Here is a 55344-nt window from a genome sequence, read left to right on the forward strand (position 1 = left end):
CATGCGGGAAATTGCCCACGCCGGTCTGGCCCCGGCCCGCGCGGCGGCGGACCTGACCAGCCGGATGCTGCGCCATCCGGACAATCCGTGGCGGGACACGGCCGCCGCGCGCTGGCTGTCGGCCAGCTGCGAGCTGTTCGACAACGTCACGCGCCGCTACGACAAGCCTGAATGGGGCCTGCCCAGCACGTTGATCGACGGCGTCCAGGTGCCGGTTACCCTTGAGGCTGTGCAGCGCGAGCCGTTCTGCGACCTGCTGCATTTTCGGCGCGGCGCGCTGCGCGACGACCCCCGCCTGCTGGTGGTGGCGCCGATGTCCGGCCACTACGCGACCCTGCTGCGCGACACCGTGCGCGCCCTGCTGCCGAATCACGACGTCTACATCACCGACTGGCTGGACGCGGCCATGGTGCCGCTGGTGGACGGCGGCTTCGACCTGGACGACTACATCGACTACGTGATCGGCTTTCTGCACACGCTGGGGCCGGACACGCACGTGCTGGCCGTATGCCAGCCGGCGGTGCCGGTGCTGGCGGCGGTGTCATTGATGGCCGCCCGCAAGGATCCGCTGGCGCCGCCCAGCATGACCCTGATCGGCGGGCCCATAGACACCCGCGTCAGCCCGACGGTACCCAACGACCTGGCGATGAATCACCCACTGGAGTGGTTCGAGAGCAATCTGCTGGCCACGGTGCCGGCGACCTTCCCGGGCTTTGGGCGACGGGTCTATCCGGGTTTCATGCAGCTGTCCGGTTTCATCAGCATGAACATCCAGCGTCACGTCGACGCGCACCAGGATTTCTTCAACTACCTGGTGCAGGGTGACGGCGACAGCGCGCAGCAGCACCGGGATTTCTATCGCGAGTACCTGGCCGTGATGGACACGTCCGCGGAGTTCTACCTGCAAACCATCAGTACGGTGTTCCAGGAACATGCCCTGCCGCGGGGCGTGATGCACCACCGCGGTGAACGGGTCGATCCGGCAGCCATCGAACACACGGCGCTGCTGACCATCGAGGGCGGGAAGGACGACATTTCCGGGCCAGGCCAGACCGAAGCGGCGCAAGGCCTGTGCTGCAACCTGCCGGCGGCACGGAAACTGCATTACGTCCAACCGGAAGTCGGCCATTACGGCACCTTCAGCGGCCGCCGCTGGCGCGAGTTGATCGTGCCGGTCATTGGCGAGTTCATACGCGCCAGCGCCGGGGAGCGGACGTCGGCAAAGGCCCCGGTGACCCGCGGCAGGAAAAAGCTCCCATCACCGCCGTAACCATCGGCCGGGCGCGCGGTCTGAAGCAGCGCGGCGTTTCGTAGTTGAATCGGTAGAAGAGGAGAAACCCGATGTCCCAAGCCCGGCAGGTGGCCATTGTCAGCGGCTCGTCCCGCGGCATTGGCCGCGCCATCGCACTCGAACTGGCCCGCCGCGGCATGGCCGTGGTGGTCAACTACCGCAGCGCAGAAGCCGAAGCCAAGGCGGTGGCCGGCGAGGTGCGCGCCCTGGGTGTCGATTGCCTGTGTCTGCAGGCCGATGTCGCCGACCCGGACCAGGCACGCGGCCTGATCGGCGAGGTACAGGCGCAGTGGGGACGCATCGACGTGCTGGTAAACAACGCCGGCATCACGCGCGACAAGACCCTGCGCAAGCTCACCGATGACGACTGGCTGCAGGTCATCAACACCAATCTGGGCAGCGTGTACTACTGCACCTCGGCCGTGATGCCGATCATGATCGAGCAGAGCTACGGGCGCATCATCAACATCAGCTCGTACGTCGGCCAGGCCGGCAATTTCGGCCAGGCCAATTACGGCGCCAGCAAGGGCGGCATCATCGCCTTCACCAAGACCGCGGCGCTGGAACTGGCCCGCTACGGCATCACCGTGAACGCCATCGCGCCCGGCTTCACGGAGACCGAAATGCTGTCCAAGGTGCCGCCGGACGTGCAGGAAAAGATTCGCGCCCGCATTCCGATGGGACGCTTCGGCAAGGCGCAGGAGGTGGCCAAGGTGGTCGCCTTCATCGCCACCGAGGCCGACTACATCACCGGCCAGCAGATCAACGTCAACGGCGGCGTGTACATGTAGCCATGTCCGGCAGGCGGGCACGCACCGTCGTGCTAGCATCCGCCGCCCTGTGGTCCATGCCGATTTCGCGTTGCTGCCGTGACCGCTTTCGCCCCGGCCGACTGGCTTGCCCTGTTCCAGGCGGCGCCTTCGATGCCCGCCGCAGCCGATGCAGACCCCTTCGGTGGTGAACTGGAGGGCTACCGGGTGCTGCTCGACCAGTGGCAACAGGCCCTGGAGGCGGGGGCCGCGGAACCGGCGCGGGTCGCGCTGGCGGCGCTGGCAAGACACATCGACCGGCAGCGTCTGCGCCAGCTGCGCCGTGTGTGCAGCCCCGGGCCGTGGTTCGAGCCGCTGGTCGAACTGCCGGTGCCGGCCGTCGCGGCGCCTGAGCTGCCGGCCCTCCCGTTGCCCGGCTGGCTGGCGGCTGGCGCCGGGTTCTGGCTGGCACTGGCCGGCTACCGGCAAAAGCTCGATGCGTTCTGCCTGCCGTACCAAGGCCTGGGCACCCGCACGCTGAACCGGCTAGAGCAGGTCCGCCCGGCGACCGCCATCACGAGTGCAGCCGGGCTGTTTGTGCATTGGCAGCGCTGTCAGGATGAGGTCGAGTCGGAAATCGTTCGCGCGCCGACATGGGGCGCGTCATTGGCCGGCGTGGCGGCTGCCGCGGCGGCCCTGCGCGTCGCGCACCGGCAGTGCCTGGAGGCGGCCCTGGGCGTGCAGCTCGATGGCGCCGGCCAGCGGGCACTGAGCGAGGAGCTTGCTGCCATTCGCCGGCAGCTTCGCAAGCTGGCGCAAGGCGCATGATGTTTCCCGATCTGGACACCGACGCCGTGCGGGCGCAGCGGGAACGGATCGATGCCATGCTCGCCGCGCCGGCCGAGCCGGTGGTCTGGGCCGACCGCAGCGCCGAGCGCCTGTCCGTGGAAGGCAAGGCAAGCCTGCGCTACTACCCGCCACTTCGTGAGCCGGCAGCTCGCCCGTTGCTGTTGGTCTACTCGCTCGTCAACAGCCCGCAGGTGCTGGATCTGGCCCGCGGCAGCTCGATTGTCGAGTGCCTGCAGGGCCTCGGCCATCCGCTGTATCTGCTCGACTGGGGTCGCCCCGATGCCAGCGATGCCGGGCTGTCGCTGGCCGACTACGTATGCGGGTATCTGCACGGCGCGGTGCAGGTGGTGCAGCGTCACGCCGCTGCCGGCACGGTGGATCTGCTGGGTATCTGCCAGGGCGGTACGCTCGCCCTGTGCCTGGCCAGCCTGGAACCGCGCGCCCTGCATCGTCTGGTGACGCTGGTGACGCCGGTGGACTTTCACACGCCCGGCGACGTGCTGGCGCATCTGGCCAGAGTGCTCGACCTGCCCGCTCTACTGGCGCCCGATGGCAACCTGCCCGGCGCCGTGCTCGCCGCCGTGTTTGCCCTGCTGCGTCCGCTGCGGGGCGCCGGGGCAGTGCGCGCGCCCTGGCTGGACGGCGCCGTCGATGCGCCGAGGCGCGAACGCCTGCGCAGGCTGCTGGCATGGCAGGGGGATTATCCGGATCAGGCCGGACGAGCCTGGCTTGAGTTCGTGACCGGCTGCTATCGGGACAATGCTCTGGTGCGCGGCGCACTGGTCCTGGATGGCCGGACGGTCGATCTGTCGCGTTTGCGCCTGCCGATCCTGAATGTCCATGCGCGGGCCGATCACCTGGTTCCGCCGGCCGCATCGCAGGCCCTGCGGCGTGCCATGGGCGGCCGGAATTACCGGGAGTTGGCCGTCGACGGCGGGCATGTGGGCGTTTTCGCCGGGAGTCACGGTCTGGCCATCGTCCCGCCGGCCGTCAGCCGCTTTCTGCGCGCCAGTCCAAAAAGAAAGCCCCGCTGACGCGTCTGCGTCGCGGGGCCTTGGCAGAGGCCCCCGTCCGGCGTGCGGACGGGCTCGTGCGCGCCGGTTCAGGCGGGCTTGGTGCTCATCCAGGCCGGCATGGTGGTCATCGACTTCATGCTGCTTTCGAGCATGCCGGCCAGCGCCTGGTTGGCCTCGGCGATCACTTCCATGTCGAACTTGGCCAGATCGAACATTTTCTTGCCCATGTCGGCCATGAAGGCCCCCTGCGCGCCCATCAGGGCCGGCAAGTCCGTCGGCGAGCTGTACTGGCGGGCTTGCGCCAGGCCGGATTCGAAGCAGTCACCGGCCAGATCGACGTGTTTCTTGAGCAGTTTCTCAAACGCCTGGGTGCCGACCGCGGTCAGGTCCGCAAGGGGTTTCATCTGGTCTTTCATGCTGTCCATGACGTTGTACATGCGCCTAACCTCCGCAAATTCTGCACTGCAAAAACGCAGGGGTCATGCTAGGCGGCCACGTTTTCGATGTCAAGCAGTTTGTGCACCGCAGAAATCACTTCTTGGCCGGGTTTCCCTCGCCCGCCGCATCGCCGCGCATGGAGTTCGCCAGGCGGCTCCAGATATCCAGATTCTGTTCGGCGAGGCGCGACATCATGTTCAGCGGGTGGCCGCTGAGCATGGTGCGCAACTGCTCATGAAAGGCGCCCTGCTGTTCCATGAACATGGCCATGCTGCGCTCCAGATACTCCCGCAGCAGGCCATGCAGGCTGTCGCCGTAAAAGCGGATCAGCTGGCGCAGCACCTCGTCGGTGAGCAGTGAGCTGCCGCTGTCGGCTTCCTGCTCGGCGATGATCTGCAGCAGCACGCTGCGGGTGATGACTTCGCCGGTCTTGGAGTCGTGGACCTCGAACGGCTCCCCGGACAGCACCAGGCGCTTGACGTCTTCGAGGGCCACAAAGCAGCTCTGGACGGTGTCGTACAGGCGGCGATTGGGATATTTCTTCAGAATCCGCACGGGCTGTCGACTCCGCCTGATGGGACTGCACGATCCGCGGCGCGATTTCGATCATGTCGCGATCGGAGGCTGGCTTACGAATTGTACACAGCCGGCGCAGTCCGCCCGGCGGCGGCCGGCGCGGGCCTGCGCGCCCCGGACTTCTGCGTTGCGGCCTTATACTTTCCGCGTAGATGAATCCTTGCCGGCAGGCGAGGTCGGTGCCGCCAGCGCGGCCTTTCGGAGTACTCATGTCCAAGCTGTTCAAGGCGTCGGCCCTGATTGCCGTCGGATTTTTCTGCGCGTTGCTGGTACTGCGTGACGGTGCCCATGCCGAGCGCAGCGATGCTGCCCCGGCCGGCGCCACCATGGATCTGCCGGTGCAGGAACTGCGCCTGTTCAGCGAGGTGCTGGGCATCATTCGCCAGAATTACGTCGAGCCGGTCAGCGACGCCGACCTGCTCAAGAGCGCCATCCGCGGCATGTTGGCCGGCCTCGATCCGCACTCGGCCTACCTGGAGCAGGAAGAATTCCAGGAGCTGAAGGAAGGCACCTCCGGTGAGTTCGGCGGCCTCGGCATCGAGGTCGGTATGGAAGACGGCTTCGTGAAGGTGGTGTCGCCGATCGACGATACGCCCGCCCAGAAAGCCGGCATTCTGGCAGGCGATCTGATCATCCGGCTCGATGACACGGCCGTGAAGGGTCTGTCGCTGAACGAGGCGGTCAAGCTGATGCGCGGCGCGCCGGGGACCGACATCACCCTGACCATCGTGCGCGAGGGCCAGGAGCGGCCGCTGCAGATCAAGCTCACGCGGGCGGTGATCAAGGTCAACAGCGTGCGCAGTCGTTCGCTGGAGCCCGGTTATGGCTATCTGCGCGTGTCCCAGTTCCAGGTCAATACCGGGCGCAAGCTGCGCGACGCGGTGACGGAGCTGAAGGAGAAGAACGGCGGCGCGCTGAAAGGACTCGTGCTGGACCTGCGCAACAACCCGGGCGGCGTGCTGACGGCGGCGGTGTCGGTGTCGGATGCCTTCATCAGTGACGGACTGATCGTCTACACCGAAGGCCGCGGACCGGAAGCGGCCCAGAAGTTTTCCGCCACTTCGGGCGACATTCTCGAAGGTGTGCCCATCGTGGTGCTGGTCAACGCCGGTTCGGCGTCGGCCTCGGAAATCGTCGCCGGTGCCCTGCAGGACAACGGCCGGGCCATCATCATGGGCGAGAAAACCTTCGGCAAGGGATCGGTGCAGACCATCCTGCCGATCAGCGAGAGCGCGGCCCTGAAGCTGACCACGGCTCGTTATTTCACGCCCAAGGGGCGCTCCATCCAGGCCGAAGGCATCGAGCCGGACGTGCCGCTGGAGCGGGTGCAGCTGACCGCGCTCGAGCAGCCTTTCCAGCCACTCGGTGAGCGCGACCTGGCGCGGCACCTGGACAACCCCAACGGCAAGGCCAAGCCGGCCACGAGCGCCGCGCCCAAGGCGGCGCCTGACCAGCCGGCGACTGACACGAAGGAGGTGAGCCTGGCCAAGGCTGACTTCGGCGTGCACGAGGCGCTGAACCTGCTGCGGGCGCTCAACATCGTGCAATCGCGGGCCAAGTAGCTCGGCGCGCGGCCGCCCGGCCGGGGTGTCGGGCGGCGTTGGTTGGCTATACCGCGCCGCAGATGCTGTTGTCGGGGGCGTTCCCGATTGACCGTACGGTTACCTGACGTCTACCCTCGCGCTCTTTCAGTTGCGCATCGAGGAGAAAACGCCATGGCCACCGCCGCGTCCGATCTGCCGTCCGGTCAGTATTACCGGGACCTGAACGAATACATCGATGCCCTGGAGCGGGCCGGCAAGCTGCAGCGCGTCACCCGGCCGATCGACAAGGACACGCAGATGCACCCGCTGGTGCGGTTGCAGTTCCGGGGTCTTGAAGAAAAGGACCGCAAGGCCTGGCTGTTCGAGAACATCACCGACGCCAAGGGCCGCAAGTACGACATGCCGCTGGTGCTGTGCGCCATGGCCGGCTCGTCGGACATCTACGCACTCGGTCTGCAGTGCACGGTCGAGGAAATCCCGCGCCGCTGGGACCATGCCCAGGCGCATCCGATCGCGCCGGTCATCGTCAGCACCGGTCCAGTGCACGAACAGATCCTGCGCGGCGATGACCTGAAAGAGCGCTGCCTGTCGCGCCTGCCGATCCCGATCTCGACTCCCGGCTTCGACAACGCGCCCTACACCACCGCCTCGCACTGGATCAGCAAGGATCCGGACACTGGCCTGCACAACGTCGGCAACTACCGCGGCATGGTCAAGGCCGAGGACCGCATCGGCGTGTATCCGGCCTCGCCCGGTTATGGCATGCGCCGGCACATCGAAATGTGGCGCGAGCGCGGCCACGACAGGATGCCGGCTGCCATCGTCATCGGCGTGCCGCCGGCCATTTCCTACGCCGCCGTCACCCGCCTGCCCAACGACGTGTGTGAGTACGACGTGGCCGGCGGCCTGGCCGGCCAGGCGATCGAACTGACGCAGTGCGTGTCGCACGACCTGCTGGTGCCGGCGCAGGCGCAGATCGTGGTCGAGGGCTTCGTGCCGACCAACATCCAGGAGATGGAAGGCCCATTCGGCGAGTTCCCCGGCTACATGGCCGCGCGGGATTACTCGTGGTTCATGGAAGTCACGGCAATTACCATGCGTAACAAGCCGATCTACCAGGCCTTTTTGTCGCAGTTCCCGCCGAGCGAATCGTCCAAGATTCGTGGCATCGGCTGGACTGCGGCCTGCTTCGATTACCTGAAGGCCGGCGGTTTCGATTGCGTGCAGGAGGTCCACTTCCCGGAGACATCCGGCTCCTTCGGGGTGTGCCTGGTGCGCATCCGCCGCGCGAAGGAGGACGACGCCACGCGCATCCTGGACCACCTGTCCAAGAAATTCGTCGGCAAGGTAGCCATCGTGGTCGACGAGGACGTCGACATTCACGATCCGAACGCCATCTACTGGGCCCTGTCCTACGCCATGCAGCCGCACCGGGACGTGCGCGTGGTGGACATCCCGCTGATGGCGCTGGACCCGTCCATCGCCCCGCCGGGTGCTAACCGCGGCCTGACCGGCGAGAAGCCGCGCATGTCGGGCCTGCTGATCGATGCCACGCGCGACTGGCCGTACCCGCCTGTGTCGCTCCCGGGCAAGGAGTTCATGGAAGGCGCCATCGCGCTGTGGCAGGAGCTCGGCCTGCCGGAGCTGAAGCTGCGCAAGCCCTGGTTCGGTTACAACCTGGGCAGCTGGTCGGCCGAGGAACAAGAAGAAGCCGCCCTGGCCGCGCGTGGCGATTACTTCGTCACGGGCCAGAAGCAGCGCGGGCAGCGCCGCACGCTGGAGTAAGCGCCGATCGTCTCGTTCCGGCGGCGCGCTGCCGGAACGAGAGCTGCTGCGGCCACAAGCCCGCTTCGAATGCCGATCCGGGTGATCGGGTGCGTCAGCGGGTGTCGATTTGCGCCCGGCCGTGGCTGAGCACCACCTGCTGGCGTTCTACCGCCAGTGTGCGAAACGCCACGGCGCCCGCCTCGTGCCAGATTTCCGTACGCAGCGTCTCGCCCGGGTAGACCGGCGCCGAGAAGCGCGCCTGCAGTTGCGTCAGGCGTGCCGGGTCGTAGTCGCACAGCGTGCGCAGCAGGGCGTGGCCGGCCACGGCAAAGGTGCACAGGCCGTGCAGGATGGGCCGCTCGAAACCGGCGGCGCGGGCCACGGCCGGGTCGGCGTGCAGCGGGTTGAAGTCGCCACATTGGCGATACAACAGCGCCTGCTGGGGCAGGGTAGGGAGTTCGCAGACCGCGTCCGGCTCACGTTCGGGGGTTGGTGCCAGCCGCATGGGCGGCGCATCGGATCCGCCGCAGCCGCCGTCGCCGCGGCAGAAGGTGCTGCTGTCCAGCGTCGCGATCAGGGCATCACTCACCGCATCGTGCAGCGTGCGCTGGCTGTAGACGATGGCGCCCTTGCCCGGCCCCTTGTCGTTGATGCCGACCACGCGCGTGCGGCCGATCACCTCGCCGCTGGCCGGCAGCGGCCGGTGCAGGCGCAGGCCCTGCTCGGCGTGCACCAGGCGCACCCAGTCGACGCCGGTGGCCGGGTCCTTCATCCAGAAGCCGGGGTAGCCCAGCACCACCGCCTGCATGGGCAGCGCCTGCGGGTTGTGTTCGTACACGAAGGGCAGTTGCCGGGTATCGACCGGGTCGGCGCCCAAGCCGACCGCCAGCGCATACCGCTGGCTGTCGCGCACGCTGTAGGTCTGGCGTACCTCCGGCACCGGCCAGTCCAGCAGGCGCCGGTAGTCGATGGCCATCAGATGGGGTCCCAGGCGAACACGTCGGCCGACACGGCCAACGGGTAGAACTGTTCCCGGAAGGCGCCAGGCAGGCGTTCGGCCAGTTGCTCCGGCGTCCAGCCGCCGTCGCGGTGGATGGAGCGCAGCGGGCGCGACTGCGACATCAGGAATACCTCGTTCGCCCGCACGGCGAAGATCTGGCCGTTCACCTCGGCGGCGGCATCCGACAGCAGGAACACGGCGACCGGGGCGATCTTGTCCGGCGTCATGCGCTTCAGGCGCTCGACGCGCGCCTGTTGCTCGGGTGTGTCGGTGGGGATGGCGCCGATCATGCGGCTCCAGGCGAACGGCGAGATGCAGTTGCTGCGCACGCCAAAGCGCTGCATGTCGAGCGCGATGGATTTGGACAGTCCGACGATGCCCAGCTTGGCCGCCGCGTAGTTGGCCTGGCCAACGTTGCCGATCAGGCCCGAGGTGGAGGTCATGTGCACGAAGGCGCCGGCGCCTTGTTCGCGATACAGCGGCGCCACGGCGCGGCTCAGGTAAAACGAGCCGAACAGGTGCACCCGGATCACCGCCTCGAAATCGTCCGGCGACATCTTGTGGAAGATGCCGTCGCGCAGGATGCCGGCGTTGTTGACCACGCCATCCACGCGGCCGAAGGCGTCCAGCGCCGTCTGCACGATGGCCTGCGCGCCGTCCCAGCTGGCCACGCTGTCGGTGCTGACCACGGCCTGGCCACCGGCGGCGCGGATCTCGTCCACCAGGCGCTGGGCCGGGCCGGCATCGCTGCCTTCGCCATCCACCGAGCCGCCGATGTCGTTGATCACCACCCGCGCGCCCTGCGCCGCGGCCAGCCGCGCGATGCCGCTGCCGATGGCGCCGCCGCCGCCGGTGACGATGATGACCTTGTCCTTGAGCGTGTCGGGCATAGCGAGTTCCTGTGGTTGCGAGCCGCCGCGGCGATTCTGGGGAGGCGCTGAATGAATCCGTCCCGGATTGTCGGCGCCCGCCACCGGAAAAAATCTTGTAGAGCGCTGCTTCGCTGCGCGCTGATCGCCCGACGGAGCCGGGCTCCTATGGTTTTCCGAACGTTTTCTTAGCCCTTCAGGCTACCGATCAGGCCGCGCACCGCCGCCGGCAGGTCGGCCGGCAGCACCACCAGCTTGCTGTTCTGGCTCTGCGCGATGCCGCGCATGGCCTCGATGTACTTCTCGCCGAGCAGGTAGACCACCGGCAGCTCGCCGGTCTGGGTGGCTTCGGCCACCTTGCGGATGGCGGTCTGGCTGGCCTCGGCCAGCACCACCTGCGCTGCGGCGTCGCGCCGCGAGGCTTCCAGCCGGCCGTCGGCCTGCAGGATGGCGGCGCTCTTGTCGCCTTCGGCGCGGGTCACGGTGGCGCGCCGGGCGCGCTCGGCGGCGGCCTGTTCCTCCATGGCGTGCTGCATGGTCGGCGAGGGCTTGATGTCCTGGATCTCGACCGTTTTCAGGGTGATACCCCAGTCGGCGATGTCGTCCGAAATGCCGGCCTTGAGCTTGGCCTTGATCATCTCGCGCGACGACAGGGCGTCGTCCAGGTCCATCTCGCCGACGATCGAGCGTAATGAGGTCTGCACCAGGCTCTGAATGGCGAACACGTAGTTCTCGACGCCGTAGACCGCTTTCTCGGGCGCTACGATGTTGATGTAGGCCAGCGCGTTGGCAATGATCACCGCGTTGTCGCGGGTGATGACTTCCTGCGATGGGATGTCCAGCACGATGTCCTTGGTGGTCACCTTGTAGGCCACCGTGTCGACGTACGGGATGATCAGGTTCAGGCCCGGGCCGAGCGTGGCGTGGTATTTGCCCAGGCGCTGCACCACGTGCTTGCTGCCCTGCGGCACGATGCGCACGCCAAGGCCGATGGTGACCACCACCAGCGCAAACAGGATAAAGGCCAAGGTAATGCCAGGCATCGCAGTGCTCCGCAGTTGAAAAATTGAAAGGGACGGCCGGCTCAGTCGCGCTTCTCGACGATCAGCGTGTTGCCGGAAAAATCCTTCACGTACACCCGGTCGCCGGTGGCGACCGGGCCGTCACAGATGAATTCCCACTCGTCGTCGCCCAGCAGTGGGGTGGTGAAGCGCACCATGCCGCGCTTGTCGCCATGCGGCGGGCGCAGCACGCGGCCGGATTCGCCGATGACCGCAGCCCGCGCGTTGCCGGCCTGGGTGCGGTCCTTCATCAGCGGGCGCAGATAGCGGAACCACAGCAGGGTCATCAGGCCGGATGAAACGCTCCAGCCCAGCAACTGCAGGGCCGGATCGATGTTCGGGTCAAGCCATACCACGGCGCCCACCAGCAGCGCACCCAAACCGAACCAGAACACGAAAAAGCCGGCCAGGAACAGCTCGGCCATCAGCAAGATCATCCCCAGCGCGAGCCAGTGCCAGTAGAGCATCGTTCCCTCCCGCGTTGTGCCGGCCGGCATCATACCGTGCGCCCAACGGCCGGGCGGGCCGCTTCGATGACGCGCGCCATGGCACCCCGAATTGCCCAGGCCCAAGGTGCGCGCCCACCTGCGCGTCATCGTCGAGCGCTTCCTGTGCGATTCGGCGTGAAACGGAATCGGGCCGCCGCCGGGGAAGGGCCTGGCGGCAAAAGTAGGTGCCCTTGACCCACTCGCTGCGGATTCCGGGGTCCGTTCCGGCATCGATTCGGGCCTCATGCCGTAAGATTCCACGCCCTTCGCAGGAAGGCGAGTTTGCCTTCTGGAGCCTGTATTCATGTCCATCGATACCCTGTACGCCACCCCGGTCACTGACTATCCGCGCACCGCGGACGTGGAGCGTCCGGAGCCGGCCGGCGCCGAGCGCGCGGCGCTGGAGGCGCGCATCCGCGAGCTGCTGAAGGCGCAGGACGCCGTGCTGGTGGCGCATTACTACGTGGACGACGCGCTGCAGGCGCTGGCCGAATCCAGCGGCGGCTACGTGTCCGACTCGCTCGACATGGCGCGCTTCGGCCACGAGCATCCGGCCTCGACGTTGATCGTGGCTGGCGTGCGCTTCATGGGCGAGACGGCCAAGATCCTGAACCCCGAAAAGCGTGTGCTGATGCCGGAATTGGAGGCCACCTGCTCGCTGGACCTGGGCTGCCCCATCGACCGCTTTGCGGCTTTCTGCGACCAGCACCCGGACCGCACGGTGGTGGTGTACGCCAACACCTCGGCGGCGGTGAAGGCGCGCGCCGACTGGATGGTGACCTCGTCCTGCGCGGTGGACATCGTGGCCCACCTGCGCGATCAGGGGCAGAAAATCCTGTGGGCGCCGGACAAGCATCTGGGTGCCTACATCAAGGAGCAGACCGGCGCCGACATGCTGCTGTGGGACGGCGCCTGCATCGTGCACGAGGAGTTCAAGGGCGCCGAGCTGGAGGCGCTGCGCCGGCAGCACCCCAAGGCCAGGGTGCTGGTGCACCCGGAATCGCCGGCCAGTGTCATCGCGCAGGCCGACGTGGTCGGCTCCACCAGCCGCATGGTGCAGGCGGTGCGCGACGTGGACGCCGACGAGTTCATCGTCGCCACGGACCGCGGCATCTTCCACAAGATGCGCCAGCTGGCGCCGGGCAAGCGGCTGATCGAGGCGCCCACCGCCGGCAAGAGCGCCACCTGCCGCAGCTGCGCGCACTGCCCGTGGATGGCCATGAACAGCCTGAGCGCGCTGCTGCATGCGCTGGAAACCGGCGCCGGCGAGATTCACGTCGACCCGGTCATCGGCGCCCGCGCCCGGCTGCCGATCGAGCGGATGCTGGACTTCACCCGTCGCCAGAAGCTCCAGACCGCCGGCGACGCTTGAGGGCCCGATCCCGGCCAGGTCTTGCGGCGACGATCGTGTCGTGAGCGGGGCGCGGCGGCCGGTCGAGTAAACTTGCGCCCGCTGCGCCATCGCGCGCGCCGGCCGCCGGTCACGGTCGATTCACCCGCCATCGGTACCGCCATGGAACACGACACCACGGATTTCGGCTTCAGCGAGGTGCCGGTCGCCGACAAGGCGCGGCGGGTCCGGCAGGTGTTCGACTCGGTGGCGCCGCGCTACGACCTGATGAACGACCTGATGTCGCTGGGCCTGCACCGGCTGTGGAAGCGCTTTGCGGTGGAACTGGCCGCCGTGCGGCGCGGCGAGCGGGTGCTCGATCTGGCCGGCGGCACCGGTGATCTGACGCGCCTGCTGGCGCCCCAGGTGGGGTCGACCGGCCGCGTGCTGCTGGCGGACATCAACGGCGCCATGCTGGCGCGCGGCCGCGACCGGCTGCTGGATGCCGGCATCGCCGGCAACGTGGGCTACCTGCAACTGGACGCCGAGCGGCTGCCGCTGGCCGACGCCAGCCTCGATTGCGTGATCATCGGTTTCGGCCTGCGCAACGTCACCGACAAGCAGGCCGCGCTGACCGAGATGCACCGCGTGCTGAGGCCCGGCGGGCGGGCGCTGGTGCTGGAGTTCTCGCAGCCGGTGCTGGCGCCGCTAAAGCCCCTGTACGACGCCTACAGCTTTCAGGTGCTGCCGCGCATCGGCCGGCTGGTGGCGGGGGATGCCGACAGTTACCGGTACCTGGCCGAATCGATCCGCCGCCACCCGGACCAGGACACGCTGCTGGGCATGCTGCACGCGGCCGGCTTCAGCCGCTGCCAGTATTTCAACCTCACGGGCGGCATCGTGGCCGTGCATCGCGGGTACCGGCTGTGACGGAATCGCAGGCGAGCGCGGATACGGGCGTACCGCTGGCGGCGCTGGAAATCGCCCTGAACCGGCTGCTGGCGCTGGACCCACTGACGCTGGAACGGCTGGCGGCGCTGGAGGGGCGCGTGATCCGGCTCGAAGTGCCGGCGCTGGGCTTGCAGCTCACCTTCGCGCCGCATGCAAACGGCTTGCAGTGGCTGTCCGGCGCGCCGGAACCGATCGACGCCCACATCAGCGGCAGCCTGGCCGATCTGCTGCGCGCCCAGGCCGGCGGCGAGCTGGCGGGTCTGCAGATCGAAGGCGACAAGCATCTGGCCAGCGCCTTCGCCAGTGCGCTGCGCGAGGCGCGCATCGACTGGCCGGAGCTGCTCGCGCCCTGGCTGGGCGACGTGGCGACGCAGCGCGGCGTGCAGGCGCTCGAATCGCTGGCCGGCGCGCTGCGCGAGGGCGCCGATTCGCTGCTGCGCAGCGGTGCGGAGTTTTTGCAGTACGAGCGCCCGGTGCTGGTCAGCGCTGCCGAGTGGGGCAGCTTCAAGACCGAAGTGCGTGAGCTTCACGAGGCGGTCAGCGCGCTCGAACGACGCATCGCCAAGCTGGCCCTGCGTCAGCAATGACCAGCCTGCCGGGCCTGCTGCGCCTGTGGTGGGTGCTGTTCGTGTTGGCGCGCGCCGGCGGCGACGAGATCATCCTCGGTCACCCGCGCCTGCCGGGCGGGCGCCTGCTGCTGCGCCTGCTGCCCTGGCGCTGGGGTGAACGCCCGCCGCGCGGCGTGCGCCTGCGCGAGGCGCTGGAAAAGCTCGGGCCGATCTTCGTCAAGTTCGGGCAGATCCTGTCCACCCGGCGCGACCTGCTGCCGCCGGACATCGCCGACGAGCTGGTGCGCCTGCAGGATCAGGTGCCGCCGTTTCCGGGTGAGCAGGCGCGCCGCCTGATCGAGGCTGCCTACGGCCAGCCGCTGAGCGTGGTGCTGGCCGAATTCGACGACGTGCCGCTGGCCTCGGCCTCGATCGCCCAGGTGCATGCCGGGCGCCTGCCGGACGGGCGCGAGATCGTCATCAAGGTGGTGCGGCCCGGCATCACCCCGCGCATCCGGCGCGACATCCGCTTGCTGTACATGCTGGCTCGGTTCGCGCACCGCATGGTGCGCGAGACCCGCCGCCTGCGGCCGGTGGAAGTGGTGCGTGAGTTCGAGCTGACGTTGCTCGACGAACTCGATCTGATGCGCGAGGCCGGCAACGCCAGCCAGCTGCGCCGCCACTGGCTGCACTCGCCGGACCTGTACATCCCGGAGGTGTACTGGGACTACGTGCGCCCGAACGTGATGATGATGGAGCGCATCCGTGGCATCGGCATCGACAACATCGTCGCCATGCACGCCGCCGGGGTCGATTTCCAGCGCCTGGCCGAGCGCGGCGTGGAGATTTTCTTCCGGCAGGTGTTCGAGCACAATTTCTTTCATGCCGACATGCACGCCGGCAACATCTTCGTCGGCCCGAACGAGCAATACATCGCGGTCGATTTCGGCATCGTCGGCAGCCTGCGCCCGGAAGACCAACGCTACCTGGCCGAGAACTTCGTGGCCTTTTTCAACCGCGACTACGCCACCGTGGCCAAGGCCCACCTGCGCGCCGGCTGGGTGCCGGCCGACCTGCGGGTCGACCAGTTCGAGGGCGCCATTCGCGCCGTGTGCGAGCCGATCTTCGACAAGCCCCTGAAGGACATCTCGTTTGGCGTGCTGCTGCTGCGGTTGTTCCAGGTGGCACGGCGTTTCGACATGCAGGTGCAGCCGCAGCTGGTGCTATTGCAGAAAACCTTGCTCAATATCGAGGGCTTGGGCCGGCGGCTTTATCCGGAGCTTGATCTTTGGCGCACCGCCAAGCCATTTCTGGAACGCTGGATGGCCGAGCGCATCGGCTGGCGAGCGCTGCGCAATACCCTGCGCGAGGAGGCGCCGCTGTGGGCGGAAACCCTGCCGCGGCTGCCGAATCTGGTCTACGGCGCGCTGGAGCAGGCGCAGCGGCCCAAGCTCGCGCCGCCTGCGCCGCGAAGGCGCTGGCCGGGACGGCTCGAACTGGTACTGGGCGGGGCGGGACTCACGGCCGCGGCGGCCTGGGTCGGGCAGCTTGCCGGCTTCGCCCAGCCGGTGTGGTGGGGAATACCGGCGTTGGCGTGGCCGCTGGGCCTGCTGACGATCATCTTGCTGTGGCCGCGGCGGGGGTAGTCGTTCGCTGACAGGGCGCTGCGGTGCCGGACCGGCGATTCGCGGCGGGGGCGCCGCCCCCACAAGGCATTGCCGCAGCTGTGGGAGGCCCGCCCCCGGGCCGAATGGTTGGACTGAAGATTCGCGGCGGGGGCGCCGCTCCCACAGGGGCGCCGCCCCCACAAGGCATTGCCGCAGCTGTGGGAGGCCCGCCCCCGGGCCGAACGCGCCCTACGCCACCGCGGCGTAGATGTCGCTCGGTGCCAGCGTGTCCTCGAAGATGGCGCGGCGGATGTCTTCCAATTCATCTTCACCAAGCGGGTACAGGAACTGCTCGTTGCGTTCGCGCACGTCCAGGTAGCGCATCTCGCGGGCGAGGTTCAGCGTCTCGTCCCAGGGCAGCGCGTTGGCCGGGTCGAAGCTGGCCGCCAGTTCCTTGATTTCTTCCGGGCCGTGGAAGATTTCGTCCTCGACCACGGTCTTTTCCAGCTTGGCCGCCAGGCGCAGGAACTCGTCGTTGCCCGGCAGGTTGCTCATGCACCAGTGCCAGCCGACCGAGCCGCCTTCGCCCTGTGTCATCAGCAGGCGCGAGGTCCATTTCGGCAGCGTGTTGTAGATCTTCATCCACAGCGAGATGAAGCGGTGATGCTCCGGCCACTCGCGCGCCACGATGTCGCCGGATTCGCCGTGAAAGCCGGCGCCCTTGGCCGTGAACTCGACGTTCAGGTAATGGAAGGAATCGCTTTCAGGCGGCTCCTTGCCCTTGCCCAGCGTCAGGTCAAGCAGGTTCATGTAGGCCCGGTAGTGGTCCAGTTCCTCTTTCATGATCACGGCGAAGCGGTCGGCTTCGCGCACCCCGATGCCGGTACCCAGCGCCAGCCGCGCCCGGTCGGCGTACATGTTGGTGGCGCCGTACTCGCGGGCGGCCTGGATGACGACCCAGTTGATGTCGCGCTCGCGCGTGCGTTTGGCCATGTAGGCATCGACCACCCGCTGCTGGGCGGAGGCGCCCTGCGACATGATGTGCAGGGTCTGGCGGGCGATCTGCTCGGCGGTGGGTTGGTTGGTCATGGGTTTCTCCTCGGGTGTTTTATCGTCAAGCAAGCCCGCCGCCGCAGTCGCGCAACGGCGGGCGTGGGTCGGCGCTTACAGCTCGCCGGCGCGCACCTTGGCGCACAGCTCGGCCCAGCCCTTGCCGGCCTTGACGGCGCCTTCCAGGTAGTTGGCCGGGGCGGTCAGGTACGGCGGGCGGCAGGGGCCGGCCTTCATCCAGCCGCTGGCGTTGATGCGCGCCTTGTCGAGCTGGATGTTGTAGCGCGAGAACTCGGCAAAGCCGCCGGGCGGCATCAGGTGGCCGATCACCGGAGCGGCGGCGGCCCACACGCGCTGCGCGGCGCTCCAGTCGCCGGTCTTGATGGCTTCCTTCACGGTGTCGCGGATGCGGATGGTCATCTCCGGTCCGCCGTTGGCGCAGGGCGACCAGAAGGCGGTGTGGAACTCCGGATCGATGCGGGCGGCGTCCAGGTGATCGAACTCGATCGGCAGGAAGCGGATGCGTTTCTTCGACACCGCGGTGTGCACCGACAGCTGGCCGATGTGGATGTACTTGCAGGTGATGACCTGCGGAATCTCCGCCACGCCGGCCCAGAACGGGGTCGGGAACTGGAACTTGAACGCCTCCGGGTTGGCGTACACGCAGATGGCCATTTCCGGCACGGCCTCGGCCACGTCGCGGTAGAAGCGCACCGCGTTGGGCACGTCGCACACCTGCCACATGGGCAGGCCGAGCATGGTGCCGTCGGCGCCGATGTCGCGCGCGTGCTTCAGCTGGCGGATGGTGTCGCGGGTGTTCAGCGTGGTCACGCCGACGAAGATGGGTTTGCGGCCGCGGGCGGTCTCGACCATCACCTCCATCATCTTTTTCTTTTCTTCCCAGGTGATGGTGGCGCCTTCGCCGAAGGTGCCCTGGGCCAAGATCGCATCGACGCCGCCCTCGATCAGGCCGTTTACGGCGCGCGCGACCTCGTCGTAGTCGATGCTGTCCTCGCAGCGCCAGTCCTCGGCGTTGTCCACCGCCGGGGTGGGGATGATGGCCCAGGCGCCGTGAACGTCGTTCACGGTAAGGCGGTCGCGTCGTGGCATGGCAGGCTCCTCGAAAATGGGCGAAAGTGAGTTCGCTAGCTTAATGCCGACGCGGTCGACTGACCACTCGGTCACCGCGAAAAATTACGGGGCAAGGTGATTCATGTTCAAGAGCGTGTTCGACAAGGTCTGGGCCTTCGACTGCGAATGGGTGCCCGATCCGGCCGCCGGACGGGCGCTGTACAAGCTGCCGGCCGCCATGCCGGACCGCGAGGTGATGGCACACATGTGGCAGCAGGCCGGCGCCAGCGACGACGACCCGATGCCGTTCCTGAAGACCATCGTGTGCCGGGTGGTGTCGATCGCCGCGGTGACGCGCCAGCGCCGCCGCGACGGCAGCGTGCAGCTGCACCTGCTGTCCCTGCCCAAGGATCTTGGCGATGCCGCGCAGTGCGCCGAAAGCCACGTGATCGGCACGTTTCTCGATGCCATCGGGGAGCACAAGCCGCAGCTGGTCGGCTTCAACTCGATCAATGCAGACCTGAAAATCCTGCTGCAGCGGGCGGTGGTCAACGGCCTGTCGGCAGCGGATTTCTGTCACCGCCCGGACAAGCCCTGGGAGGGCGTGGACTACTTCGCCCGCGGCGACGCCCATGTCGACATCAAGGACATTCTGGGCGGCTGGGGCAAGGCCACGCCATCGCTGCACGAACTGGCCACGCTGTCCGGCATTCCCGGCAAGCTGGACGTGGACGGCAACGCGGTGGCCAATCTGTGGCTGGACGGGCAGCTGGACAGGATCGTCGCCTACAACGAGTGCGACGCGCTGACCACCTACCTGGTGTGGCTGCGCCTGGCGCATCTGAGCGGCCATTTCGACGACCGCGCCTACGCGCAGGAGCAGCAGCGCGTGCGCGAGCTGGTGGAGGGGCTGATTGCCCAGGGCCGCGCGCATCTGACGGCCTACGTGGCGGAATGGGATCGCCTGTCGGGGCGTGCTTGAACGGATTTGGCGATGGCTCCCGAGCCTACGCCGGCGTTCACGGCCGGCAAGCCGCGAGCGCCTGATCGAACCGCTGCCAGTCGGTTTCCGTTGCCGGCAGACCGAAGCGCAGGCTGGCCGGCTGCGCGAACGGCCGCGCGAGGATGCCGCGCCGGGCCAGCGCCTCGTGCAGCGCCGCGGCGCGCGGCGTGCGCAGCCACTGAAACAGCGCGCAGCCGCCGGTCGGCGGCAGGCCGTGCGTGGCAAGCAGCGCCTGCAGGCGCGCGGCCTGGGCGGGCAGCGCCGTGCGCATGCGCGCCTGCCAGGGACGATCGAGCAAGGCAGCCATTGCGACCCAGCGCGCCGGGCCGGCCAGCGGCCACGGGCCGAGCGCGTCTGCCAGTGCCTGCAGCAGGTCGTTTGCCGCCAGCACGAAGCCGACCCGCGCGCCGGCCAGACCGAAGAACTTGCCGAGCGAGCGCAGCACGATCAGGCCCGCTTGCGTGCCGTGGCCGGCGAGGCTCGCTGCCGGCGTGGCGTCGATGAAGGCCTCGTCCACCACCAGCCAGCCGCCCGGCGGCAGGCGGTCGTGCAGGGCCAGCAGCGCGCGCGGCTCGAAACACTCGCCGGTCGGGTTGTTGGGATTGGCCAGCACCACGACGTCGAAACCGGCGGCCTCGGTCAGTGCCGCGGCCGGCAGTTCGGTGACGGCGTGACCGGCCCGCCGCCAGGCACGCGCATGCTCGGCGTACATGGGGGCGAGCACTGCCACCCGGCCGGGCGGGCGCAGGCGCGGCAGCAGCCCAATCGCCGCCTGCGAGCCGGGCACCGGCAGCAGCTCGGCACAGCCGTAATACGCGCAGGCGGCCGGGACGAGGCCGTCGTCGTCCTGCGGCAGGCGCGCCCAGGCCTGCGCCGGCACCGGCGGTGGCCGGTAGCCGTGCGGGTTGAGCCCCGTCGACAGATCCAGCCAGTCGCCGGGGGCGATGCCGTAGCGGCGGGCCGCTTCCAGCAGCCGGCCGCCGTGCGCGGGGGGCGCGTCCGGCGGCGTGCTCATGTGGCGAGTCCGATCATCAGCCCCAGCGCCAGCCACAGGGCGAGACAGCGCCGCAGCAGCGCGAGCGCGCGGTCGATGTCCGCGGCGCCGGCCGGGACGCCGACGCCCAGCGGCGGGCGCGCCTGCCAGGCGCCGTGATAGCGCGCCGGGCCGCCCAGCAGCAGGCCCAGTGCCCCGGCGCCGGCGGCCATGACCGGGCCGGCGTTGGGGCTTTTCCAGGCGCGTGCCTGCGTGCGCCAGCAGCTGAGCGCCTGGCGCGTGTGGCCGCACAGGGCGTAGCCGAGCGCGCTCAGGCGCGCGGGGATGAGGTTCAGGACATCGTCCAGGCGCGCCGCGGCCCAGCCGAAGTGCAAAAAGCGTTCGCTGCGATAGCCCCACATGGCATCGAGCGTGTTGGCGAGCCGAAACGCCAGCGCGCCCGGCGCACCCGCCACGGCGAACCACAGCAGCGCCCCGAACACGGCGTCGTTGCCGTTCTCGAGCACCGACTCGACAGCGGCGCCGGCCACGCCCGGCGCGTCCAGCGCGGCGCAGTCGCGGCTGACCATGCGCGCCACCGCCTGCCGGGCGGCCGGCAGGTCGCCCGTCGCCAGCGCGGCGGCAACCGCGCCGGCATGTTCGCTCAGGCTGCGCCAGCCGAGCGCCAGATACAGCACCGCCGCATCGACCAGCGCGTGCCGCGGCAGCGCCGCCAGCAGGGCTGTCGGCAGGCCGACCAGGCCGATGACGGCAAGCGCGCCCAAGGCCCGCCGTTGCCCGTCCGGACGGGCGGCGGTATTGAGCGCGCCTTCGAGGCGCGCCGCCAGCGATCCGAACCCGACCAGCGGATGCCAGCGCCGCGGCTCCCCGAGCAGCAGGTCCAGACACACGGCCAGCGCGGCCGTGGCAGCGCCGGGCAGCAGGCCGCCGGTCATGGGCGGCCGACCGTCTGCACGTACATCAGCTCGCAGCTGCCGTCGCCGGTATCGTCGCGGCGCAGCGAGCTGTGCCACTGCCAGCCGTCGGTGGCGCGCAGTTCGACCAGATAGCCGCGCAGCGCGAGGGTCTGGCCGGGCCTGGCGCGGCGCAGCGCCCGGGCCACCGCAGCGTCGGCCGGGATCAGGTGCACATTGGCGCTGGAGGTCTCGATTTCGCGCAGCGGCAGCGGCGGCTCGCCCTGATAGCGCCAGAAATACCAGCGCCCGCCCTGGTGAATGTCGAGCCGGTCGATGACCGCCGGTTCCGTCATGCGCCCCCAGCCGAGGGCGAAATCGAACGGCGCCAGATCGGCCGCGCGGCCCAGGCGATAGCGGGTGCTCGACAGCACGCGCCCGCTGACCGCGTACTGGGCCAGCGCGCGGGCCGGGATGCCGCCGAGCGAAAACTGCGGGCCGGCGGGAAGATCCTGCTGCAGCGGCGCGGCGAGCGGATCGGCCGCGGGCAGGTCGATCGGCGGTGGCGGGTTTCCCACCGCCGGCGCGTGCACCGGCCACCAGCGCCAAGCCAGTGCTGCCACCAGCAGGATCAGCAGCAAGCGTTTCATCCGGAAAACGCTACGCGCAGGGCATTCGCAGCGCGGTCGCCGCTCCCGCGATTCGGAGCGTGTGAGACCCGCCCTCGGGCCGAAGGCCCTGTCGTGCCGGGCCGCATGTCAGGGCAGCGCCTGCGCGCAGGCGCTGATGTGGGCATGCAATTGCCGCAGGCCGTCGCTCAGCGCCGCCGGGCCGGGCGATAAGATGTCCGGCGACTTGATCTCGAACACCCGGCCGTCGCGCACCGCCGGGGTCTCGGCCCAGCCCGGCCGCTGGCGGACCTGCTCGGGCCGAAAGCGCTTGCCGCACCAGGAGCCGAAGATCAGCTCCGGCGCCCGGCGGATGACCTCGTCCGGATCGGCGATCACCCGCGCGCCGGCCGCCGGCGCCATGGCCCGATCGGCAAAGCAATCTTCCCCGCCGGCGATGTGGATGAGCTGCGACACCCAGCCGATGCCGCAGATCAGCGGCCGGTCCCATTCCTCGAAATACACGCGCGGCCGCCGCGGCAAGGCGGCCGCCGCCTGCGCCACGGCGTCCAGGCCGGTTTGCAGTTCGTGCACCAGCGCGCTGGCCTGGCGCGGGGCGCCGACCAGGCCGCCCAGGGTCTGGATCATGTCCAGGATGCCGGCCACGGTGCGCTGGTTGAACACGTGCACCGCCAGCCCGGCGCGGATCAGCGCCGCGGCGAGGTCGGCCTGCAGGTCCGAAAAGCCGAGCACCAGGTCCGGCTGCAGGGCCAGGATCGGCTCGAGCCGGGCGCTGGTGAAGGCGGCCACCTTGGGTTTTTCCCGGCGCGCCTGCGGCGGGCGCACGGTAAAGCCGGAGATGCCGACGATGCGCGCCTGCTGGCCCAGCAGGTACAGCGTCTCGCAGGTCTCGGTGCTCAGGCAGACGATGCGGCGCGGGTAGCGGTCGCTCACGGCGCCTCCGGCCAGCGGTCTTCGTAGACCAGTTCGGCCAGCGGCCGTGCCTGGCGCCACCCGGTCAGTTCCAGCAGCGGGCGTGGGTAGAACTCGGCGACCGGGCCTAAGCACAGGATGGCCAGCGGCCGCGCGCCGGCCGGCAGGCGCAGCAGCGCCGCCAGCGCCGCCGGCTCGAACAGCGACACCCAGCCCAGGCCCAGGTTCTCGGCCCGCGCCGCCAGCCACAGGTTCTGGATGGCGCAGGCCACCGAGGCCACGGCCATTTCCTGCGGCAGGGTGCGGCGCCCGAACAGCGTGCCGTCGTCCGGCGCCAGGGCCGCCACCAGCAGCTCCGCGCACTCGCGCACGCCCTCGACCTTGAGGTGCAGAAACTCGCCGCCGCGCGCGCCCATCGCCTGCGCGGTGGCCTGCCGCTCGGCCTCGACCAGCTCGGCGATGGCCGCGCGCAGCGCCCGGTCGCGAATGCGCAGCAAGCGCCAGGGCTGCATCAGGCCGACGCTGGGCGCCGCATGGGCGGCCTCGAGCAGGCGCGCCAGCACCGCCTCGTCCACCGCGCCGGGGGCGAAATGGCGCATGTCGCGGCGGGCGTGGATGGCGCGGTAGACGGCGCTGCGCTCGCCGGCGCCAAAGAGCTCGGCGTCCGTCATGGCCGCAGCAGGGCCGCCACGGCGGCCGGATTGCTCGGAAAGTAGGCGTGCAGGTAACTGGCGGTCAGCCGGCCGAGCCGGTACACCGCCTCACCGGGCCGGCCGTCGGCGGTGCGGGCGCGCAGCGCCGGTTCGAGCGGCGTGTCGGCGCGCGAGTAGTGAAAGGCATGCCCGCGCAGCTGCCCTTGCGGCAGCGCCAGCGCCTGCCCGCCCAGCGCCGCCAGGCGCCTTTGCATCACCGTCGCCCCGGGCAGCAGGCCGGCGAGCGCGTGCGCCCGGCCGTCGATGTCGGTCAGGGTCTGAAACAGCGCCATCATGCCGCCGCACTCGGCCAGGATCGGCCGGCCGGCGGCGTGGTGGGCACGCAGCGACTCCAGAAAGCGCGCGTTTTGCGACAGTTGCGCGGCGTGCAGCTCGGGATAGCCGCCCGGCAGCCACAGCGCGTCGCAGGCCGGCAAGGCCTGGTCGGCGAGCGGCGAGAAGTAGGCCAGATGCGCGCCAAGGCGCCGCAGACAGTCCAGGTTGGCCGGGTAGATGAAGCCGAAGGCGGCATCGCAGGCCACCGCCAGCGTGCAGCCGCCAAGCAGCGGCGGCACCTCGGGCAGCCGCGCCGGCGCAAAAGTCACCGCCGGCGGCAGCTGCCGCGCCTGCGGGGCGCGAGCGGCGAGGGCCTCGGCCAGGCGGTCCAGACGCTGATCGAGGTCGGCGATCTCGGCCGCCTGCAGCAGGCCGAGGTGGCGCTGCGGCAACTCGCTCGCCGCCGCGCGCTCCAGCGCGCCGTACCAGGCAAGGCCATCCGGCAGGCTACCGGACAGCAACTCGGCATGCTGCGGACTGCCGACGCCATTGGCCAGCACGCCGGTCAGGTTGACGCCTTCGCGGTAGCTCGCCAGGCCGTGCGCGACGGCGCCGAAGGTCTGCGCCATCGCCGCGGCGTCGATCACCGCCAGCACCGGCAGGCCGAAGCGGCGCGCGAGGTCGGCGCTGGAAGGGGTGCCGTCGTACAGGCCCATCACGCCTTCCACCAGGATCAGGTCCGCCGCGCCAGCGGCTTCGTATAGCCGCGCCGCGCCGTCCTCCGGGCCGCACATCCAAAGGTCGAGGTTGTGGACCGGCGCGCCGCTGGCTGCGGCCAGAATCTGCGGGTCCAGAAAGTCCGGTCCGCATTTGAATACCCGTACCCGCCGGCCGGCCCGCCGGTGCAGGCGCGCCAGCGCGGCGGTGACCGTGGTCTTGCCCTGGCCGGAGGCGGGCGCGGCCACCAGCAGGGCGGGGCAGTGGCGGCTCACCAGTCGATGCCCGGCTGGGCGCGCACGCCGGCTCGAAACGCGTGCTTCAGATCGCCGATGTCGCTGACCGTATCGGCGGCGTCGATCAGTGCCTGCGGCGCCGCCCGGCCGGTGATGATCACGTGCTGCATGGGTGGGCGGGCAGCGATGTCCGCCAGCGCGCGCGACAGATCCAGATACCCGTAGCTGAACAGGTAGGTCAGCTCGTCCAGCACCACCAGATTCACTGCCGGGTCGGCCAGTGCCCGCGCCGCCACCGCCCAGCCGGTGCGGGCGGCGGCGATGTCCCGCTCGCGATCCTGCGTCTCCCAGGTGAAACCCTCGCCGCACACCTGCCAGTCGACACCCGGCTGGCGGCGGAAGAAGGCCTCCTCGCCGGTGTCGCTGCGGCCCTTGATGAACTGCACCACGCTGGCCCGAAGACCGTGCCCCAGCGCCCGCGCCAGCATGCCGAAGGCGGAACTGGACTTGCCCTTGCCGGACCCCGTCAGCACCAGCAGCAGGCCCTTGTCCTGCTGGGCGGCGGCAATGCCGGCGTCGACCCGTGCCTTGCGCCGCGCCATGCGCGCGCGGTGGCGCTGGGCACGCTCTTGGGTCATCGGCAGATTCGGCCCGGGGGCGGGCCTGCCATGCAGCAGTCGATCATCGGCGCAGGCTGGCCGGATGGCGTCCGGCCAGCGCCGCGAAGGCGGCGTAGACGATCGCGGCCGCGCCCAGATACAGCGCCATGCCTTCGAGCGCGTACGGGAAATAGCGCGCCAGCCGGGCGCCGAACTCGGCCAGCGTCGGTGCGGCAAAGCGGCCGGAGAAGAAATAGAACGCGCCGCTGCTGAGCAGCTCGCACAGCGTCGTGCCGACCAGCGCCGCGCCGGTGAACGGCAGCAGGCTGCCCAGTGTCGGTCGATGGCGCCGCGCATACCAGCGGCCGGCCGCGTACAGCGCGCCGTAGGCCGGCAGCAGCGCCGCATAGGCCGGGCTCACGCAAAAGGCGCTGACGCCGCCGAAGCTGATGGCGAGGTAATCCACCATCGCCGCCAGCGCCAGCAGTCCGGCCAGCGGCAGCCAGCCCGGCAGCAGCGCGCCGGCCAGGAAGAACACCGCCCAGGAGGCGTCCGGCAGGTGCAGGGCGCTGGCGAAGTGGTGGCTGCGCGTGGCGGCCATGAGGGCGGCCAGCAGCAGGCCGACCGGCAGGGAATGGGGCAGGGGCAGTTTGTTCATGGGTCGGCTCCGGTTACAGATGGGTAAGGAAAAGGACAGGATTGCCACCGCGGGTCGGCCGGCGTCCGGCTTGCAGCGGCGCTGGCCCGGTGGGGGCGCAGATCGCCCGGCAAAGCCGGGCTCCTACAGCACGATCATCGCCCGGTCGGCGCATAGCGCACGGTGAACATGATGTTGCGTCCATCTTCGTTGAACAGGCGCGCCGTGCGGTAGTCGTTGTCCAGCAGATTGGCGAGCTTGCCTTCCAGCGACCAGTCCCGGCGCAGGGCGTAGGCGGCGCGCAGGTCGAGCGTCACATAGCCGCCCAGGGGGTGCTGGTTGGCCAGGTCGTCGTAGCGCCGGCCCTCGCCGTAGAGGCTGCCGCCGAGCCGCCAGGCGCCCACGGCGCGGTCGGCGTCCAGGCGCGCCATGAGCTTGGCGCGGCGCGGCAGCTGATGGCCGCGGTTGGCGTCGTGGCCGCGGTTTTCCGGGTCCAGCGCCGACAGGTTGGCGGCCAGGTCCCAGGCGGCGAGCTGGGTGCTGGCGATGGCCTCCAGGCCGCGGATGCGCGCCTTGTCGATGTTTACCGGCGTGAAGCTGGCATCGAAGCCGATCAGCTGGTCGATCTTGGTCTGATAGGCGTTCACGGACCAGGTCAGCGCCGCCACTTCGCCGGCCAGGCCCAGCTCGTAGCTGTCCGATTCCTCGGGCTTCAGGTTCGGGTTGCCGAAGAACGGGTAGTAGAGCTCGTTGAAGGTCGGCGCCTTGAAGGCGCTGCCCCAGGAGGCCATCGCCCGCAGCGTCGGCGAGAAGCGATAGCCCCAGGCCAGCGAGCCGGTGGTGTGGCCGCCGAACTGCTGGTTGCGGTCGCGGCGCGCGGCGGCGCTCAGCTCATGGCTGCCGAACTGGCCCTGGTACTGCACGAAGCCGGCGGCGTTGTCGCGCGAGCCCCGGTCGTAGCGGGTGGTGCTGCTGACGCGGTCGTCGAGCCAGTCGCCGCCGAGCGTCAGGCGCTGTGCGGCGCCGAGGCGAAACACGTTCAGCCAGCTGGCGCTGCGCCGCTCGGTGTCGTAAGCGCTGTTGAACCTGCCATCGTAGAAGTTGTCGCTCAGGTCCCGGCTGCGTCCGCCGGACAGCGTCATCTGCCAGGCCGGCAGCACCTGCCAGTCGACCAGGGCGCCGATGACGTCCTGCGTGAAGTCCGAACTGTTGGACGAGAACACGCTGCCGTCGTACTCGTTGTCGCCTGCGGCGCGCAGGTAATGCGCTTCGGCGCGCAGCGTGTCGCTGAGGCGGTAGCCGGCGCGGGCCGACAGCCCGGTGTTGCGGTAGCCGTCGTCGTCCGGCTCGCTCACGAAGCAGCCGGCCCCAAGCGCCCCCGAGCGCACCTCGCAGGCGTTGAAGCCCTGCGTTTCCAGATGACTGGCGCCCACATTGAACCAACCCCGCTCGCCGCCGCCGGACAGGCCGGCGCTGTAGTCCTGCGTGGCGTGGCTGCCGCCGCCCAGACTCAGGCGCGGCGTGAGTGCCCCGCCGCCCTTGCGGGTGAAAATCTGGATCACGCCGCCGATGGCGTCGGCGCCGTACAGGCTCGAGCGCGGGCCGCGCACTACCTCGATGCGCTCCACCTGGTCGATGGGGATGTCCTGGAACGACGCCGTGCCCAGCGTCGCGGAGCCGACGCGGATGCCGTCGATCAGCACCAGCACGTGATCGGACTCGGTTCCGCGCAGGAATACTGAGCTGGCCTTGCCCAGGCCGCCGTTGTTGCTGAAGGCCAGCCCCGGCACGCCGCGCAGGGCTTCCTGCACGGAGCTGGCCTGGCGGCGTTCGATCTGGGCCCGGTCGATGACCGTCACCGAGGCCAGCGTGTCGACGTTCGACTGCGGCGTGCGGCCGGCCGTGATGTTGATGGTCAGGGGTGTGTCGTCGGCGGCCTGAAGGCTGGCTGCAAAAAAAACCAGTCCGGCCGTGAGGCCGAGCCTGCTTGCGTGGATCATCGGGATACTCCTGCTCGCGCTCACCCGCGTGAGAGCTGGTTCGGTTTCAAAACCGGCAAGCAGGGGAAAGCGCGCGGCACGGCGGCCGCAGGGCGGCACACCCTCCCGGCGCATCGCCCACCGCAATGCCGACCAAAGTGCCTCGGGCCGGTCTCCGGACTTGCGAGTGGGGCGTGAACCCCGGCTGCGGCGCCTTCCCATGCCGATGGCACAGTGGCATTTCGCCGCAGCTTGACTCGCTTACCGTTGCGGGGGCAGTGCCGGAATTGTTCGTCAGGAACGCACCGGCTTCCCGTTTCATCCCGCAGGCGAAGGCCCTTGGGACACCACGAAGCGGCCGGCATGGTAGGCGGCCGCGGGCGCAGGCGTCAACGCGCTGCGCGGTGCATGCGCTCGGCTATCATCGGTGGCAGGTCACGGTCGGGGAGGGTGGATGGCGATGCTGGCAAGGCTGTTGCGCCGCATCGGCAGTCGGCGCCGATTGCCGGCAAGCGGTCCTGACGTGGACGCGGCGCAGCTGTTCACGGATTTTTTCCGGCGCAACAAATGGGGTGGCCGGCACTCGCTGTCCGGCACCGGCTCGGACGCCGACCAGACGCGGGTGATCGTGCAGGAACTGCCGCTGCTGCTGCGGCGGCTGGGCGTGCGCAGCATGCTGGACGTCCCGTGCGGGGACTTCGAGTGGATGAAGCGGGTCGATCTGGCCGGCATCGAGTACTGCGGTGCCGACATCGTGGCGCCGCTGATCGATGCCAACCGGCGCCGCCACGCGCGGCCGGGGGTGGAATTCCAAGTGCTCGATCTGACCCGTGACCGCCTGCCGGCGGTGGATCTGGTGCTGTGCCGCGATTGCCTGGTGCACCTGTCGTTTGCCCAGGCGCAGCAGGCGCTGGCCAACATCTGCGCCAGCGGGGCGCGCTATCTACTCACCACCACGTTTACCGGGCGATCGGAGAATGCCGATATCCCGACCGGCAAGTGGCGTGCGCTGAATCTGCAGCGGCCGCCGTTCAACCTGCCGCCGCCGCTTGAACTCATCAATGAACGCTGCACCGAGAAGGACGGCCGCTACGCCGACAAATCCCTCGGTCTGTGGGCGCTGGCCGGTTTGCGGCAGGCATGAGCGCGTGGTCGATCCGGCCGCCGGTGCGCAGGCAGGCTATTCAGGCACCAGCCAGCCCACCTGTCCCTGGCCGCTGCCGGGGGCAAGCAGGGCAGCCAGTGCCGGCAGCGCGGCCTGCATCTGGGGCACGAAACCCCACGGCGGATTGATCACCAGCACGCCGCAGCCATGCAGCATGCCGCCCTGCACCAGCGGCGTCAGGCGCAGCTCCACCTGCAGGATGCGGCGCAGGCCGGCGTCCTTGAGCTGCCGCTTGAGGCCAGCGATGGGGCCCTCGTCCTTGAGCGGGTACCACAGCGCGTACACGCCAGTGGCAAAGCGTTTGTGGGCTGCCAGCAGCTCGCGCGGCAGGCGCGGCAGCTCGCCCGGCTGCTCGTAGGGTGGGTCGATCAGCACCAGGCCGCGGCGCTCGCGCGGCGGCAAATAGGCCTTCAATGCCTGGTAGCCGTCCATCTGTTGCAGGGTGATCGGCCCGTGGCCGCGACAGGCTTCGCCCAGGGTGGCGAATTCCAGCGGATTGAGCTCGCAGGCGATCAGGCGGTCCTGCGGCCGGGCCACAGCGGCGGCGATCAGCGGCGAGCCCGGATAGCGGCGCAGCGTCCCGTCATTGCCCAGCAGCGGACGGATAACGCTCAGGTAATCGGCCAGCGCCTCCGGCAACGGCCCTGCGGCCTGCCACAGGCGGCCGATGCCGTGCCGGTACTCGCCGGTCTTTTGCGACGGCGGGGCGTTCAGGTCGTAGTCACCCGCGCCGGCATGGGTGTCCAGAAAGCACCAGGCGGATTCCTTGCGCGACAGGCCGCGCAGCAGTGCGACCAGGCAGACGTGCTTCATCACGTCGGCAAAATTGCCGGCGTGAAAGGCGTGGCGGTAGTTCATCGGTGTGACCGTCCGGGCGGCGGCCGGAAAACGGGCGGCGGGGCCACTGGCCGGACCCCGCCGCCGATCCTGCAGATGGGCTTATTTCGGCGCGGCGGCGGCGATGTCCAGCAACTCGATCTCGAACACCAGGGTCTGGTTGGGACCGATGGCGCGACCGGCGCCCTGGGCGCCGTACGCCAGTTCCGGCGGCAGCACGATCTTCCACTTCGAGCCCTTGGGCATCAGCACCAACGCTTCCTGCCAGCCGGGGATGATCTGGTTGACCTGAAAGGTGGCCGGTTCGCTGCGCTTGTAGGAGCTGTCGAACTCGGTGCCATCCGGCAACGTGCCGCGGTAGTGAACCTTGACCGTGTCGGTGGCCTTGGGCTTGGCGCCCTTGCCCTCGGTCAGGACCTGATACAGCAGGCCGGATTCGGTTTTCTTGACGCCCTTGGTCTTGGCGAAGTCGGCCCGGAAGGCGCTCCCGTCCTTGGCGTTCTTGTCGCCGGCGGCCTTGGCCTTGCCTTCCATGTCGGTGCGCAGCTTGTCGAGTGCGGCCTGCAGGGCGGCCGGCTCGGCGGCCGGCTTGGCACCGGACAGGGCGTCCTTGAGGCCATCCGCGGCGGCCGCCGGGTCCAGTGGCAGACCGTCGCGCTTGGCGTTGGCGCCGAATTGGTAGCCGATGGCGTACGCGGCTTTCTGCTCGTCGGTGGTCAGGGTCGCGGCGATGGCGGCGGTGGAAAAAATGGCGGCGATGGCCACCGGCAGGGCGGTGCGAAGCATGGTGTTCTCGGGTTGCGCAGAGGGGGAACGGCCGGTGGCCGCGAGAAAGGCGCGCCATGATCCCACAACGGCCCTTGCTTGGGGCATCCACCACCGGCTATAAACCGATCGGCCGTTTACCCCATCACGAGGAGGGACCCTCATGGCCAGCTTCACGCCCGCCGATCTGGCGGCCCTGGTCGATGCCGACCACGGGCTGCTGAGCCCGCGCATCTTCCAGGACCCAGCCATCTACCAGCAGGAGCTCGAGCGCGTATTCACGCGCTGCTGGCTGTTCCTGGCGCACGACAGCCAGTTCAAAAATCCGGGTGACTTCTTCGCCACCTACATGGCCGAAGACCCGGTGCTGGTGGTGCGCCAGAAGGACGGCTCGATCAACGCCTTCCTGAATCAATGCCGCCACCGCGGCATGCGGCTGTGCCGCGCCGACAGCGGCAACGCCAGGGCGTTTACCTGTTCCTACCACGGCTGGGCTTACGACATGGGCGGCAACCTGGTCGAGGTGCCGTTCGAGAAGGAAGCCTACGGCCAGGTGGACAAGGTGCGCTGGAGCCCGCGCCGGGTGCCGCGGGTGGAGGTCTACAAGGGCCTGGTGTTCGGCTGCTGGGACGCCGACGTGCCGCCGGTGGCCGAGTACCTGGGCGACATGGCCTGGTACGTGGATTTGTTTCTGGACCGCATGCCCGGTGGCACCGAGGCCATCGGCGGCGTGCACAAGTGGGTGATCCGCTGCAACTGGAAATTCGCCGCCGAGCAGTTCTGCTCGGACATGTACCACGCCCCGTTCAGCCATTCCTCGCCGGTGCTGGCCAGCCTGCCGCCGGATGTCGATCCCGGCCAGGCCGGCTGGCCGATGAAGGGCAAGCAGTTCAGCTCGGCGCTGGGCCACGGCACCGGGTTTTTCATGGACACGCCGGAGTTCCTGTTCCCACTGCTGGGCGAGACGGCCGCCGGCTACTACATGCAAAGCGGCGCCACCGCCGTCACCGAGCGCCTGGGCGAGGTGCGCGGCGTGCGCATGAACGGTGCCCACATGACGGTGTTCCCGACGCTGTCGTTCCTGCCCGGCATCAACACGCTGCGGGTATGGCACCCGCGTGGTCCGGACGAGATCGAAATCTGGGCCTGGACGCTGGTCGACAAGGCTGCGCCGGCCGAGGTCAAGGAGGCCTACCGCAAGGCCGTGCTGCGCACCTTCTCGCCGGGCGGCATCCTGGAGCAGGACGACGGCGAGAACTGGACCGAGATTCAAAAGGTCCTGCGCGGCCATGTGGCGCGCCAGCAGCCGTTCAACGCCCAGATGGGGCTGGGCATGGACCGCAGTGACGATCCTGACCTGCCCGGCCGTATCGGTTACGTCTATGGCGAACTGGCGGCGCGCGGCCTGTACCGCCGCTGGGCGCAGGTGATGGGCGCGCAAAGCTGGGCGGAACTGACCCCGCAGGGTATCGGCGAGGTGGCGCGCCATGGCTGAGGCCTTTCTGCCGGCGCGGGTGGCGCCGCACTTGCAGCAGGAGATCGAACAGTTCCTGTACGCCGAGGCGGCGCTGCTGGACGCGCGTGAGTTCGACACCTGGCTGAGCTTGCTGGCCGAGGACCTGCACTACTTCATGCCGACCCGGCGCACCACGCTGCGCCGCGAGCGTGACCGCGAATACTCGGCTGCCGACGAGGTGGCCCTGTTCGACGAGGACAAACCCAGCATGGTGGTGCGCGTGCGGCGCCTGAACACGGGCCTGGCCTGGGCCGAGGAGCCGCCGTCGCGCACCCGGCACCTGGTCAGCAATGTCCGAATTGCGGATCAGGGCAGCGGCGAGTACACCGTAAACAGCTACTTCGCCCTGCACCGCAGTCGCCTGGAGCGGGACGTGGACCTGTTCTATGGCGAGCGCATCGACCGCCTGCGGCGGGTGGACAGCGCGTTCGGCTTCCAGATCGCCCGGCGCACCATCCATCTCGACCAAGCCACCGTGCTGGCGCCGAATCTTTCGATGTTTTTCTGAAGGCCCGCGGCGGCGCACGCCGGCCGGGCGGGTGCGCCGTTCTGCTTGCCGTGGGCTGGCGGCGAGAGTTTTTGCGCCGGCCTTATTTCTGTTTCCAGCCGCTTGAGTCCTGGTACCACCAGCCCGGCTGGGCCTTGGCGACCCAGCGCTGCGCGAACACGCTCTGGATCTGTCCTGCCCACTGCGGCTGGCCGTTGGCGTTGGCGATCTGCTGGTACAGGGCCAGGCGGTCGCGGTTCTCATCGGCCACCAGCGCCTTGACGGCGTTGCGCTGGGCCAGTGGCACGGCGTTTGGATCGCGCACGGCGACCAGCCCGTCGCCGGTGAGGCCGACAGCGCCGGAATCGAAATACGGCTTCAGTGAGCTGAAACGGGCTTCCAGCGAGGCCTTGACGCGCTGCACCTCCGGTGAGGAGATGTCGATGTCCGGCTGCGCGGCATGTGCCGGGGAGATCACGAAATCCAGTGCCGCGACCAGGAAGCGCGACGGCAGACTCGATTGCGGCGGCACGACGGTGCCACCGGGCCTGGGCGTGTCCTTGTCCCAGACGTCGTCGATGATGCGATCGGCCGCCTTCTCGGCCGCTGCGGCCGGGAAGTAGACGTTGATCGTGACGCAGGCTGCGCACAGAAACAGTGCCAGCAGGGTAGGCACCGAAATTGCCCGTTTCATGAAAACCTCCTTTACCGATTGAAAAGTATTGCCGAGCGCATCGCCCACGCCGATCGCAACTACTGCGTCTGCGGGCCGCCGGAGGCGATCGCTGCCTCGACCTGTTGCACCAGAGTGTCCCACGACACCTCCCGCGTGTAGCCGACCACGTCAATCCTGGGCAGCAGTCGCCCCTTGACCAGGTAATAACCGACCTGGCCATCATGGGGCGGCGCCGGTTCGATGCCGTCCATCCGGCAGCGTCCGTCGCGCAGCACGCAGCTGATGCCCATGCGGTCGTAGGAAAAGTCCTTGAAGATGCTCAGGAAGCCGCGCGACAGCAGTCCGGTGGGGCCGCCCCCGATGGCGGAAATGTTGTCGATCGCGCGCTGGGAGATTCGCCGGCGCGAGTGGTCCCCCGGCGTGGAGTGGAAACGCGCGTCGAAGGCCACCGGCTTCCACTCCAGCAGTCGCAGGCCCTCGACGTCGCCATCCAGCCGCCCCGTGATGCGCCCGAAGGAAAAAGTGCCGGTGAGCGTTTCAAGATCGATCCGGCGCATGTGTGCGTCCGCCGCCACCCGCGGCAGCACTCCGAATGGTTCTATGGCCCGCAGGTTTTCCAGACGGACCGTGCCGTCGAAGACCTGTGCCTCGAGCGCGCCATCAATGGACCAGACCTCGTTTTGCACGCGAAGGCCGGGCAACTGCCCACCCAGCGTGCCGCCGAACACCGGCCAGTCCAGCGCCCGGCACAGCGCGGCCAGATCGATCGGCTCCAGCACTGCGCGAAAATCGGCGTCCAGCTGCGGCAGTCCGACCTTGCTCAGGGCAAGCCGCTGCACGTGCACCGCCCCTTCGAGCAGCGGCTGGCGCCACGGCGCCAGCAGTTCGAGGTCGCGGCCCTGCGCCCGGAACGACACTTCGGATGGCCCCAGCGGGATGCGGCCGATGCTCCCCGCGCGCCATTGCAGGGACGACGGTGCAGGACCGGTATTTGCCCAGCGCACCTGTCCGGACAGGCCATCCACGGCAAGCCCGAGTCGGCCGGCGCTGAGCGCGACCCCGGACAGTTCGGCCGTCAGCGCCGTCAGGCTGCCGCTGCGCAGCGACACGCTGCCGCGCGCCGTGCCCTGGGCGGTGAGGCCATCCAGCGGCGTCCCGATCAGAAAGGGCTGGACATCGGTCGCAAACAGGGGCGCCAGGGCGGAGGCATCGAAGGCCAGTTCAGCGCTTTCAAGCCTCAAGCCGGCCTTGCTGATCAGGCCCGTGGCCGCGAGCGTGCCGGCCGTGCCCTGCCTGAGGTGCAGGCCTTCGATACGCCAATGGTCCTTAGAGTCGAGCGCGACGAGCTCGGCCGTCGTGGGCAGTGCGCTGAAATCCAGAAACAGCGGTTCCGCGTACACCTGCCCGCCGCGGCCTTGTGCCTGCACGGTCCAGCGCTGCGGCCCGCTGTCCCAGCGCGCACGGCCGTGCGCGGCAAGATTCTCGGCGGCATAGCGGCCGGAAGGTTCCTGGTAGCTCAGGGAGCGCGTGTCTATCACCAAGGTAGCCGTGGTTGTCGCCGGGCCGAGGGTTGCGCGCAGCGTCAGGTCCACGTTGCCGGCAAACTCCCCGGGCATGGCCTGCCCGAAGGCGGCCGCCAGCTTGCGCAGGTCTTCGGCCTTCTGGCCGTGCACGCGCACGGCAAGGTTCATGTCGGCGGCGGACTGCTGCAGTGTCGCGAGCAGACCGTGGCGCGGGACTTCGAGCCGGGCACGCCAGCTCTCGGCGTTGCCGAATGCGCCTTCCAGTGTTCCCTGCAGTCGGCCCCAGCCGGGGATCGTTGCCGAAAATCTGCCGCGCTCGCAGCGCAGTTCGGTCGCCACAAACCGTGTCGAGCAATGCGCCTGCAGCTTTGTCGCTGCCACGCGTCCCGCCCACTGGACGGTCGCCACATCAAGGCGCAGCGCGGACGGGGACAGATAGGTCAGGGTTACGTTGTCGGCGCGCCAGGTCGGCCCTGCCACCGAGCCGACATTGACGGTGATTTCCTGCGCCGGCGCGCGTGGCGCAATCGCCCCGAGCCCGGCCAATGACAGAACTGCCAGCTTTTGCACGCAGGCATGGTCGCACGTTCCGAAATACTGTCGCCAGCCGGGCCAGCGTCCCGTGGCCGGCTAAATCCGTATCCGCGCCCAGTGTCCCTGGCGCCAGTAGCGGCGAAACACCGCCACCTGGGTCAAGCGATAAAGCTCCTGCCCCAGCCAGATGCCAAGCAGGCCAAGGCCCCACACCGGGCCAACCAGATACGCCAGCGGTGTGAACATGCCCCACTGCGTCAGCACGCTGACGCGCATCACCCGCCGCGCCTCGCCGGCGCTCATCAGCACCTGCATGTACACGCGCTTGATGCCCTCGATTACCACCGCCAGGCCGGCGATGCGCATCGGCCAGCGGGCCAGCGCGACGGTGTCCGGGTTGTGCAGGAAAAGGCCCAGGATCAGGTCCGGCGCCAGCATCATCGGCGCGCCCAGCAGGCCAAGGCCCAGCATGCCCACGCGCAGGGTGTCGCGCGTCCAGCGTCTGGCATCGGCGACGTCGCCGCGCCCCAGTGCCTGCCCGACCAAGGTCGCCGCCGCCATCGCCAGGCCCATGCCGGGCAGGATGGCGACCGTCATCAGGTTGATCAGCACGTTGGCGGCGGCCAGTTCCGCCGTGCCGATGCGCCCGATGATCCAGTACAGCGCCACCAGGCCGGCTGACATCGACACATGCTGCAGGCCGGCCGGCACCGAGATGCGCACCAGCACGGCGTAGTCCTGGCGCCGCGGCCGGCGGCGCAGGAAGCCGCCTTCGAGCGCGTAGCGCCAGCCGAAGCCGTAGTAGATGGCGGTGCCCAGCAGCACCGACAGCGCGGTGCCCAGCCCAGAGCCGATCACGCCCAGCGCCGGGGCGCCGAAGTGGCCGTAGATGAACAGGTAATTCAGCAGCACGTTGCTGGCGTGCATGATCAGCAGCGTGGTCATGTACAGGCGCGACTGGTCGATGCCGTTCCAGTAGCCGCGAAAGGCATAGTTCATGGCCATCAGCGGCCCGGCCAGCATGCGGATCTGGAAATAGGGCACGGCGCCGGCAATCACCGCCGGGTCCGGGTTCAGCAGCGGAAAGAACCGCGGCGCCAGCAGGCACAGCGCCAGCGTCAGCAGCGGACCGACGATCAGGATCAGCAACAGGCTGGCGTTCAGCGGCACGGCGGTCTCGTCCAGCCGGCCCTCGCCCTTGCGGCGGGCGGCGATGGCCTGCACGCCCACCGACAGGCCAAGGATCATGGCCTGGCAGGTGAACAGCACGAAGCTGCCCAGGCCCACTGCCGCCAGCGCGGCATCGCCAAGGCCGCCCACCATGGCGGTGTCGACCACGTTCAGCAGGCTCTGCGAGACCATCGCCGCGATGATGGGCAGCGCCAGCGCCAGGATGCGTTTGAGGCGTTCCGGTTCGATGAACGGACGGCGCCGACGCGATAGGGCGCCAATATCGGCGCCCGGCTGGTAATCGGGCGCGCCGGTCAGTGCATCGCCGGCCGGCGCCGCCGCGTCACGCGGCGCGGTCAAGCCTGGGAGTCGTCACGCCGCGCGTGTGCGGCGGCAGCGTCGTCCGTGCCGGGTGTGACGCCCAGTTCCTGCAGGGCGGCGGTGATCTTGGCCATGCGCTCCTCGATCGCCTCGATGTGATCGAGCACGGTGTCCAGCGACCGGCTGACCGGGTCCGGCAGGTCGCCGCGCAGGCCGTAGGCGGCAAAGCCGATGCGGGCGGCGGTTTCGCGCCGGCGCTCGGCATCTGCCACCACGATGCGACCGGGGATGCCGACCACGGTGGCGCCGGCCGGCACGTCCTTGACCACCACCGAGTTGCTGCCGACCCGCGCGCCCTGGCCCATGGTGATCGGTCCGAGTATCTTGGCCCCGGCGCCGACCACGACGTCGTTTTCCAACGTGGGGTGGCGCTTGCCCTTCTCCCAGGTGGTGCCGCCCAGGGTCACGCCGTGATAGAGCGTGCAGTCGTCGCCGATTTCGGCCGTCTCGCCAATCACCACGCCCATGCCGTGGTCGATGAAAAAACGCCGTCCGATGCGCGCGCCGGGGTGAATCTCGATGCCGGTCAGAAAGCGCGACAGATAGGCCACAGCCCGCGCTGGCCAGCGCAGGTTCAGTCCCCACAGCCAGTGCGCCAGGCGGTGCAGCCACAGCGCATGCAGGCCGGGGTAGGTGGTGAACACCTCGAAGCGGTTGCGCGCCGCCGGGTCGCGGGCGAACACGCAGTCGATGTCTTCTCGCAGGCGGTTCAGCATCAGGGGTCGCTCTTGACATCGGCGGCCGCGATGGCCCGCCCGGTGGCGGACAGAATGCCGCGCAAGATCTGGATTTCATTCTGGTCCGGTGCCGCGCGGTTGACAAGCGCGCGCAGGCGGCGCATCGAGCGCTGCGGATTGTTCGGCAACAGGAAATTGAGTGCCTTCAGGGTCTGCTCCAGGTGCACGAACAGGCGCTCGACCTCGTCGCGGGTGGCCGGCGGGCTGAGCGTTTCGGCTGCCATTTGATGCGTGCCTGCCCGGCGGTAAAGCTCGTAGGCCAGCACCTGCACCGCGGCGGCGAGGTTCAGCGACGCAAACTCCGGGTTGCTGGGTATGGCCACGCGCTGTTGGCACAGATCCAGATCGGCATTGCTCAGGCCTGAATGCTCCGGACCGAACACCAGCGCCGCTTCGCCGGTCGCGGCATGCTCCAGGACCTGCCGGGCACAGGCGCGCGGATCCAGGGGCGGCAGCTCGATGCTGCGCGCGCGGACACTGGCGCCAATCACCAGCGTGCAGTCGGCAATCGCCGCCGGCAGGCTGTCGCACAGCACGGCGTCGGTGAGCACCCGATCGGCGCCCGCGGCGCGGGCAGTGGCCTCCTCGTGCGGAAAGAATTTCGGTCGCACCAGGTACAGGCGGGTCAATGCCATGTTGTGCATGGCGCGCGCCACGGCGCCGATATTGCCCGGATGGGTGGTGCCTACCAGCACGATGCGGATATGGGAAAGAGCCGTCATGGGGGCGAATTTTAGCGCTCGGTTCGGTGCGCCTCGGCCAGACGCAGGGTCCGGCCGTCGGGTAGCCACCGGCACGCGTTAAAATCACCCTTCAATCGCCGCACGGTTCTCGTGCCTGGCGTGCCTGTTGCAGCGAGTTTTGTCATGTCGCCATCGATCACCATCGCCGTGCGCGCCGCCCGCGCTGCGGGCGATTTCCTGTTGCGCACCGGCGAGCGCCTGCACGAGCTGCGCATTGAGCTGAAAGGCCCCAACGATTTCGTCAGCGAGGCCGACCGTGAGGCCGAACGGCGCATCGTCGAGATCATCCGCCGTGCCTATCCGGACCACGCCATCCTGGGCGAGGAGGGCGGCGCGCAGGGCGAGATCGGCAGTCACGGCGCGCGCTGGATCATCGATCCGCTGGACGGCACCACCAACTACCTGCACGACCTGCCGTGGTACTCGGTGTCGATCGCGCTCGAAATCAGGGGTCGGCTCGAAGTCGGCGTGGTCTACGACCCGGTTCGCAACGAACTGTTCGTGGCCGAGCGCGGCAAGGGCGCTCGCCTGGACGACCGGCGCCTGCGCGTCAGTCAGCACACCAAGCTGGCCGGTGCGGTCATCGGTACCGGCTTCCCGTTCAAGTCGCAGCGGCATCTGGATGCCTACACGGAGTCCTTCAAGGCCGTGTCACTGGCCGGTTGCGCCATCCGCCGTGCCGGCTCGGCAGCGCTGGATCTGGCCTACGTGGCCGCCGGCCGCTTCGACGGTTTCTGGGAGCTTGGCCTGCAGCCGTGGGACATCGCCGCCGGGGTGCTGCTGATCCAGGAAGCCGGCGGCGTGGTCACCGACATTCGCGGCGGCGATCAGTTGATGAAGACCGGTAATGTGGTCGGCGGAAACCTGCGCGTGCACCAGGCGTTGATGGACGCCGTAAAGCCGCACCTGGGGCCGGATCTGTCGGCCTGAATCGCAGACCTTCAGATAAGAAAGCGCATGCGTGGCAACCTGTTAGGCGTGTAATTTCGCCCGATTAATAAGCCATCCCCTCAGGGCGGACGTGCGCGATATACGGCGTCGCTGGGGTGGCCGGCATGCCATGCGAACCAGTATTCGGTGGCCGTGGGTACCGGCTTGCCGTCGGCATCGCTGACCAGCGCGCGCTGGTCGGCGTAGTTGAAGTCGATGTGATACGTGGTGCCGGCGAATTCGTCCGTGAAGGCTGTGTCGTGGGCAGCCAGTTCCACGAACGGATAGGCCTTGTAGCGACCCTCATGGCCCAGGACGAGCACCGGCTCCTTCGGGTGATAGCGGTCGTTGCGCGCGGCCACCGGGAAGCGCAGCTCGCTATCGGAGACGTAGTCGGCGTAGGGATCCCGGCCGTAGGGGCGGTCATGACCGGTGTTTGCGGTCAGCACCTCGGTTTTCGGGTAGCGCGTCAGCCAGTCGGCCCAGCTGGTTTCCGTCGCGTCGATGGCTGTCAGCCGTTGCCCCTTGCGTGGTCCGGCAATGGCCAGCCCTTCCATCGGCAGCCAGAGTGACTCGCTGGCGCGGTCGAACAGCAGCGTGCCGCTGTTGTAGACCAGCCCGGAGACGCCGAACCGGTCGGCGCCCGCGGCGGATCGGGCATCGAAGCCCGCCACGGTGCCGCTCAGCGGGCTGTAGACGAGGACAAACGGCTGTTCGCCGATGCGGTCGTTGACCACCTCGTGCCAGACCAGCACGCTTCGCGGATAGGCGCGGGCGACGCCGCCGATCACCACGCCGACCACACGTTCCTCGAAGCCCATGCCGACGTCGCTGGCCGGTCTGAACTTGGGATCGTCCAAGGCCGGGATGCCGTCGCGCGGCTGTCCGCCATTGGCCAGGCCGGCCGCGGGCAGGTCAAGGCCCGATAGGTCAAAGCCATTCCAGTCATCGGTCGCTGGCTGCGCCCGTGCGGCAAGGCTGCCTGCCAGCAGCAGGCCAAGCGCCAGTCGGCGGCCGACCCGCAGCGCCATCAACGCAGCGCTGCGTTGATGGCGTCCAGCTGCGCCGCGCCCGGACACAGACTGGCATGGGGCAGACTGTTCAGCGCGGCGGCATCGGTGCCCAGCATGGCGTGCATCTCGGTCGGCTCGGCGTCCAGGTACAGCAGGCCGGTCAGCACGCTGCCGTCGGCCTGGTGGCGCTGCAGGTAGTTCATGGCGCCGATACGGTCGTAGGGGTCGTAGTCCTCAGCCAGTTTTTTCAGATGCAGCATCGAGCCATCGTGCAGGGTCACCGTGTGGCGATCGCCCGGCGCATAGGCCGCGGTGATTTCCTGCGCCAGCGGCACGAAGTCGGCCGCCATCACCGGCCGGTCGTGGCGACGGATATGGCTGTAACTCTTGGTCGAGGCTTCGTGGTTGTTGAAGGTGACGCAGGGCGAGATGACGTCGATGAAGGCAAAGCCCGGGTAGGCGATGGCGGCCTTCAGCAACGGCACCAGCTGCTCCTTGTCGCCGGAGAAGCTGCGCGCCACGAAGCCGGCACCCATCTGCAGGGCGAGCTGCACCAGGTCGATGGGCGTGTACGGATTGGCCTTGCCGGCCTTGCTCTTGGAGCCGACGTCCGCAGTGGCCGAGAACTGGCCCTTGGTCAGGCCATAGGTGCCGTTGTTCTCGACCAGGTACAGCATGTTCACGCCGCGCCGGATGGCGTGGATGAACTGGCCAAGGCCGATCGAGGCGGTGTCGCCGTCGCCGGAGACGCCGATGTAGACCAAGTCGCGGTTGGCGGCGGCGGCGCCGGAGGCGATCGACGGCATGCGGCCGTGCACGGAGTTGAAGCCGTGCGCCGGGCCCAGGAAGTAGGTCGGCGTCTTGGAAGAGCAGCCGATGCCGGACAGCTTGCCGACCCGGTGCGGCGGCAGGTCGAGCTCGAAGCAGGCCTGGATCAGCGCCGCACTGACCGAGTCGTGGCCACAGCCGGCACACAGCGTGGACAGCGAACCCTCGTAATCGCGCCGGGTCAGGCCCAGCGTGTTCTTGGGCAGCTGCGGGTGGTGAATCTTGGGCTTGGGCAGGTAGCTCATGCGGAGGCTCCCATGGCGAGCGCGCGCACCGGTTCCAGGTGCGTGCTGATGCTGTGGACCAGCAGATCAGCGGTGACCGGCATGCCGTCGTAGCTCAGGACCGACACCAGCCTGGCCGGGTCGAGGTTGCCCTCGATCAGCAGCATGGCGCGCAGCTGGCCGTCGCGGTTCTGGTCGACCACGAATACGGTGTCGTGGGCGGCGATGAAGTCGTACACGCGCTGGGTGAACGGGAAGGCGCGCACACGCAGCGCATCCACGTCCAGGCCCTGCGCGGTCAGCGCATCCAGCGCCTCGGGTATCACCTCGGCGGTGGTGCCGATGTAGATGATGCCGGCGCTGTTGCCGTGGTCGCGCAGGGTGGCTGCATCCGGCACCAGCGTGGCGGCGGTGTCGAACTTGCGCCGCAGGCGGTCCACGTTGTCCCGGTACTTGTCGCCGTCTTCGGTGTAGGCGCCCAGGCGATCGTGCCCCGAGCCGCGGGTGAAGAACGCGCCCTTGCTCGGGTGCGTGCCGGGCAGGGTGCGATACGGAATGGCGTCACCGTCGACGTCGAGATAGCGATAGAACTGAAAGCCGTCCTCCAGCTGCTGGGCGGTCAGCACCTTGCCGCGATCCGGCCGGTAGCTGTCGTCCCAGGTGAGCGGCTCCGACAGCCAGTCGTTCATGCCAAGGTCAAGATCGCTCATCACCAGCACCGGCGTTTGCAGCCGCTCGGCCAGGTCGAAGGCCTGCACCGCCATGTCGAAGCATTCCTTGGGCGAGGCCGGGAACAGCAGCACGTGCTTGGTGTCGCCATGCGAGGCGTAGGCCGACGACAGCAGATCCGACTGCTGGGTGCGTGTGGGCATGCCGGTGGATGGCCCGCAGCGCTGGATGTCGAACAGCACCACCGGGATTTCCGCGTAGTAGGCCAGGCCCAAAAACTCGGTCATCAGCGACACGCCCGGCCCGCTGGTGGCGGTGAACGAGCGCGCGCCGTTCCAGGCCGCGCCGACCACCATGCCGATGGCGGCCAGTTCGTCTTCGGCCTGCAGGATGGCGTAGCGCTTGCTGCCGTCCGGGTTGACGCGGTAGTCCTCGCAGTAGGCGCTGAAGGCGTCCACCAGCGAGGTGGACGGCGTGATCGGGTACCAGGCGGCTACCGTCGCACCGGCGTACACGCAGCCCAGGCCCGCCGCCGAGTTGCCGTCCATCAGGATGCGGTCGCCGACCGCGTCGCGCCGCTGCGCATGCATCGGCAGCGGGCAGGCAAAGCGCTCCAGCGCCGCCGCGCGGCCGAGCTCGAAGGCCTGCATGTTGGGCGGAATCAGCTTTTCCTTGCCCTGGAACTGTTCGCGCAGCAGCTGTTCGACGACCTCGGGCTCGATGTCCAGCAGCGCCGACAGGACGCCGACGTAGGCGATGTTCTTGAACAGCAGGCGCTGGCGCGGGTTGGCGAACTGGCGCGTCACCAGCTCGGTCAGCGGCACGCCCAGGAAATTGATGTCCGGCCGCCGCAGCTCGGGCGCCAGTGGCTTGGACGAGTCGTACAGCAGGTAGCCGCCCGGCTCCACGCTGCGCACGTCCTGGGCGAAGGTCTGGCCGTTCATGGCCACCATCAGGTCCACCGTGCCGCGCCGGCCGGTGTAGCCGGCCTCGCTGACGCGGATCTCGAACCAGGTCGGCAGGCCCTGGATGTTGGACGGGAAGATGTTCTTCGGGCCCACCGGCAGGCCCATGCGAAACAGTGCCCGCGCCACCAGGCCGTTGGCGCTGGCCGAGCCGGTGCCGTTGACGTTGGCGAAACGCAGTACGAATTCGTTGACCTTGGCTAGACGCGACATACGCCACCTGCTTGCGGAAGGGTGAGGATGGATTTCTGCATGTCCCAGGCGCCGGTCGGGCAGCGCTCGGCACAGAAGCCGCAGTGCAGGCACAGGTCCTCGTCCTTGACCATGACCCGCCCGGTCGGCACCGGGTCCGACACGTACAGCGGCTGGTCGAGGTTCGTTGCCGGCGCCGTCAGGCGCGTGCGCAGCTCGGCCTCGTCGCCGTTGGTGGTGAAGGTGATGCAGTCTTCCGGGCAGATGTCCACGCAGGCATCGCACTCGATGCATAGGTTCTCGGTGAACACCGTCTGCACGTCGCAGTTGAGACACCGGGCGGCTTCCTTGAGCGCCATTTCGGCGTCGAAGCCCAGCTCCACCTCGACCTTGATGTTCTTCAGAGTCTTGAACTTGTCGGCGTGCGGCACGGCAAGGCGCTGCGTGGCCGCAAAATCGTTGCCGTAGCTCCAGTCGTGCATGCCCATCTTCTGGCTGACCAGGGTCACGCCCTTGGCCGGGCGGTCGGCGTGCAGGTCCTTGCCCTGGCACAGCAGATCCATGGAGATCGCCGCCGCGTGGCCGTGGGCCACCGCCCAGATGATGTTCTTGGGGCCGAATGCCGCGTCGCCGCCGAAGAACACCTGCGGGTGGGTCGACTGGAAGGTGTCGGCGTCGAGCTTGGGCATGTCCCACTGGTCGAATTCGATGCCGATGTCGCGCTCGATCCACGGGAAAGCGTTTTCCTGGCCGATGGCCATCAGTACGTCGTCGCAGGGAATCAGCACCAGCGGTTCGCCGGTCGGCACCAGCCTGCGCCGTCCCTTGTCGTCCCGCTCGGCGCGCATCTTCTCGAACCACACGCCGGACAGGCGGCCGTTGTCGATCTGGAAGGACTTGGGCGCGTGGTAGTCCAGGATCGGGATGCCCTCGTGCATGGCATCTTCCTTCTCCCAGGGCGAGGCCTTCATCTCGTCAAAGCCGCTGCGCACGGTCACGGTGACCTGCTCGCCGCCCAGGCGCAGCGCGGTGCGGCAGCAGTCCATGGCCGTGTTGCCGCCGCCGATCACCACCACGCGCTTGCCGATGGTGTTGATGTGCTCGAAAGCCACCGAGGCCAGCCAGTCGATGCCGATGTGGATGTTGGCGCTGGCCTCCTGACGGCCGGGGATGTCCAGATCCCGCCCGCGCGGCGCGCCGGAGCCCACGAACACCGCGTCGAAACCCTGCTTCAGCAGCCAGCCCATGCTCTGGACCGGCTGGCCGAAGTGGCACTCGACGCCGAAATCCAGAATGCGGTCGACTTCCTCGTCCAGCACCGACTCGGGCAGGCGAAAGGCCGGAATCTGCGTGCGCATGGCGCCGCCGCCGCGCTGATCCTTCTCGTACAGCACCACCTCGTAACCGAGCGGCAGCAGGTCGCGCGCCACCGCCAGTGAGGCCGGACCGGCGCCGACCAGCGCCACGCGCTTGCCGTTTTTCTTGCTCGGAATGGCCGGCAGGCGGTCGCTGATGTCGTCCTTGAAGTCAGCCGCCACGCGCTTCAAGCGACAGATGGCGACTGGTTTTTCCTCCACCCGGCCGCGCCGGCAGGCCGGCTCGCAGGGGCGGTCGCAGGTGCGCCCGAGCACGCCCGGGAACACGTTCGAGAACCAGTTCAGCATGTAGGAGTCGGTGTAGCGCCCGGCGGCGATCAGCCGGATGTATTCGGGCACGTTGGTGTGGGCCGGGCAGGCCCATTGACAGTCGACTACCTTGTGAAAATGTTGCAGGTCGGAGATGTCTGTTTTTTTCAAGGACGGAGACCGCTGGCACGGCAGGGTGGGGGGGACAGAAAATTCCCTTATTGAACCATAAGGCCCCCTGGGGAGGCGCTGAATGAACCCATGCAGGATTTCTCAGCGCCCGCCATCGAAAAGCGTGGTTTTTCGATGGCTCAAAAAATCAATGGCTTGCAGCCACCGATTTTGGCAGCGCGTCCCTGTGCTGCAGGAAACACTGAATACCTCAGCGTTTCCCTATCGGCGCTGTGCGGCGACTCTTTGCCCGGGGCTGGCGCTTCAGCCGCTGAACACCGCCGCGTCGGCGCAGAACGCCTGCATGCCCAGATCGGTCAGTGGATGGTCGGCCACGCCGGCCAGGATGGCGGCCGGCACGGTCAGGATGTCGGCGCCGGCCAGCAGCATTTCGGACACCTGCGCCGGGTTGCGGATGCTGGCGGCCAGCACCTCGCTGCGGATGTCGTAGTGCGCGAACACGGTGACGATTTCCTGCACCAGCCGCGAACCGGAATCCTGCCGCGGGCCACCGCAGGCCACGAATTCGGTGTTGTAAAAACGGGTCTCGCCGTCGACCTGATACAGCGAGTTGCCCGGCGGGCCGGCCGGATCGTCATGTTTGGCCAGGTAATCGGCCACCCGCCCCAGGAATGGGCTCACGCAACTGGCGCCGGCGTTGGCGGCCCAGAAGGCCTGCGTGGTGTTGAACACCAGCGTGGCGTTGGTGTGGATGCCCTGCTCCCACAGGGCGCGAATGACCTTCAGGCCCGTGAACGGATCGGCGCCGGCGTCGGCCGTCCGGTAGCCACCGATGGGCACCTTGATGACCGCATTGCTGCCCAGGGCCGCCAGTTCCTGCGCCTGCACCAGCATCGCGTCCTGCGTCAGTTCGGTCAGTTCCAGGCTCACCGGGTTCGGCGCCAGCAGCTGGAGGATGTCGGTCAGCATGCTCTTGGCCTGCTGCCAGGAGGTGGCGCCCGCCTTTTTGAGCAGCGTGGGATTGGTGGTCACGCCGTTGATGATGCCGGCCCGGTACAGCGGCTCGATGTCGCGGATGTCGGCGCTGTCGGCAAAGATGCGCGGCGCCCGGTCGGCCGGGTGGCGCTGGTCGCGGATGGTCGGCATGACGCGGCGGCGCTGCTGGATGGCGGGGCTGAAGTCGGCGGGGTTGAACATGGCGGTTTCCTGTGGTGCGGGCTGGCCGATTCTAGCAACCCGCGCCGGCTTGCCCGGCGTCAAGCCGTCGCCGCACTGCCTTCCGGAAATGGCCCATTCACGCGTAAAGTAAACGGCCGATCGGCCAGTCCCGGCCCTTTTTTCCTGTCCCGGAGCGCCTCATGAACAAGCCCCTCGAAGCCGGTTTCGGCGGCACGCATTTCATCCGTATCGACCCGCAGCGCTGCGAATTTCTGGTGCCGCGCTGGGCGTTCACGGACCCGGCGGTGCTGGACAAGGAGCGGGAGGAGATTTTCGCGCGCTGCTGGCTGTACGTCGGTCACGCGTCGGAAATCCCGAAAGCCGGCGATTTCGTGGCGCGCAAGGTCGGCGGCCGGCAGCTGTTCCTGTGGCGCGGCGAGGACGGCGTGCCCAAGGTCTACTTCAACACCTGCACCCACCGCGGCGCCATGGTGTGCCGCGAGAAACAGGGCAACGCCAGGCGCCTGACCTGCCCGTATCACGGCTGGACCTTCGACACCCGCGGCGGCATGGTCGAGCAGCCGGGTGCCAGCGGTTTTCCGGACGACTTCTTCGCCAATGGCGCCAAGGACCTGATCTCGCCGGCCAAGGTCGAGGCCTACCGCGATTTCGTGTTCGTGAATTTCGACCCGAACGCCGTTGACCTGACGACCTATCTTGCCGGCGCCGCCGAGTACCTGGACCTGGTGGCCGACCAGGGCGGGCAGGGCATGGAAGTCACGCCCGGCGAGCAGGCCTATTCCATGCGCGCCAACTGGAAGCTGCTGTACGAGAACAGCGCCGACGGCTACCACGCCATCACCGCCCACGCGTCCTATTTCGACTACCTGCGCGCCACGGTCGGCGTGTTCCGTGAGGACTTCGATCCGCACGACGTCGGCGGCGGCGGCAGGAGCCTGGGCAACGGCCACGCGGTCATCGAGTATCAGGCACCGTGGGGCCGGCCGGTGGCGCAATGGGTGCCGCAGTGGGGCGAGTCGGGCAAGGCGGAGATCGCGCGCGTCAAGGCGGAGCTTGCCGGCCGCCTGGGCGAGCAGCGGGCCGACCGCATCGCCAACTGGAACCGCAACATCCTGATTTTTCCGAACCTCATCATCAACGACATCATGGGGCTGACCATCCGCAGCTTCCAGCCGGTCACGCCCGGCTACCTGGAAGTCACCGCCTGGTCGCTGGCGCCGCGTGGCGAGCATCCGGAAATGCGCGCCTGGCGCCAGTACAACTTCAACGAGTTCCTGGGACCGGCCGGCTTTGCCACGCCGGACGACGTGGAAATGCTCGAGCTGTGCCAGCAGGCCTACCAGAACATGCCGGAAGTCGCCTGGAACGACATCTCCAAGGGCATGAACCGGCCGGATGCCAACCAGGGCGACGACGAGGTGCAGATGCGCTCGTTCTGGATTCGCTGGGACGAACTGATGGGCGCCGCCCGCTGAGGCACGCTCTGGTCAAACACAAGGAAACACGACAATGGCACTGCTGACCCGGGCCGACGTGGAGGATTTTCTCTACCACGAGGCGGCCCTGCTGGACGACTGGAAGACGATGGAGTGGGCCGAGCTGTTCACCGAGGATGGCGAATACCTGGTGCCGCCGATGGACATCCCGGACGCCGACAAGGCCGAAGCGCTGTTCATCATCAACGACGACCACCACCGCCTGGTGCAGCGCGCCAAGCGCCTGACCCGGCGCACGGCGCACGTCGAGTTCCCGCATTCCAAGGTGCGCCACACCATCCACAACGTGCGCATCCTGGAGCAGGACGAAGCCGGCCTGACGGTGGCCAGCAACCAGGTGGTGTATCGCGCCAAGCGGCAGAACCTGGATACCTTCGTGTGTCACACCATCCACAAGCTGGTGCGCACCGCCGACGGCCTGCGCATCCGCAGCAAGCGGGTGATGCTGGACATCGATGGCCTGCGTCCGCACGGCATGATCAGCGCGATCCTTTAGAACCGAAGCCCAAACGCGAGGAGAAACAGCATGTTTCGTTACAAGAAACTCGGTTACGTCGCACTGAACGTCACCGATCTGTCGCGGTCAGTGCCCTTCTACCGCGACATCGTTGGCCTGCAACTTAATGAACAGATCGAAGGCGGCCCGGCCTTCTTCGCCTGCAGCGCCGATCATCACAACGTGGTGCTGCACCAAGGCGGCGAGCCGGGTCTGAAGCGCGTCGGCTGGGAAATGGAGCAGCCTGAGGAGCTCGACCGCCTGTTCGAGCACCTGCAGAAGGTTGGCCTGAATCCGGTCGAGCTGCCGGCCGAAGAATGCCGCGCCCTGCGCCAGCAGCGCACCATTCGCATCAAGGAGCCGTTCAGCGGCCTGACCTTCGAGTTCTACGAAGGCCAGCTCGAACGCGGCAGCACCTACACGCCCACGGTCACCAAGATCGCCCGCCTGGGGCACGTGGTGCTCAACGTCGAGCGCTGGCCGGAAGCGGTCAAGTTCTTCAAGGAAACGCTCAATTTCCGCATCTCGGACTACGTGGACGGCTTCATCGCCTTCATGCGCTGCTTCCCGAACCCTTACCACCACTCGCTTGGCATCGGCAACGCGGCCGCCACGCGCAAGGAGCCGGGCCTGAACCACGTCAACTTCATGGTCACCGACATGGACGACATCGGCTGTGCGCTGACGCGCGTCAAGCGCCACGACGTGCCGATCGTCTATGGCCCCGGCCGGCATCCGCCGTCGGGCAGCATCTTTCTGTACTTCCTGGACCCGGACGGCATGACGCTGGAGTACAGCTTCGGCATGGAAGAGTTCCCGGAGGAGCGCCCGCGCAAGGCAAGGGTGCTCGAAGCGCGGCCCGAATCGCTCGACTACTGGGGCAACGTGCCCGACCCGCGTTTTGCCTCCACCGGCCGCTTCGAGCCGGCCAGCGAGGGCTGAGGATGGGTGGTCCGCAAACCGGCCTGCACGGGGGCCGCGCGGCCATCGTCAGCGGCGCGGCAAAGGGCATAGGCCGCGCCATCGCCCGCGAACTGGCGCGCGAGGGTGCCGACCTGCTGCTGGCCGACGTGGACGGCGACACGCTGCAGGCCACCGCCGCCGCCATCGGCAGCGAATACGGCGTGCGCGCCGCCTGCCATGTGGCGGATCTGGCCACCGAGGCGGCCAACCAGGGCATGGTCGAGGCCGCGCTGGCGGCATTCGGCCGCATCGACATCCTGGTCAACAACGCCGGCGGCGGCGTGATCAAGCCGTTTCTCGAACATACGCCCGAGACCCTGCACACCACCATCGACCGCAACCTGTGGACGGTGCTGTGGGCCTGCCGCGTGGTGCTGCCGGTCATGCTCCGGCAAGGCTATGGGCGGGTGGTCAGCATTGGCGCCGATTCGGTGCGAAATGGCCTGTGGGACCACGCCGCCTACAACGCCGCCAAGGGCGGCGTGCACGGCCTGACCACCGGCCTGGCGCGCGAATTCGCGGCCCAGGACATCACCTTCAACACCGTCGCGCCGTGCGCCGTGCGCACCGAGCAGGTGGACGAATTGATCCGGGCCTACCCGCAGATGTTCGACAAGTTCGTCAGCGTGATTCCCAAGGGCCGGCCCGGTGAGATGAGCGAAGTGGCCTCGGTGGTGAGCTTCCTGGCATCGCCGGCCGCATCGTTCGTGACCGGGCAGGTGATCAGCGTCAACGGCGGCAGCACCATGCTGTGAGCGGCGGCTGCCGCGCCGAACCAATCAGAAGGCGTCAGGGCGCCAGATAGACCGTCACCGGCACGTCTGACTGGCACAGCACCGCGCTGATCGGCAGCTGCAGCGGGTCGCGCTGCGCCAGGGCGCGGGCATAAACCGCCCGCTTGGACGCACCGGCCAGCGGCAGGTGGATGTGCCGACAGCCGAGCAGGGCCCTGAGCGTCAGGCTCAGCCGTGGATGCGCCGCGGCCGGTGGATCGACGGCCGCCAGCAGGGTCGCGCCGGTGGGATCCAGCGCTGCGGCCAGGCCCGGCGCGCCGGGAAACAGCGACGCGGTGTGGCCGTCCTCACCCATGCCAAGGACCACGCAGTCTAACGGCTGCGGCAGCTGCGCCAGGGCCGCGGTGCGCTCGGCAATGGCCGCCGCCGGCGTCGCGGCGCCATTCCACAGGGGCACGAAATGGGCCGCTGCCGCAGCCCCTTGCAGCAGATGCTGGCGCAGCAGGGCGGCATTGCTGTCCGGGTGGTCGTCGGGCACCCAGCGCTCGTCGGCCAGCGTGATCCACACCCGCGACCAGTCGAGTTCGGCATCGCGCAGGCACTGAAAAAAGCCGATCGGGCTGCGTCCGCCGGACACCACCAGGCTGGCGCGTTCCCGCGCCGCGAGGGCGGCCGCCAGCGATGCGCTGACTGCGTCGGCCAGGGCGGCCGCGGCCTCTGATGGCGAGGAAAACTGCCGTTCCTGGACAGCCATCAGGCCTCCTCGCGCCAGGCCAGGCCATCGCGCAGGATCAGCGCACTCGCCGCGGCCGGGCCCCAGGTGCCGGCGGTGTAGGGCTTGGGTGGTTCGTCAAGCGCGTGCCAGCCTTCCAGGATCGGATCGACCCAGCGCCAGGCGGCGGCCAGCTCGTCGCGGCGCATGAACAGCGTCAGATTGCCCTGGATGACTTCCATCAGCAGGCGCTCGTAGGCCTCCCACTGGCGGTGCTTGAAGGTCTCGGCAAAGTCCAGGTCCAGCGCCACCGGTTTTACGCGCATGCCCTCGCCGGGCACCTTGACCAGCAGGAACAGCTTCACGCCCTCGTCCGGCTGCAGGCGGATGACCAGCCGGTTGGCCTCCCCCGAGGATGGCGACTGCGGCAGGATGGCATGCGGCACCGGGTGGAAATTGACCACGATCTCGGCCATGCGCTCCGGCAGCCGTTTTCCCGTGCGCAGGAAGAACGGCACGCCCGACCAGCGCCAGTTGTCGACTTCGGCCTTGATGGCGACGTAGGTTTCGGTGCGGCTGTCGGCGGGAATGCCCGGTTCGTCCAGGTAGCCGGGCACGGGCTTGCCGTTCACGGCGCCAGCGCGGTACTGACCACGCACGGTCTTTTCCTTGATGTTGGCGGCGTTGATCGGCCGCAGGGCGCGCAGCACCTTGAGCTTTTCGTCGCGCACGGCGTCGGCGTTGATGCTGGTTGGCGGCTCCATGGCCACGATGCACAGCAGCTGCAGCATGTGGCTTTGCACCATGTCGCGCATGGCGCCGGACGGATCGTAGTACTCGCCGCGGCCCTCGGCGCCGACCTGCTCGGCGATGGTGATCTGCACGTCGCGCACCGAGCCGCGGTTCCACAGCGGCTCGAAGATGGAATTGCCAAAGCGCAGCGCCAGCAGGTTCTGCACCGGCTCCTTGCCCAGGTAGTGGTCGATGCGGAATATCTGCTGTTCCGGAAAGATGCTGCCGACGGCTTCGTTGATGGCCTCGGCGCTGGCGCAGTCGTGGCCGAGCGGTTTTTCGAGCACCACCCGGGTCAGCGGCGTGACCAAGCCGTGCCGGGCCAGGCCCTCGCAGATCGGTCCGAACAGCCGGGCGGCGGTCGAAAGATAAAACACCCGCACCCGATCGGCACGGTTCTGGAACCACGCCGGCAGGGCGGAAAAGCCGTCCGGGTTGGTGCCATCTACCGGCAGGTAGTCGATATGGGCGCAGAAGTCGCCCCAGGTGGCGTCGTCGAAATCGGCGGCGGGGATGAACTGGCGGCAGTTGTCGCTGAGCAGCCCCAGATACTCTTCACGGCTCAGGCCGCGCCGGGCCAGGCCCAGAATGCGCCAGCCGGCCGGGCGCTTGTTGTCGCGAAAGGCGTAATACAGCGCCGGCAGCAGTTTGCGCAGGGCAAGATCGCCGGTGGCGCCAAAGAAAATCAGGTCAAAGTCTTGCAGGGGACTCATCATTGCGCTCCGTGGCCCTCGGGCTGGTTCACAGGTCTGGCATCGGGATTGCTGTTTTCATGCCAGAACCCTTGCCGGGCCGGCTCGCTCGGGCGCCGCAGCGCCCCACGCACCACAGGAGATTGCGCATGGCCATCCACCCGGTAATCGCGGCGGTTACCGAACGCATCCGCCGCCGCAGCCAGCCGACCCGGCAAGCGTACCTTGCCCGCATGACACACGCGCGGCGTGCGGGTCCGGTGCGCAAGGGCCTGCCCTGCGCCAACCTGGCGCATGCCTGCGCGGCGGCCGGCACGTCCGACAAGGCCGCCCTGACCGGCGGCGAGGCGGTCAACATCGCCATCGTATCCGCCTACAACGACATGCTGTCGGCCCACCAACCGCTCGAAACCTACCCGGCCATCCTCAAGAAGGCAGCGGCGGAAATGGGCGCCGTGGCGCAGTTCGCCGGCGGCGTGCCGGCCATGTGCGACGGCGTCACGCAGGGTGAGGCCGGCATGGATCTGTCGCTGTTCTCGCGCGACACGATCGCCCTGGCCACCGCCGTGGCACTGTCGCACAACGTGTTCGACGGCGCGCTGTGCCTGGGCGTGTGCGACAAGATCGTGCCGGGGTTGCTGATCGGCGCCCTGGCCTTTGGCCACCTGCCGGTGATCTTCGTGCCGGGCGGGCCGATGCCGTCCGGCCTGCCCAACGCCGAGAAGGCGAAAATCCGCCAGTTGTATGCCGAGGGCAAGATCGGCCGCGAGGGCTTGCTGGAGGCTGAATCGCGCGCCTATCACGCGCCCGGCACCTGCACCTTCTACGGCACCGCCAACACCAACCAGATGCTGATGGAGCTGATGGGCCTGCACCTGCCGGGCACCGCCTTCGTGAATCCCGGCACGCCGCTGCGCGATGCGCTGACGGCGCAGGCCGGACGGCGTGCGGTGCAGCTTGCCCGCGGCGAACACCTTGCGCCGCTGTACGAGGTGGTGGACGAGCGCTCGATCGTCAACGGCATGGTCGGCCTGCTGGCCACCGGCGGCTCCACCAATCACGCGCTGCATGTGCCGGCCATTGCCGCGGCGGCCGGCATCGTCGTCGACTGGGACGATCTGGCCGAGCTGTCGTCCGTGGTGCCGCTGCTGGCGCGGGTCTATCCGAACGGCAGCGCCGACGTGAACCAGTTCCACGCCGCCGGCGGCATGGCTTTCGTGGTGCGGGAGCTGCTTGGCGGCGGGTTGCTGCACCGCGAGGTCTGCACCGTGGCCGGGTCGGACCTCGCCGATTACGCTCAGGCGCCGTACCTGGATGCCGAGGGCCAACTGGCCTGGCGCGATGCACCGGCGACCAGTGGGGACACGAGCATCCTGCGTCCGCTAACCGATCCGTTCAGCCCCGATGGCGGGCTGCGGGTGCTCACCGGCCGGCTCGGCCGGGCCGTCATCAAGACCTCGGCGGTCGCCGCGCAGCACCGCGTGGTGCAGGCCCCGGCGCGGGTGTTCGATACCCAGGAGGCCCTGCAGGCGGCCTTCAAGCGCGGCGAGCTGGAACGGGATTTCGTGGCCGTGGTGCGTTTTCAGGGCCCGCGCGCCAACGGCATGCCCGAGCTGCACAAGCTGACGCCGACGCTGGGCGTGTTGCAGGACCGCGGCTTCAAGGTCGCGCTGGTCACTGACGGGCGCATGTCCGGGGCCTCGGGCAAGGTGCCGGCGGCGATTCATGTGAGCCCGGAATGCCTGGCCGGCGGACCGCTGGCGCGGGTGCGCGATGGCGACCTGCTGCGTGTGGATGCCGAACGCGGCGAGCTGACCACGCTGGTGCCGGACGCCGAATGGGCGGCGCGCGTGCCGACGGTTCCCGATCTCGATGGCGCGCACTGGGGCTGCGGGCGCGAGTTGTTCGGCTTTGCCCGCGCCTTGGCCGTGAACGCCGAACAGGGTGGGGGCTTCATTGCCGCCTGTCCGCCGCCGTCGGTCGGCGCGCCGCTCATGGCGGTGGAGGTGGGGGCATGAGCGTGATCGACATCCTGCGCCTGGGCCCGGTCATGCCGGTGCTGGTCATCGACGAGCTCGACCAGGCCGTGCCGCTGGCGCGGGCGCTGGTGGCCGGCGGCATCCGCGTGCTGGAAGTGACCCTGCGCACGCCGGTGGCGCTGGATGCCGTGCGCGCCATGTGCGCGGCGGTGCCGGAGGCCGTGGTCGGCGTCGGCACGATTACATCGCCGCAGGATCTGGCCGATTCCAAGGCCGCCGGGGCGGTGTTTGGCGTCAGCCCGGGCCTGACCGCCAGCCTGCTGGAGGCGGCCCGCCAAACCGGCCTGCCGCTGCTGCCCGGCACCATGACGCCGTCGGACGTGATGACGGCCCGCGCCGCCGGGCTCACCGCCTGCAAGCTGTTCCCGGCCGCGGTGGCCGGCGGCCTCGGCATGCTCAAGGCCCTGTATGGACCGTTTGCCGACATGGTCTTCTGTCCGACCGGCGGCATCGACGCCGCCAGCGCGCCGCAGTACCTGGCGCTGCCCAACGTGGCCTGTGTGGGCGGCTCCTGGCTGGCGCCCAAGGCCTTGGTGCAGGCGGGCGACTGGCCGGCCATCACGGCGCTGGCCAAGGCCGCCTCCAGGCTTCGCTAGCGAAACGCGGAAGCCGCACGGGCTGACGGCCTGTGGTGCTGCATGGCGCGCCCCGCGCAGGCATCATCGTGGGCCGGAATCCTCATGCGGAGCCTGCCTGTGCCACGACTGCCCACGCTCTACATCCCGCACGGCGGTGGGCCGTGCTTTTTCATGGACTGGAACCCGCCGGACACCTGGGATCGCATGGCCGCCTGGTTGCGCGGCATCGACGCCGGGCTCGGCCAGCGGCCGCGGGCGGTGTTGTTGATTTCCGGCCACTGGGAAGAGCCCGTGGTCAGCGTCAACGTCCAGGCCCGGCCGCCGCTGCTGTTCGACTACTACGGCTTCCCGCCGCATACCTATCAGCTCAAATACCCGGCGCCCGGCGATCCGGCGCTGGCAGCCCGGGTGCGCGAGTTGCTGCAAGCGGGCGGGGTGCCGACCCGCGCCGAAACCGAGCGCGGCCTGGATCACGGCGTGTTCGTGCCGTTCTTGCTGGTTTATCCGGAAGCCGACGTGCCAATCGTGCAGCTGTCCCTGCACGCCAACCTGGACGCCGCCGCGCATCTGGCGATCGGCGTCTTGCTCGAACCGCTGCGCGACGAGGGCGTGCTGATCGTCGGCAGCGGCATGAGTTATCACAACATGCGCGGCCTGATGGGCGGCGCGGACCCGGCGCGCGATTCGCTGGCCTTCGACAGCTGGCTGGGCGATGCCTGCACGGCTGAGCCGGCCGCGCGCAGCAGGCTGCTGGCCGACTGGGAACAGGCACCGGCCGC

53 protein-coding genes and 1 riboswitch (2 of these 54 cut by a window edge) are annotated in these 55344 nt (G+C 68.7%); of the genes, 22 read left to right on the plus strand and 31 right to left on the minus strand.

Annotation, left to right across the window (positions count from 1 at the left end; genetic code table 11):
- From phaZ to H5U26_RS09310, 4 genes are all read left to right on the plus strand, one after another.
- Positions 1–1270 carry the 3' portion of a polyhydroxyalkanoate depolymerase gene (gene phaZ / locus H5U26_RS09295; protein ID WP_290618941.1) on the plus strand. It extends 11 nt beyond the left edge of the window, so only the last 1270 of its 1281 coding nucleotides appear in the window; the start codon falls outside the window, past its left edge; its stop codon occupies positions 1268–1270.
- 71 nt (positions 1271–1341) lie between these two features.
- Positions 1342–2082 (plus strand): 3-oxoacyl-ACP reductase family protein, encoded by a 741-nt coding sequence (locus H5U26_RS09300; protein WP_290618943.1) that lies wholly within the window; start codon positions 1342–1344, stop codon positions 2080–2082.
- Positions 2083–2160: 78 nt separating this feature from the next.
- Positions 2161–2868: a hypothetical protein gene (locus H5U26_RS09305; RefSeq protein ID WP_290618945.1), complete on the plus strand. Its 708-nt coding sequence runs from the start codon at positions 2161–2163 to the stop codon at positions 2866–2868.
- A complete protein-coding gene (locus tag H5U26_RS09310) occupies positions 2865–3923 on the plus strand; it encodes an alpha/beta fold hydrolase (RefSeq protein WP_290618947.1) in 1059 nt (352 codons plus the stop codon). Before H5U26_RS09305 ends, H5U26_RS09310 begins: the two co-directional genes overlap by 4 nt.
- 68 nt (positions 3924–3991) lie before the next feature.
- Here H5U26_RS09310 and H5U26_RS09315 read toward each other — a convergent pair whose 3' ends face one another.
- Both H5U26_RS09315 and phaR read right to left on the minus strand, forming a co-directional pair.
- Positions 3992–4342, minus strand: a complete 351-nt coding sequence (locus H5U26_RS09315; protein ID WP_290618949.1) for a phasin family protein — start codon at positions 4340–4342, stop codon at positions 3992–3994.
- A 94-nt stretch (positions 4343–4436) separates the two neighbouring features.
- Complete coding sequence (phaR, locus tag H5U26_RS09320; protein ID WP_290618951.1) at positions 4437–4898, minus strand: polyhydroxyalkanoate synthesis repressor PhaR; 462 nt, start codon at positions 4896–4898, stop codon at positions 4437–4439.
- A gap of 230 nt (positions 4899–5128) precedes the next feature.
- On the opposite strand from phaR, the gene H5U26_RS09325 reads away from it, so the two are divergent.
- Positions 5129–6481, plus strand: coding sequence for a S41 family peptidase (locus tag H5U26_RS09325; protein WP_290618953.1), 1353 nt, complete (start codon positions 5129–5131; stop codon positions 6479–6481).
- 153 nt (positions 6482–6634) lie between these two features.
- The gene (locus H5U26_RS09330; RefSeq protein ID WP_290618955.1) at positions 6635–8248 is read left to right on the plus strand and encodes a UbiD family decarboxylase; all 1614 of its coding nucleotides are present in this window, start codon (positions 6635–6637) and stop codon (positions 8246–8248) included.
- 94 nt (positions 8249–8342) lie between these two features.
- On the opposite strand, the gene H5U26_RS09335 is transcribed toward H5U26_RS09330, so the two are convergent.
- From H5U26_RS09335 to H5U26_RS09350, 4 genes are all read right to left on the minus strand, one after another.
- The gene (locus H5U26_RS09335; protein ID WP_290618957.1) at positions 8343–9206 is read right to left on the minus strand and encodes a MaoC/PaaZ C-terminal domain-containing protein; all 864 of its coding nucleotides are present in this window, start codon (positions 9204–9206) and stop codon (positions 8343–8345) included.
- Entirely contained in the window at positions 9206–10120 is a 915-nt protein-coding gene (locus tag H5U26_RS09340; RefSeq protein WP_290618958.1) for an SDR family oxidoreductase, read from the minus strand. The genes H5U26_RS09335 and H5U26_RS09340 overlap by 1 nt, the downstream gene beginning before the upstream one ends.
- A gap of 167 nt (positions 10121–10287) precedes the next feature.
- On the minus strand, positions 10288–11142 hold the full coding sequence (locus H5U26_RS09345; protein ID WP_290618960.1) for a stomatin-like protein: 855 nt from the start codon (positions 11140–11142) through the stop codon (positions 10288–10290).
- A gap of 41 nt (positions 11143–11183) precedes the next feature.
- Positions 11184–11627, minus strand: coding sequence for an NfeD family protein (locus tag H5U26_RS09350; RefSeq protein WP_290618962.1), 444 nt, complete (start codon positions 11625–11627; stop codon positions 11184–11186).
- A gap of 325 nt (positions 11628–11952) precedes the next feature.
- On the opposite strand from H5U26_RS09350, the gene nadA reads away from it, so the two are divergent.
- The 4 genes from nadA to ubiB all read left to right on the plus strand — a co-directional run bounded on the left by nadA (position 11953) and on the right by ubiB (position 16123).
- Positions 11953–13020, plus strand: a complete 1068-nt coding sequence (nadA, locus tag H5U26_RS09355; RefSeq protein ID WP_290618964.1) for a quinolinate synthase NadA — start codon at positions 11953–11955, stop codon at positions 13018–13020.
- Between the two features lie 141 nt (positions 13021–13161).
- On the plus strand, positions 13162–13908 hold the full coding sequence (gene ubiE, locus H5U26_RS09360; RefSeq protein ID WP_290619068.1) for a bifunctional demethylmenaquinone methyltransferase/2-methoxy-6-polyprenyl-1,4-benzoquinol methylase UbiE: 747 nt from the start codon (positions 13162–13164) through the stop codon (positions 13906–13908).
- Positions 13905–14516 carry an SCP2 sterol-binding domain-containing protein gene (locus H5U26_RS09365; RefSeq protein ID WP_290618966.1) on the plus strand — a complete coding sequence of 204 codons (612 nt, stop codon included), beginning with the start codon at positions 13905–13907 and terminating at the stop codon, positions 14514–14516. Before ubiE ends, H5U26_RS09365 begins: the two co-directional genes overlap by 4 nt.
- Entirely contained in the window at positions 14513–16123 is a 1611-nt protein-coding gene (gene ubiB / locus H5U26_RS09370) for a ubiquinone biosynthesis regulatory protein kinase UbiB (RefSeq protein ID WP_290618968.1), read from the plus strand. Before H5U26_RS09365 ends, ubiB begins: the two co-directional genes overlap by 4 nt.
- A 210-nt stretch (positions 16124–16333) precedes the next feature.
- Here ubiB and H5U26_RS09375 read toward each other — a convergent pair whose 3' ends face one another.
- Together H5U26_RS09375 and H5U26_RS09380 are read right to left on the minus strand one after the other, a co-directional pair.
- The gene (locus H5U26_RS09375; RefSeq protein WP_290618970.1) at positions 16334–17173 is read right to left on the minus strand and encodes a hypothetical protein; all 840 of its coding nucleotides are present in this window, start codon (positions 17171–17173) and stop codon (positions 16334–16336) included.
- 75 nt (positions 17174–17248) lie between these two features.
- A complete protein-coding gene (locus H5U26_RS09380) occupies positions 17249–18244 on the minus strand; it encodes a dihydrodipicolinate synthase family protein (protein WP_290618972.1) in 996 nt (331 codons plus the stop codon).
- 103 nt (positions 18245–18347) lie between these two features.
- Between H5U26_RS09380 and H5U26_RS09385 the strand changes: the two genes are divergently transcribed.
- Positions 18348–19187, plus strand: a complete 840-nt coding sequence (locus H5U26_RS09385; protein ID WP_290618974.1) for a 3'-5' exonuclease — start codon at positions 18348–18350, stop codon at positions 19185–19187.
- A 37-nt stretch (positions 19188–19224) separates the two neighbouring features.
- On the opposite strand, the gene cobD is transcribed toward H5U26_RS09385, so the two are convergent.
- The 9 genes from cobD to btuB all read right to left on the minus strand — a co-directional run bounded on the left by cobD (position 19225) and on the right by btuB (position 27907).
- Positions 19225–20223, minus strand: coding sequence for a threonine-phosphate decarboxylase CobD (gene cobD / locus H5U26_RS09390; protein WP_290618976.1), 999 nt, complete (start codon positions 20221–20223; stop codon positions 19225–19227).
- The gene (gene cbiB / locus H5U26_RS09395) at positions 20220–21137 is read right to left on the minus strand and encodes an adenosylcobinamide-phosphate synthase CbiB (RefSeq protein ID WP_290618978.1); all 918 of its coding nucleotides are present in this window, start codon (positions 21135–21137) and stop codon (positions 20220–20222) included. The genes cobD and cbiB overlap by 4 nt, the downstream gene beginning before the upstream one ends.
- Positions 21134–21745 (minus strand): hypothetical protein, encoded by a 612-nt coding sequence (locus H5U26_RS09400; protein WP_290618980.1) that lies wholly within the window; start codon positions 21743–21745, stop codon positions 21134–21136. The genes cbiB and H5U26_RS09400 overlap by 4 nt, the downstream gene beginning before the upstream one ends.
- A 108-nt stretch (positions 21746–21853) precedes the next feature.
- Entirely contained in the window at positions 21854–22657 is an 804-nt protein-coding gene (locus tag H5U26_RS09405) for a cobalamin-binding protein (RefSeq protein ID WP_290618982.1), read from the minus strand.
- Entirely contained in the window at positions 22654–23307 is a 654-nt protein-coding gene (gene bluB, locus H5U26_RS09410) for a 5,6-dimethylbenzimidazole synthase (protein ID WP_290618984.1), read from the minus strand. Before bluB ends, H5U26_RS09405 begins: the two co-directional genes overlap by 4 nt.
- Positions 23304–24596 (minus strand): cobyrinate a,c-diamide synthase, encoded by a 1293-nt coding sequence (locus H5U26_RS09415; RefSeq protein ID WP_290618986.1) that lies wholly within the window; start codon positions 24594–24596, stop codon positions 23304–23306. Before H5U26_RS09415 ends, bluB begins: the two co-directional genes overlap by 4 nt.
- Entirely contained in the window at positions 24593–25195 is a 603-nt protein-coding gene (gene cobO, locus H5U26_RS09420; protein WP_290618988.1) for a cob(I)yrinic acid a,c-diamide adenosyltransferase, read from the minus strand. Before cobO ends, H5U26_RS09415 begins: the two co-directional genes overlap by 4 nt.
- A gap of 43 nt (positions 25196–25238) precedes the next feature.
- Positions 25239–25814 (minus strand): hypothetical protein, encoded by a 576-nt coding sequence (locus tag H5U26_RS09425; protein ID WP_290618990.1) that lies wholly within the window; start codon positions 25812–25814, stop codon positions 25239–25241.
- A gap of 134 nt (positions 25815–25948) precedes the next feature.
- Positions 25949–27907: a TonB-dependent vitamin B12 receptor gene (gene btuB / locus H5U26_RS09430; RefSeq protein ID WP_366055926.1), complete on the minus strand. Its 1959-nt coding sequence runs from the start codon at positions 27905–27907 to the stop codon at positions 25949–25951.
- A gap of 13 nt (positions 27908–27920) precedes the next feature.
- Positions 27921–28140: riboswitch (cobalamin riboswitch) on the minus strand.
- 86 nt (positions 28141–28226) lie between these two features.
- Between btuB and H5U26_RS09435 the strand changes: the two genes are divergently transcribed.
- Complete coding sequence (locus H5U26_RS09435; protein WP_290618994.1) at positions 28227–28916, plus strand: class I SAM-dependent methyltransferase; 690 nt, start codon at positions 28227–28229, stop codon at positions 28914–28916.
- A 36-nt stretch (positions 28917–28952) separates the two neighbouring features.
- Here the strand turns inward: H5U26_RS09435 and rlmJ are convergent, their stop codons facing one another.
- Positions 28953–29795, minus strand: coding sequence for a 23S rRNA (adenine(2030)-N(6))-methyltransferase RlmJ (gene rlmJ / locus H5U26_RS09440; protein ID WP_290618996.1), 843 nt, complete (start codon positions 29793–29795; stop codon positions 28953–28955).
- A gap of 81 nt (positions 29796–29876) precedes the next feature.
- Positions 29877–30560 carry an FKBP-type peptidyl-prolyl cis-trans isomerase gene (locus tag H5U26_RS09445; RefSeq protein ID WP_290618998.1) on the minus strand — a complete coding sequence of 228 codons (684 nt, stop codon included), beginning with the start codon at positions 30558–30560 and terminating at the stop codon, positions 29877–29879.
- A 142-nt stretch (positions 30561–30702) separates the two neighbouring features.
- On the opposite strand from H5U26_RS09445, the gene H5U26_RS09450 reads away from it, so the two are divergent.
- Both H5U26_RS09450 and H5U26_RS09455 read left to right on the plus strand, forming a co-directional pair.
- Positions 30703–32034 (plus strand): aromatic ring-hydroxylating dioxygenase subunit alpha, encoded by a 1332-nt coding sequence (locus tag H5U26_RS09450; protein ID WP_290619000.1) that lies wholly within the window; start codon positions 30703–30705, stop codon positions 32032–32034.
- Complete coding sequence (locus H5U26_RS09455) at positions 32027–32563, plus strand: 3-phenylpropionate/cinnamic acid dioxygenase subunit beta (RefSeq protein WP_290619002.1); 537 nt, start codon at positions 32027–32029, stop codon at positions 32561–32563. Before H5U26_RS09450 ends, H5U26_RS09455 begins: the two co-directional genes overlap by 8 nt.
- 82 nt (positions 32564–32645) lie before the next feature.
- Here H5U26_RS09455 and H5U26_RS09460 read toward each other — a convergent pair whose 3' ends face one another.
- From H5U26_RS09460 to H5U26_RS09480, 5 genes are read right to left on the minus strand one after another with little or no spacing between them, the layout of a single operon-like run.
- Positions 32646–33236 carry a YdbL family protein gene (locus H5U26_RS09460; RefSeq protein ID WP_290619005.1) on the minus strand — a complete coding sequence of 197 codons (591 nt, stop codon included), beginning with the start codon at positions 33234–33236 and terminating at the stop codon, positions 32646–32648.
- 59 nt (positions 33237–33295) lie between these two features.
- A complete protein-coding gene (locus H5U26_RS09465; protein ID WP_290619007.1) occupies positions 33296–35311 on the minus strand; it encodes a hypothetical protein in 2016 nt (671 codons plus the stop codon).
- A 60-nt stretch (positions 35312–35371) separates the two neighbouring features.
- On the minus strand, positions 35372–36805 hold the full coding sequence (locus H5U26_RS09470; RefSeq protein WP_290619009.1) for an MATE family efflux transporter: 1434 nt from the start codon (positions 36803–36805) through the stop codon (positions 35372–35374).
- Positions 36802–37542 carry a serine O-acetyltransferase gene (gene cysE / locus H5U26_RS09475; protein ID WP_290619011.1) on the minus strand — a complete coding sequence of 247 codons (741 nt, stop codon included), beginning with the start codon at positions 37540–37542 and terminating at the stop codon, positions 36802–36804. Before cysE ends, H5U26_RS09470 begins: the two co-directional genes overlap by 4 nt.
- The gene (locus tag H5U26_RS09480) at positions 37542–38285 is read right to left on the minus strand and encodes an RNA methyltransferase (protein ID WP_290619013.1); all 744 of its coding nucleotides are present in this window, start codon (positions 38283–38285) and stop codon (positions 37542–37544) included. The genes cysE and H5U26_RS09480 overlap by 1 nt, the downstream gene beginning before the upstream one ends.
- 144 nt (positions 38286–38429) lie before the next feature.
- On the opposite strand from H5U26_RS09480, the gene H5U26_RS09485 reads away from it, so the two are divergent.
- On the plus strand, positions 38430–39236 hold the full coding sequence (locus tag H5U26_RS09485) for an inositol monophosphatase family protein (RefSeq protein ID WP_290619015.1): 807 nt from the start codon (positions 38430–38432) through the stop codon (positions 39234–39236).
- 80 nt (positions 39237–39316) lie between these two features.
- Here the strand turns inward: H5U26_RS09485 and H5U26_RS09490 are convergent, their stop codons facing one another.
- From H5U26_RS09490 to H5U26_RS09510, 5 genes are all read right to left on the minus strand, one after another.
- Complete coding sequence (locus H5U26_RS09490; RefSeq protein WP_290619017.1) at positions 39317–40267, minus strand: DUF3179 domain-containing (seleno)protein; 951 nt, start codon at positions 40265–40267, stop codon at positions 39317–39319.
- Positions 40267–41322: a 2-oxoacid:ferredoxin oxidoreductase subunit beta gene (locus H5U26_RS09495; RefSeq protein ID WP_290619019.1), complete on the minus strand. Its 1056-nt coding sequence runs from the start codon at positions 41320–41322 to the stop codon at positions 40267–40269. Before H5U26_RS09495 ends, H5U26_RS09490 begins: the two co-directional genes overlap by 1 nt.
- Entirely contained in the window at positions 41319–43148 is a 1830-nt protein-coding gene (locus tag H5U26_RS09500; RefSeq protein ID WP_290619021.1) for a 2-oxoacid:acceptor oxidoreductase subunit alpha, read from the minus strand. Before H5U26_RS09500 ends, H5U26_RS09495 begins: the two co-directional genes overlap by 4 nt.
- Positions 43136–44923: an FAD-dependent oxidoreductase gene (locus tag H5U26_RS09505; RefSeq protein WP_290619023.1), complete on the minus strand. Its 1788-nt coding sequence runs from the start codon at positions 44921–44923 to the stop codon at positions 43136–43138. Before H5U26_RS09505 ends, H5U26_RS09500 begins: the two co-directional genes overlap by 13 nt.
- 264 nt (positions 44924–45187) lie before the next feature.
- Positions 45188–46081 carry a transaldolase family protein gene (locus tag H5U26_RS09510; RefSeq protein WP_290619025.1) on the minus strand — a complete coding sequence of 298 codons (894 nt, stop codon included), beginning with the start codon at positions 46079–46081 and terminating at the stop codon, positions 45188–45190.
- A gap of 161 nt (positions 46082–46242) precedes the next feature.
- On the opposite strand from H5U26_RS09510, the gene H5U26_RS09515 reads away from it, so the two are divergent.
- Genes H5U26_RS09515 through H5U26_RS09530 form a run of 4 tightly spaced genes read left to right on the plus strand, consistent with a single transcriptional unit; the run spans position 46243 to position 49773 of the window.
- Positions 46243–47538 carry an aromatic ring-hydroxylating dioxygenase subunit alpha gene (locus H5U26_RS09515; RefSeq protein ID WP_290619027.1) on the plus strand — a complete coding sequence of 432 codons (1296 nt, stop codon included), beginning with the start codon at positions 46243–46245 and terminating at the stop codon, positions 47536–47538.
- A gap of 34 nt (positions 47539–47572) precedes the next feature.
- A complete protein-coding gene (locus H5U26_RS09520; RefSeq protein WP_290619029.1) occupies positions 47573–48055 on the plus strand; it encodes an aromatic-ring-hydroxylating dioxygenase subunit beta in 483 nt (160 codons plus the stop codon).
- Between the two features lie 30 nt (positions 48056–48085).
- Complete coding sequence (locus H5U26_RS09525) at positions 48086–48997, plus strand: VOC family protein (RefSeq protein ID WP_290619031.1); 912 nt, start codon at positions 48086–48088, stop codon at positions 48995–48997.
- 2 nt (positions 48998–48999) lie between these two features.
- Complete coding sequence (locus H5U26_RS09530) at positions 49000–49773, plus strand: SDR family oxidoreductase (protein WP_290619033.1); 774 nt, start codon at positions 49000–49002, stop codon at positions 49771–49773.
- A gap of 34 nt (positions 49774–49807) precedes the next feature.
- Here the strand turns inward: H5U26_RS09530 and pgl are convergent, their stop codons facing one another.
- Positions 49808–50506 (minus strand): 6-phosphogluconolactonase, encoded by a 699-nt coding sequence (pgl, locus tag H5U26_RS09535; protein ID WP_290619035.1) that lies wholly within the window; start codon positions 50504–50506, stop codon positions 49808–49810.
- A complete protein-coding gene (gene zwf, locus H5U26_RS09540; RefSeq protein WP_290619037.1) occupies positions 50506–51969 on the minus strand; it encodes a glucose-6-phosphate dehydrogenase in 1464 nt (487 codons plus the stop codon). The genes pgl and zwf overlap by 1 nt, the downstream gene beginning before the upstream one ends.
- Positions 51970–52097: 128 nt before the next feature.
- Here zwf and edd point away from each other — a divergent pair, with 128 nt between their 5' ends.
- The 3 genes from edd to H5U26_RS09555 form a co-directional block, all read left to right on the plus strand.
- Entirely contained in the window at positions 52098–53966 is a 1869-nt protein-coding gene (gene edd / locus H5U26_RS09545) for a phosphogluconate dehydratase (RefSeq protein ID WP_290619039.1), read from the plus strand.
- Positions 53963–54583, plus strand: coding sequence for a bifunctional 4-hydroxy-2-oxoglutarate aldolase/2-dehydro-3-deoxy-phosphogluconate aldolase (eda, locus tag H5U26_RS09550; RefSeq protein WP_290619042.1), 621 nt, complete (start codon positions 53963–53965; stop codon positions 54581–54583). The genes edd and eda overlap by 4 nt, the downstream gene beginning before the upstream one ends.
- Before the next feature lie 93 nt (positions 54584–54676).
- Positions 54677–55344 carry the 5' portion of a class III extradiol ring-cleavage dioxygenase gene (locus H5U26_RS09555; RefSeq protein ID WP_366055929.1) on the plus strand. 139 nt of this gene lie beyond the right edge of the window, so 668 of the gene's 807 nt are visible here — the first part of the coding sequence; the start codon lies at positions 54677–54679; its stop codon lies off the right edge, out of view.

It is taken from the genome of Immundisolibacter sp., from assembly GCF_014359565.1.
Taxonomy (GTDB): domain Bacteria; phylum Pseudomonadota; class Gammaproteobacteria; order Immundisolibacterales; family Immundisolibacteraceae; genus Immundisolibacter.

What these genes read in the sequence shown, in the direction of transcription:
- H5U26_RS09330 (WP_290618955.1), top strand. Translation starts at nt 6,635, where the DNA reads ATGGCCACCGCCGCGTCCGATCTGCCGTCCGGTCAGTATTACCGGGAC.
- H5U26_RS09435 (WP_290618994.1), top strand. Translation starts at nt 28,227, where the DNA reads ATGGCGATGCTGGCAAGGCTGTTGCGCCGCATCGGCAGTCGGCGCCGA.
- cbiB (WP_290618978.1), bottom strand. Translation starts at nt 21,137, where the DNA reads ATGACCGGCGGCCTGCTGCCCGGCGCTGCCACGGCCGCGCTGGCCGTG.
- cobO (WP_290618988.1), bottom strand. Translation starts at nt 25,195, where the DNA reads ATGACCCAAGAGCGTGCCCAGCGCCACCGCGCGCGCATGGCGCGGCGC.
- H5U26_RS09525 (WP_290619031.1), top strand. Translation starts at nt 48,086, where the DNA reads ATGTTTCGTTACAAGAAACTCGGTTACGTCGCACTGAACGTCACCGAT.
- H5U26_RS09345 (WP_290618960.1), bottom strand. Translation starts at nt 11,142, where the DNA reads ATGCCTGGCATTACCTTGGCCTTTATCCTGTTTGCGCTGGTGGTGGTC.
- H5U26_RS09325 (WP_290618953.1), top strand. Translation starts at nt 5,129, where the DNA reads ATGTCCAAGCTGTTCAAGGCGTCGGCCCTGATTGCCGTCGGATTTTTC.
- H5U26_RS09350 (WP_290618962.1), bottom strand. Translation starts at nt 11,627, where the DNA reads ATGCTCTACTGGCACTGGCTCGCGCTGGGGATGATCTTGCTGATGGCC.
- H5U26_RS09485 (WP_290619015.1), top strand. Translation starts at nt 38,430, where the DNA reads ATGTCGCCATCGATCACCATCGCCGTGCGCGCCGCCCGCGCTGCGGGC.
- H5U26_RS09335 (WP_290618957.1), bottom strand. Translation starts at nt 9,206, where the DNA reads ATGGCCATCGACTACCGGCGCCTGCTGGACTGGCCGGTGCCGGAGGTA.
- H5U26_RS09460 (WP_290619005.1), bottom strand. Translation starts at nt 33,236, where the DNA reads ATGAAACGGGCAATTTCGGTGCCTACCCTGCTGGCACTGTTTCTGTGC.
- H5U26_RS09495 (WP_290619019.1), bottom strand. Translation starts at nt 41,322, where the DNA reads ATGAGCTACCTGCCCAAGCCCAAGATTCACCACCCGCAGCTGCCCAAG.
- H5U26_RS09340 (WP_290618958.1), bottom strand. Translation starts at nt 10,120, where the DNA reads ATGCCCGACACGCTCAAGGACAAGGTCATCATCGTCACCGGCGGCGGC.
- H5U26_RS09310 (WP_290618947.1), top strand. Translation starts at nt 2,865, where the DNA reads ATGATGTTTCCCGATCTGGACACCGACGCCGTGCGGGCGCAGCGGGAA.
- H5U26_RS09380 (WP_290618972.1), bottom strand. Translation starts at nt 18,244, where the DNA reads ATGCCACGACGCGACCGCCTTACCGTGAACGACGTTCACGGCGCCTGG.
- nadA (WP_290618964.1), top strand. Translation starts at nt 11,953, where the DNA reads ATGTCCATCGATACCCTGTACGCCACCCCGGTCACTGACTATCCGCGC.
- H5U26_RS09510 (WP_290619025.1), bottom strand. Translation starts at nt 46,081, where the DNA reads ATGTTCAACCCCGCCGACTTCAGCCCCGCCATCCAGCAGCGCCGCCGC.
- H5U26_RS09375 (WP_290618970.1), bottom strand. Translation starts at nt 17,173, where the DNA reads ATGACCAACCAACCCACCGCCGAGCAGATCGCCCGCCAGACCCTGCAC.
- H5U26_RS09450 (WP_290619000.1), top strand. Translation starts at nt 30,703, where the DNA reads ATGGCCAGCTTCACGCCCGCCGATCTGGCGGCCCTGGTCGATGCCGAC.
- zwf (WP_290619037.1), bottom strand. Translation starts at nt 51,969, where the DNA reads ATGAGTCCCCTGCAAGACTTTGACCTGATTTTCTTTGGCGCCACCGGC.
- H5U26_RS09500 (WP_290619021.1), bottom strand. Translation starts at nt 43,148, where the DNA reads ATGTCGCGTCTAGCCAAGGTCAACGAATTCGTACTGCGTTTCGCCAAC.
- ubiB (WP_290618968.1), top strand. Translation starts at nt 14,513, where the DNA reads ATGACCAGCCTGCCGGGCCTGCTGCGCCTGTGGTGGGTGCTGTTCGTG.
- H5U26_RS09480 (WP_290619013.1), bottom strand. Translation starts at nt 38,285, where the DNA reads ATGACGGCTCTTTCCCATATCCGCATCGTGCTGGTAGGCACCACCCAT.
- eda (WP_290619042.1), top strand. Translation starts at nt 53,963, where the DNA reads ATGAGCGTGATCGACATCCTGCGCCTGGGCCCGGTCATGCCGGTGCTG.
- btuB (WP_366055926.1), bottom strand. Translation starts at nt 27,907, where the DNA reads ATGCGCCGGGAGGGTGTGCCGCCCTGCGGCCGCCGTGCCGCGCGCTTT.
- H5U26_RS09315 (WP_290618949.1), bottom strand. Translation starts at nt 4,342, where the DNA reads ATGTACAACGTCATGGACAGCATGAAAGACCAGATGAAACCCCTTGCG.
- bluB (WP_290618984.1), bottom strand. Translation starts at nt 23,307, where the DNA reads ATGACGGACGCCGAGCTCTTTGGCGCCGGCGAGCGCAGCGCCGTCTAC.
- H5U26_RS09400 (WP_290618980.1), bottom strand. Translation starts at nt 21,745, where the DNA reads ATGAAACGCTTGCTGCTGATCCTGCTGGTGGCAGCACTGGCTTGGCGC.
- H5U26_RS09520 (WP_290619029.1), top strand. Translation starts at nt 47,573, where the DNA reads ATGGCACTGCTGACCCGGGCCGACGTGGAGGATTTTCTCTACCACGAG.
- H5U26_RS09490 (WP_290619017.1), bottom strand. Translation starts at nt 40,267, where the DNA reads ATGGCGCTGCGGGTCGGCCGCCGACTGGCGCTTGGCCTGCTGCTGGCA.
- H5U26_RS09300 (WP_290618943.1), top strand. Translation starts at nt 1,342, where the DNA reads ATGTCCCAAGCCCGGCAGGTGGCCATTGTCAGCGGCTCGTCCCGCGGC.
- H5U26_RS09530 (WP_290619033.1), top strand. Translation starts at nt 49,000, where the DNA reads ATGGGTGGTCCGCAAACCGGCCTGCACGGGGGCCGCGCGGCCATCGTC.
- edd (WP_290619039.1), top strand. Translation starts at nt 52,098, where the DNA reads ATGGCCATCCACCCGGTAATCGCGGCGGTTACCGAACGCATCCGCCGC.
- H5U26_RS09385 (WP_290618974.1), top strand. Translation starts at nt 18,348, where the DNA reads ATGTTCAAGAGCGTGTTCGACAAGGTCTGGGCCTTCGACTGCGAATGG.
- H5U26_RS09445 (WP_290618998.1), bottom strand. Translation starts at nt 30,560, where the DNA reads ATGCTTCGCACCGCCCTGCCGGTGGCCATCGCCGCCATTTTTTCCACC.
- cysE (WP_290619011.1), bottom strand. Translation starts at nt 37,542, where the DNA reads ATGCTGAACCGCCTGCGAGAAGACATCGACTGCGTGTTCGCCCGCGAC.
- cobD (WP_290618976.1), bottom strand. Translation starts at nt 20,223, where the DNA reads ATGAGCACGCCGCCGGACGCGCCCCCCGCGCACGGCGGCCGGCTGCTG.
- H5U26_RS09455 (WP_290619002.1), top strand. Translation starts at nt 32,027, where the DNA reads ATGGCTGAGGCCTTTCTGCCGGCGCGGGTGGCGCCGCACTTGCAGCAG.
- H5U26_RS09425 (WP_290618990.1), bottom strand. Translation starts at nt 25,814, where the DNA reads ATGAACAAACTGCCCCTGCCCCATTCCCTGCCGGTCGGCCTGCTGCTG.
- ubiE (WP_290619068.1), top strand. Translation starts at nt 13,162, where the DNA reads ATGGAACACGACACCACGGATTTCGGCTTCAGCGAGGTGCCGGTCGCC.
- rlmJ (WP_290618996.1), bottom strand. Translation starts at nt 29,795, where the DNA reads ATGAACTACCGCCACGCCTTTCACGCCGGCAATTTTGCCGACGTGATG.
- H5U26_RS09515 (WP_290619027.1), top strand. Translation starts at nt 46,243, where the DNA reads ATGAACAAGCCCCTCGAAGCCGGTTTCGGCGGCACGCATTTCATCCGT.
- pgl (WP_290619035.1), bottom strand. Translation starts at nt 50,506, where the DNA reads ATGGCTGTCCAGGAACGGCAGTTTTCCTCGCCATCAGAGGCCGCGGCC.